The sequence below is a fragment of the Nonomuraea sp. NPDC047897 genome (genome assembly GCF_043204415.1).
Classification (GTDB): domain Bacteria; phylum Actinomycetota; class Actinomycetes; order Streptosporangiales; family Streptosporangiaceae; genus Nonomuraea.
In genome coordinates, this window is sequence record NZ_JBIDCC010000008.1 from 34,278 (window position 1) to 88,536 (window position 54,259).

At 72.6% G+C, this 54,259-nt stretch carries 56 protein-coding genes and 1 pseudogene (1 of these 57 running past the window's edge); 25 read left to right on the forward strand and 32 right to left on the reverse strand.

Annotated elements, in window-relative coordinates:
• Positions 1–134 precede the first annotated feature (134 nt).
• From ACGF0J_RS18975 to ACGF0J_RS18985, 3 genes are read right to left on the reverse strand one after another with little or no spacing between them, the layout of a single operon-like run.
• Entirely contained in the window at positions 135–908 is a 774-nt protein-coding gene (locus ACGF0J_RS18975; protein ID WP_393147399.1) for a sporulation protein, read from the reverse strand.
• A 15-nt stretch (positions 909–923) separates the two neighbouring features.
• Positions 924–2,171, reverse strand: coding sequence for an SPFH domain-containing protein (locus ACGF0J_RS18980; protein WP_393147400.1), 1,248 nt, complete (start codon positions 2,169–2,171; stop codon positions 924–926).
• Positions 2,168–3,862: an SPFH domain-containing protein gene (locus tag ACGF0J_RS18985; RefSeq protein ID WP_393147402.1), complete on the reverse strand. Its 1,695-nt coding sequence runs from the start codon at positions 3,860–3,862 to the stop codon at positions 2,168–2,170. The genes ACGF0J_RS18980 and ACGF0J_RS18985 overlap by 4 nt, the downstream gene beginning before the upstream one ends.
• A 93-nt stretch (positions 3,863–3,955) precedes the next feature.
• On the opposite strand from ACGF0J_RS18985, the pseudogene ACGF0J_RS18990 reads away from it, so the two are divergent.
• Both ACGF0J_RS18990 and uvrB read left to right on the forward strand, forming a co-directional pair.
• Positions 3,956–4,099 (forward strand): annotated as a pseudogene (locus tag ACGF0J_RS18990) (transcriptional regulator); the annotation flags it as partial.
• Positions 4,100–4,160: 61 nt separating this feature from the next.
• On the forward strand, positions 4,161–6,269 hold the full coding sequence (uvrB, locus tag ACGF0J_RS18995) for an excinuclease ABC subunit UvrB (RefSeq protein ID WP_393147404.1): 2,109 nt from the start codon (positions 4,161–4,163) through the stop codon (positions 6,267–6,269).
• 148 nt (positions 6,270–6,417) lie between these two features.
• Here uvrB and ACGF0J_RS19000 read toward each other — a convergent pair whose 3' ends face one another.
• From ACGF0J_RS19000 to ACGF0J_RS19020, 5 genes are all read right to left on the reverse strand, one after another.
• The gene (locus tag ACGF0J_RS19000) at positions 6,418–6,984 is read right to left on the reverse strand and encodes a Uma2 family endonuclease (protein ID WP_393147406.1); all 567 of its coding nucleotides are present in this window, start codon (positions 6,982–6,984) and stop codon (positions 6,418–6,420) included.
• A gap of 105 nt (positions 6,985–7,089) precedes the next feature.
• Positions 7,090–7,695 carry a hypothetical protein gene (locus ACGF0J_RS19005; protein WP_393147408.1) on the reverse strand — a complete coding sequence of 202 codons (606 nt, stop codon included), beginning with the start codon at positions 7,693–7,695 and terminating at the stop codon, positions 7,090–7,092.
• A 346-nt stretch (positions 7,696–8,041) separates the two neighbouring features.
• Positions 8,042–8,665 carry a DUF4126 domain-containing protein gene (locus tag ACGF0J_RS19010; RefSeq protein ID WP_393147410.1) on the reverse strand — a complete coding sequence of 208 codons (624 nt, stop codon included), beginning with the start codon at positions 8,663–8,665 and terminating at the stop codon, positions 8,042–8,044.
• Positions 8,666–8,714: 49 nt separating this feature from the next.
• On the reverse strand, positions 8,715–9,968 hold the full coding sequence (locus ACGF0J_RS19015) for an NAD(P)H-dependent flavin oxidoreductase (protein WP_393147412.1): 1,254 nt from the start codon (positions 9,966–9,968) through the stop codon (positions 8,715–8,717).
• An 80-nt stretch (positions 9,969–10,048) separates the two neighbouring features.
• Positions 10,049–10,714, reverse strand: a complete 666-nt coding sequence (locus ACGF0J_RS19020; protein ID WP_393147414.1) for an acyltransferase — start codon at positions 10,712–10,714, stop codon at positions 10,049–10,051.
• 110 nt (positions 10,715–10,824) lie between these two features.
• On the opposite strand from ACGF0J_RS19020, the gene ACGF0J_RS19025 reads away from it, so the two are divergent.
• From ACGF0J_RS19025 to ACGF0J_RS19065, 9 genes are all read left to right on the forward strand, one after another.
• Positions 10,825–12,531, forward strand: a complete 1,707-nt coding sequence (locus ACGF0J_RS19025) for a CTP synthase (RefSeq protein WP_393147416.1) — start codon at positions 10,825–10,827, stop codon at positions 12,529–12,531.
• A complete protein-coding gene (locus ACGF0J_RS19030) occupies positions 12,528–13,139 on the forward strand; it encodes an NUDIX domain-containing protein (protein WP_393147418.1) in 612 nt (203 codons plus the stop codon). Before ACGF0J_RS19025 ends, ACGF0J_RS19030 begins: the two co-directional genes overlap by 4 nt.
• Before the next feature lie 15 nt (positions 13,140–13,154).
• The gene (locus ACGF0J_RS19035; protein WP_393147420.1) at positions 13,155–14,060 is read left to right on the forward strand and encodes a site-specific tyrosine recombinase XerD; all 906 of its coding nucleotides are present in this window, start codon (positions 13,155–13,157) and stop codon (positions 14,058–14,060) included.
• A gap of 117 nt (positions 14,061–14,177) precedes the next feature.
• Positions 14,178–15,119 carry a ParA family protein gene (locus tag ACGF0J_RS19040; protein ID WP_101782914.1) on the forward strand — a complete coding sequence of 314 codons (942 nt, stop codon included), beginning with the start codon at positions 14,178–14,180 and terminating at the stop codon, positions 15,117–15,119.
• Positions 15,116–15,937: a segregation and condensation protein A gene (locus ACGF0J_RS19045; RefSeq protein WP_393147422.1), complete on the forward strand. Its 822-nt coding sequence runs from the start codon at positions 15,116–15,118 to the stop codon at positions 15,935–15,937. The genes ACGF0J_RS19040 and ACGF0J_RS19045 overlap by 4 nt, the downstream gene beginning before the upstream one ends.
• 301 nt (positions 15,938–16,238) lie before the next feature.
• A complete protein-coding gene (scpB, locus tag ACGF0J_RS19050; RefSeq protein WP_393148061.1) occupies positions 16,239–16,865 on the forward strand; it encodes an SMC-Scp complex subunit ScpB in 627 nt (208 codons plus the stop codon).
• Complete coding sequence (locus ACGF0J_RS19055; protein ID WP_393147424.1) at positions 16,862–18,853, forward strand: pseudouridine synthase; 1,992 nt, start codon at positions 16,862–16,864, stop codon at positions 18,851–18,853. Before scpB ends, ACGF0J_RS19055 begins: the two co-directional genes overlap by 4 nt.
• 71 nt (positions 18,854–18,924) lie before the next feature.
• On the forward strand, positions 18,925–19,284 hold the full coding sequence (aroH, locus tag ACGF0J_RS19060; RefSeq protein WP_393147426.1) for a chorismate mutase: 360 nt from the start codon (positions 18,925–18,927) through the stop codon (positions 19,282–19,284).
• 56 nt (positions 19,285–19,340) lie between these two features.
• On the forward strand, positions 19,341–20,429 hold the full coding sequence (locus ACGF0J_RS19065; RefSeq protein WP_393147428.1) for a prephenate dehydrogenase: 1,089 nt from the start codon (positions 19,341–19,343) through the stop codon (positions 20,427–20,429).
• A gap of 87 nt (positions 20,430–20,516) precedes the next feature.
• On the opposite strand, the gene ACGF0J_RS19070 is transcribed toward ACGF0J_RS19065, so the two are convergent.
• Entirely contained in the window at positions 20,517–21,359 is an 843-nt protein-coding gene (locus ACGF0J_RS19070; protein ID WP_393147430.1) for a glycosyltransferase family 2 protein, read from the reverse strand.
• 150 nt (positions 21,360–21,509) lie between these two features.
• Between ACGF0J_RS19070 and cmk the strand changes: the two genes are divergently transcribed.
• From cmk to aspS, 3 genes are all read left to right on the forward strand, one after another.
• Entirely contained in the window at positions 21,510–22,145 is a 636-nt protein-coding gene (cmk, locus tag ACGF0J_RS19075) for a (d)CMP kinase (RefSeq protein WP_393148063.1), read from the forward strand.
• A gap of 33 nt (positions 22,146–22,178) precedes the next feature.
• The gene (gene der / locus ACGF0J_RS19080) at positions 22,179–23,585 is read left to right on the forward strand and encodes a ribosome biogenesis GTPase Der (protein WP_393147432.1); all 1,407 of its coding nucleotides are present in this window, start codon (positions 22,179–22,181) and stop codon (positions 23,583–23,585) included.
• A 333-nt stretch (positions 23,586–23,918) separates the two neighbouring features.
• The gene (gene aspS, locus ACGF0J_RS19085) at positions 23,919–25,181 is read left to right on the forward strand and encodes an aspartate--tRNA(Asn) ligase (RefSeq protein WP_393147434.1); all 1,263 of its coding nucleotides are present in this window, start codon (positions 23,919–23,921) and stop codon (positions 25,179–25,181) included.
• Here the strand turns inward: aspS and ACGF0J_RS19090 are convergent.
• The 6 genes from ACGF0J_RS19090 to ACGF0J_RS19115 all read right to left on the reverse strand — a co-directional run bounded on the left by ACGF0J_RS19090 (position 25,173) and on the right by ACGF0J_RS19115 (position 30,173).
• Positions 25,173–26,717, reverse strand: a complete 1,545-nt coding sequence (locus tag ACGF0J_RS19090; RefSeq protein WP_393147436.1) for an MFS transporter — start codon at positions 26,715–26,717, stop codon at positions 25,173–25,175. The two genes, aspS and ACGF0J_RS19090, sit on opposite strands and share 9 nt — an antisense overlap.
• The gene (locus tag ACGF0J_RS19095; protein WP_393147438.1) at positions 26,714–27,364 is read right to left on the reverse strand and encodes an LppX_LprAFG lipoprotein; all 651 of its coding nucleotides are present in this window, start codon (positions 27,362–27,364) and stop codon (positions 26,714–26,716) included. Before ACGF0J_RS19095 ends, ACGF0J_RS19090 begins: the two co-directional genes overlap by 4 nt.
• 59 nt (positions 27,365–27,423) lie before the next feature.
• Complete coding sequence (locus tag ACGF0J_RS19100) at positions 27,424–27,882, reverse strand: MarR family winged helix-turn-helix transcriptional regulator (protein ID WP_393147440.1); 459 nt, start codon at positions 27,880–27,882, stop codon at positions 27,424–27,426.
• A 35-nt stretch (positions 27,883–27,917) separates the two neighbouring features.
• Positions 27,918–28,094 carry a hypothetical protein gene (locus ACGF0J_RS19105; protein WP_393147442.1) on the reverse strand — a complete coding sequence of 59 codons (177 nt, stop codon included), beginning with the start codon at positions 28,092–28,094 and terminating at the stop codon, positions 27,918–27,920.
• 9 nt (positions 28,095–28,103) lie between these two features.
• Positions 28,104–28,706: a 4'-phosphopantetheinyl transferase family protein gene (locus tag ACGF0J_RS19110; protein WP_393148065.1), complete on the reverse strand. Its 603-nt coding sequence runs from the start codon at positions 28,704–28,706 to the stop codon at positions 28,104–28,106.
• A gap of 72 nt (positions 28,707–28,778) precedes the next feature.
• Positions 28,779–30,173: an aminopeptidase P family protein gene (locus ACGF0J_RS19115; RefSeq protein ID WP_393148067.1), complete on the reverse strand. Its 1,395-nt coding sequence runs from the start codon at positions 30,171–30,173 to the stop codon at positions 28,779–28,781.
• A 151-nt stretch (positions 30,174–30,324) separates the two neighbouring features.
• Between ACGF0J_RS19115 and ACGF0J_RS19120 the strand changes: the two genes are divergently transcribed.
• From ACGF0J_RS19120 to ACGF0J_RS19130, 3 genes are read left to right on the forward strand one after another with little or no spacing between them, the layout of a single operon-like run.
• A complete protein-coding gene (locus ACGF0J_RS19120; protein ID WP_393147444.1) occupies positions 30,325–30,753 on the forward strand; it encodes a CBS domain-containing protein in 429 nt (142 codons plus the stop codon).
• A 46-nt stretch (positions 30,754–30,799) separates the two neighbouring features.
• Positions 30,800–31,444, forward strand: coding sequence for a hypothetical protein (locus tag ACGF0J_RS19125; RefSeq protein WP_393147446.1), 645 nt, complete (start codon positions 30,800–30,802; stop codon positions 31,442–31,444).
• A gap of 55 nt (positions 31,445–31,499) precedes the next feature.
• Positions 31,500–32,441 (forward strand): endo alpha-1,4 polygalactosaminidase, encoded by a 942-nt coding sequence (locus ACGF0J_RS19130; protein ID WP_393147448.1) that lies wholly within the window; start codon positions 31,500–31,502, stop codon positions 32,439–32,441.
• A gap of 153 nt (positions 32,442–32,594) precedes the next feature.
• On the opposite strand, the gene dhaM is transcribed toward ACGF0J_RS19130, so the two are convergent.
• Genes dhaM through dhaK form a run of 3 tightly spaced genes read right to left on the reverse strand, consistent with a single transcriptional unit; the run spans position 32,595 to position 34,593 of the window.
• On the reverse strand, positions 32,595–32,972 hold the full coding sequence (gene dhaM, locus ACGF0J_RS19135) for a dihydroxyacetone kinase phosphoryl donor subunit DhaM (protein ID WP_393147450.1): 378 nt from the start codon (positions 32,970–32,972) through the stop codon (positions 32,595–32,597).
• Complete coding sequence (dhaL, locus tag ACGF0J_RS19140) at positions 32,972–33,613, reverse strand: dihydroxyacetone kinase subunit DhaL (RefSeq protein ID WP_393147451.1); 642 nt, start codon at positions 33,611–33,613, stop codon at positions 32,972–32,974. Before dhaL ends, dhaM begins: the two co-directional genes overlap by 1 nt.
• Positions 33,613–34,593, reverse strand: a complete 981-nt coding sequence (dhaK, locus tag ACGF0J_RS19145; protein WP_393147453.1) for a dihydroxyacetone kinase subunit DhaK — start codon at positions 34,591–34,593, stop codon at positions 33,613–33,615. The genes dhaL and dhaK overlap by 1 nt, the downstream gene beginning before the upstream one ends.
• 113 nt (positions 34,594–34,706) lie before the next feature.
• On the opposite strand from dhaK, the gene ACGF0J_RS19150 reads away from it, so the two are divergent.
• Positions 34,707–35,471 (forward strand): lysophospholipid acyltransferase family protein, encoded by a 765-nt coding sequence (locus ACGF0J_RS19150; RefSeq protein ID WP_393147455.1) that lies wholly within the window; start codon positions 34,707–34,709, stop codon positions 35,469–35,471.
• 4 nt (positions 35,472–35,475) lie between these two features.
• On the opposite strand, the gene ACGF0J_RS19155 is transcribed toward ACGF0J_RS19150, so the two are convergent.
• Positions 35,476–36,282: a serine/threonine-protein kinase gene (locus ACGF0J_RS19155; protein ID WP_393147457.1), complete on the reverse strand. Its 807-nt coding sequence runs from the start codon at positions 36,280–36,282 to the stop codon at positions 35,476–35,478.
• 46 nt (positions 36,283–36,328) lie between these two features.
• Complete coding sequence (locus ACGF0J_RS19160) at positions 36,329–37,597, reverse strand: MFS transporter (RefSeq protein ID WP_393147459.1); 1,269 nt, start codon at positions 37,595–37,597, stop codon at positions 36,329–36,331.
• A gap of 72 nt (positions 37,598–37,669) precedes the next feature.
• On the opposite strand from ACGF0J_RS19160, the gene ACGF0J_RS19165 reads away from it, so the two are divergent.
• Positions 37,670–38,293: an ArsR/SmtB family transcription factor gene (locus ACGF0J_RS19165; protein WP_393147461.1), complete on the forward strand. Its 624-nt coding sequence runs from the start codon at positions 37,670–37,672 to the stop codon at positions 38,291–38,293.
• Here the strand turns inward: ACGF0J_RS19165 and ACGF0J_RS19170 are convergent.
• The gene (locus ACGF0J_RS19170; RefSeq protein WP_393147463.1) at positions 38,259–39,212 is read right to left on the reverse strand and encodes an oxidoreductase; all 954 of its coding nucleotides are present in this window, start codon (positions 39,210–39,212) and stop codon (positions 38,259–38,261) included. The genes ACGF0J_RS19165 and ACGF0J_RS19170 overlap by 35 nt on opposite strands.
• 88 nt (positions 39,213–39,300) lie before the next feature.
• On the opposite strand from ACGF0J_RS19170, the gene ACGF0J_RS19175 reads away from it, so the two are divergent.
• Both ACGF0J_RS19175 and bla read left to right on the forward strand, forming a co-directional pair.
• Positions 39,301–39,927, forward strand: a complete 627-nt coding sequence (locus ACGF0J_RS19175; RefSeq protein ID WP_393147465.1) for a TetR/AcrR family transcriptional regulator — start codon at positions 39,301–39,303, stop codon at positions 39,925–39,927.
• A 92-nt stretch (positions 39,928–40,019) separates the two neighbouring features.
• A complete protein-coding gene (gene bla, locus ACGF0J_RS19180) occupies positions 40,020–40,985 on the forward strand; it encodes a class A beta-lactamase (RefSeq protein ID WP_393147467.1) in 966 nt (321 codons plus the stop codon).
• Positions 40,986–41,016: 31 nt separating this feature from the next.
• Here bla and ACGF0J_RS19185 read toward each other — a convergent pair whose 3' ends face one another.
• The 3 genes from ACGF0J_RS19185 to ACGF0J_RS19195 all read right to left on the reverse strand — a co-directional run bounded on the left by ACGF0J_RS19185 (position 41,017) and on the right by ACGF0J_RS19195 (position 44,855).
• Positions 41,017–42,165, reverse strand: coding sequence for a DUF418 domain-containing protein (locus tag ACGF0J_RS19185; RefSeq protein WP_393147469.1), 1,149 nt, complete (start codon positions 42,163–42,165; stop codon positions 41,017–41,019).
• Between the two features lie 97 nt (positions 42,166–42,262).
• A complete protein-coding gene (gene pruA / locus ACGF0J_RS19190; RefSeq protein WP_393147471.1) occupies positions 42,263–43,936 on the reverse strand; it encodes an L-glutamate gamma-semialdehyde dehydrogenase in 1,674 nt (557 codons plus the stop codon).
• A gap of 1 nt (position 43,937) precedes the next feature.
• Complete coding sequence (locus tag ACGF0J_RS19195; RefSeq protein ID WP_393147473.1) at positions 43,938–44,855, reverse strand: proline dehydrogenase family protein; 918 nt, start codon at positions 44,853–44,855, stop codon at positions 43,938–43,940.
• 75 nt (positions 44,856–44,930) lie between these two features.
• On the opposite strand from ACGF0J_RS19195, the gene ACGF0J_RS19200 reads away from it, so the two are divergent.
• Positions 44,931–45,995, forward strand: a complete 1,065-nt coding sequence (locus ACGF0J_RS19200; RefSeq protein ID WP_393147475.1) for a PucR family transcriptional regulator — start codon at positions 44,931–44,933, stop codon at positions 45,993–45,995.
• On the opposite strand, the gene ACGF0J_RS19205 is transcribed toward ACGF0J_RS19200, so the two are convergent.
• From ACGF0J_RS19205 to ACGF0J_RS19215, 3 genes are all read right to left on the reverse strand, one after another.
• Positions 45,973–46,593: an FMN-binding negative transcriptional regulator gene (locus ACGF0J_RS19205; RefSeq protein WP_393147477.1), complete on the reverse strand. Its 621-nt coding sequence runs from the start codon at positions 46,591–46,593 to the stop codon at positions 45,973–45,975. The genes ACGF0J_RS19200 and ACGF0J_RS19205 overlap by 23 nt on opposite strands.
• Before the next feature lie 62 nt (positions 46,594–46,655).
• Complete coding sequence (locus ACGF0J_RS19210; RefSeq protein WP_393147479.1) at positions 46,656–47,759, reverse strand: glycosyltransferase; 1,104 nt, start codon at positions 47,757–47,759, stop codon at positions 46,656–46,658.
• 124 nt (positions 47,760–47,883) lie between these two features.
• Positions 47,884–49,716 (reverse strand): SpoIIE family protein phosphatase, encoded by a 1,833-nt coding sequence (locus ACGF0J_RS19215; RefSeq protein ID WP_393147481.1) that lies wholly within the window; start codon positions 49,714–49,716, stop codon positions 47,884–47,886.
• 73 nt (positions 49,717–49,789) lie between these two features.
• Here ACGF0J_RS19215 and ACGF0J_RS19220 point away from each other — a divergent pair, with 73 nt between their 5' ends.
• Entirely contained in the window at positions 49,790–50,497 is a 708-nt protein-coding gene (locus tag ACGF0J_RS19220; protein ID WP_393147483.1) for an ANTAR domain-containing response regulator, read from the forward strand.
• Positions 50,498–50,506: 9 nt separating this feature from the next.
• Here ACGF0J_RS19220 and ACGF0J_RS19225 read toward each other — a convergent pair whose 3' ends face one another.
• On the reverse strand, positions 50,507–50,863 hold the full coding sequence (locus tag ACGF0J_RS19225) for an STAS domain-containing protein (protein WP_393148069.1): 357 nt from the start codon (positions 50,861–50,863) through the stop codon (positions 50,507–50,509).
• 180 nt (positions 50,864–51,043) lie between these two features.
• Here ACGF0J_RS19225 and ACGF0J_RS19230 point away from each other — a divergent pair, with 180 nt between their 5' ends.
• The gene (locus ACGF0J_RS19230) at positions 51,044–51,817 is read left to right on the forward strand and encodes a SigB/SigF/SigG family RNA polymerase sigma factor (protein WP_101782870.1); all 774 of its coding nucleotides are present in this window, start codon (positions 51,044–51,046) and stop codon (positions 51,815–51,817) included.
• A 76-nt stretch (positions 51,818–51,893) separates the two neighbouring features.
• Positions 51,894–52,250, forward strand: a complete 357-nt coding sequence (locus ACGF0J_RS19235; RefSeq protein WP_393147485.1) for an ATP-binding protein — start codon at positions 51,894–51,896, stop codon at positions 52,248–52,250.
• 160 nt (positions 52,251–52,410) lie between these two features.
• Here the strand turns inward: ACGF0J_RS19235 and ACGF0J_RS19240 are convergent, their stop codons facing one another.
• The 4 genes from ACGF0J_RS19240 to ACGF0J_RS19255 form a co-directional block, all read right to left on the reverse strand.
• Positions 52,411–52,605: a hypothetical protein gene (locus ACGF0J_RS19240; protein ID WP_393147487.1), complete on the reverse strand. Its 195-nt coding sequence runs from the start codon at positions 52,603–52,605 to the stop codon at positions 52,411–52,413.
• 6 nt (positions 52,606–52,611) lie between these two features.
• A complete protein-coding gene (locus ACGF0J_RS19245; protein WP_393147489.1) occupies positions 52,612–53,382 on the reverse strand; it encodes a hypothetical protein in 771 nt (256 codons plus the stop codon).
• A 6-nt stretch (positions 53,383–53,388) separates the two neighbouring features.
• A complete protein-coding gene (locus tag ACGF0J_RS19250; RefSeq protein ID WP_393147491.1) occupies positions 53,389–53,937 on the reverse strand; it encodes a hypothetical protein in 549 nt (182 codons plus the stop codon).
• Between the two features lie 79 nt (positions 53,938–54,016).
• A protein-coding gene (locus tag ACGF0J_RS19255) for a hypothetical protein (RefSeq protein WP_393147493.1) crosses the window boundary here: on the reverse strand, positions 54,017–54,259 show its 3' portion. Its footprint extends 183 nt past the window's final position; only the last 243 of its 426 coding nucleotides appear in the window; the start codon falls outside the window, past its right edge; the stop codon is at positions 54,017–54,019.

The window sequence follows — 54,259 nt, forward strand, 5'->3', positions numbered from 1 at the left end:
GACTTGGAACCGCTCCTCCCCGCGGTGGGCCCGCGGGCGCAATAGCCGCCCGCGCCCCCGGGGGCACTGACCGGGCCGGGGGCGCCGGCCCCCGCCCCGGCGCCGCCCGCGGGCGGTCGCCCGGATGGGAGGGGTCAGAACCAGCCGCGGTGGCGGGCCATCTGCTCCAGGCCGCGCTGCAGCGCCTCCTCGGCCGCAGCCGGGTTGGCGTCGTAGTGGACGGTGAACCTGTTGTAGGTGTCGTGGCTGGAGGTCAGGAAGCCGCCCCGCTTGTCGGCCTCCAGGATGACGTCCATCTGCCGCGGCCCGGCGATGAAGGTCAGCTCCAGCTCGTTGAAGTAGCGTCGCCACTGGCCGCCCGCGAAGTACTCGATCTCCTGGAAGAACGGCATCGTCGAGCCGTACAGCGTGCCGCGCTCCAGGTCGGCCTTCTTGAAGTGGAAGCCCATGCGGCCGAGCGCGCCCAGCACGTGTTCCTGGGCGGGCAGCGGGCTGACGAACAGCGGGTCGAGGTCGCCCTTGTCGATCGCGCCGGCCAGCGCCAGCTCGGTCGCCACGCCCAGCTTCATGCCGGGCAGGGGGTGCCCGGCGACAGCGCTGACCGGCGTCTCCCACGGCATCGGGATCTCGAACGGCTGGCCGTGCTGCGCGCCCGCGGCGAGCTGGAACGTCCCGGCCACCTGCTGGCGCAGGAAGCTGTAGGTCGTCTTGTACTCGTTGTCGCCGCTCTCCACCTCCACCACGGCGGTCAGGTCGATGAAGATGCCCTCCACCTTGTAGTCGGAGCCGCCGCCGCGGAAGTTGACGACGCCGCGCAGCGTCTCACCGGGCCGGACGGTCGTGCCGGTGAGGACCGTGTCGACCTCGACGCCCGCGCCGAACGCGGCCATCAGTTTGCGGAACACCATGAAGTTCTTTCCCTTCTACGCGTGGGACGCGTCACCGTTGTGGGGCGCGGAGACCTGGCCGGCCGAGATGCGGGGCAGGAGCTGGGCCAGCAGCAGCGTGGACAGCGCGGAGTCGCCGGAGCCCTGCTGGGTGCGCACGACCAGCGGCTGGGGGGCGTTCTCCGCCAGCCTGGCGCCCACGTCGAGGCGCCGCCTGGCCAGCTCGTACTGGAGCACGGCCCGGTTGTCGCGGTAGGACTCGGCCAGCCGGCGCAGCGCCTTGGCCTCGTTCTCGGCCGAGGTCAGCTCGGCGCGGCCGCGCGCCTCGATCTCCCAGCGCACCCGCTGCGCCTCCGTCTCCTGCTCCTCCAGCATGCGGGCCACGTCCTTGCGCGCCTTGTTGTAGGCGGCCTTGACCTCGACGACGCGGGCGTCGCGGGTCTTCTTGGACCGTTCGATCTCCATGAGCAGCGTGTCGATGCGGCGCTTGCGGGTCAGCTCCCACTCGCGTTCGTAGGCCGACAGCTCCTTGGCGACCTTCTCGCGGGTGGCCAGGTGCTGCTGATACTGGTCGGGCAACTGCACGTCGGGGATGTTGGCGCCGGTGACGCGCACGCCGTACCTGCCGAGCTGGCGGTTGAGCGCGTCCTGCATGTCGCCCACGTCGGAGCCGCGCAGGTCGTAGGCGCGTTCGGTGTGCACCCTGCGGCTGCGCTGCCTGATCGCGTCCTGCACGGCGCTCGCCAGCACCAGGTCGAAGTTGCCCGCGCCGATCGTGCGGACGAACGCCACCGGGTCCTCGATGCGGAACTTCAGGAAGAACTCGATCGACTTCAGCGGCACGTTCTCGGCCGTCGGGCAGGCCACGATGGGCGCCGAGTAAGGGATCTCGGTGGAGGTGTCGACCACGGCGTCCACCCGGTCCCACGGCAGCCACAGGTAGTGGCGCCCCGGCGGCAGCGTGCCGGTGATGGCGCCCCAGCGGCTGCGCACCCCGGTGGTGCCCTCCTCGATCTCGATGATCGCCTTGCGCCACATGAGGATGGCGGCCAGCGCCAGCAGGAACACCGCGAGGAGCGCGGGCAGGGTCCTGAGGTCGGTGACCACCGCCATGCCGGCGAAGTACAGCGCGGCGAACACCAGCGTCATCCACGACAGGCCGCGCCGGTCCTTGGGGATGACGACGGGCACGAGCTGGCCCTGCTCGCCGCCGCGCAGCAACTGGCGGATCTCCGACCAGGACGCCAGCGACTCCTTGATCTTCGAGAACTCGCGCCCGCTCATCGGGCCTCACGCTCCAGCTTCGGTACGGGGATGGGGGCGGTTGTCTCGGCGGGCGTCTCGGTGGGCGTCCCGGCGGGCGTCCCGGGTGCGGGCATGGCGGGTGCGGCGGTCACAGCGGGTACGGCGGGCACGGCGGCGGGCGTCGCGCCGGCGGGGGCCTCGGTGACGTCCTCGGCCACCTTCCGCAGCAGTGCGGCGATCTCGGCCTCCCGGCCCTCCACGCGCCTGCCGATCTCGCCGAGCCTGGACCGGATGGCGGCCATGTCCTCGGGCGAGAAGAGCGCGGCCCCCTTGCCGCCGACGAGCTGCTGGGCCAGCGCCAGGAAGTCGATGTCGGTCTGCTCGCCCACCTGCACCACCTGCGGCAGCCGGGTCGCGACCGACTCCAGCTTGTCCAGCAGGTCCTGCTGGAAGCGGTAGTCGAGGATCTCCGGCGCCTCGGCGGCGCTCAACGCCCGGATGTCGAGCGCCTGGGCCTGCAGCAGGGCCGAGTTGGCGTTGGCCGTCGACTCGGCCTCGACCAGGCGCTGCCTGGCCTGCGCCGTGGCCTGGTGGGTGGCGCGTTCGAGCGCGGTGTCCATGCGGGCCTGGTAGCCGGCGATCTCCGCCTGGATGGCGCTCAGCGTCTCCTGCAGCCCGGCCAGCTCCTTGATCAGGTCGCCCTCGTTCTGCTCCTTGCGTAGCTGCAGCTCGTACTCGTAGGTGTAGGCCTCCTTGGCGACCCGCACCATCTCGGGGGCCGCCAGGTCCATCCGGTACTCCTGGCTGGACGGCTCGGCGTGCGTGATGTTCACGTCGGTCAGCCGGACGGCCGGCAGGAACTGCTGGTTGAGGCTCTCCAGCATGCCGAGCGTGCTCTCGCCGACGAGGTCGTAGATGTCCTCGGCGCGCTGGGCGTAGATGAGGGAACGGGTGACCTCGCTGATGGCGTTCTGCAGCTTGGACTGGAAGCCGCTGACCGAGCCGAGCACGAAGATGAACTCGGCCGGGTTCTCGATCCGGAACTGAAGGAACAGGTCGACGCTGGCCTTGACGCCCTGCTGGGTCGGCGCTTCGCGGATGGGGGCGTTGAACGGGTACTCGCGCGTGGTGTTGACGATGTAGCTGACCCGCTTCCACGGGTTGAGCAGCGTCACCCGGCCGGGGTCGGCGATGTGCACGAGCTTGCCGAACTTGGTGATCAGCGCCTTGCAGCCCTCGGGCACCATCACCACGCTGCGCCGCCACCACAGGAACGCGGCGGCCAGCACGAGCACGGCCCAGTAGTGCGGCCCGAAGAACAGCTCGGTGCGCGGGATGACGTTGCCGAGCGCGCCGATCAGGCCGAGGACGACGAGGATGCCGAGCGGCACGAGCACCTTCGCGGTGCCGCTCTTGGGGATCACCACGGGCGAGATGACGTGCATGCCGTTCTCGGCGAAGCTGCGGTTGACGATCTCGCCGGCCTCGTTCAGCGACGCGGACCTGGCCTCGATCAGCGTGCCGATGGAAGCTCCGCCGTCACGCGCGGCGGCGAAGTCGTGCGGGTTCAGCACGAACCCGGGCTGCCCGTCCGGCCCGGCGAACTGTGTCGCCTGGCCCATGGCCTGGCCGACCGCGTTGCCGGCGGCCTGCCTGAGGTCGCCGCCCTGCGCGACGGCCCGGGCCATGCCCTGACCTGCTTGTCGAAGCGCCTCTCTGGGTCGTGACATAGCACCTTCCTTATCCGCTACAGGCCGGTTTCGACCGTATCGGCTGCGACTTGCTGTTCGCTTGCACCGCACATCACAGGTCCGTTGCGCTGGACAGCAGGTGTGCTGTCGACGGAGCGCGGCGAATGCAGCCCCAGCCTCCACCTGGCGCCGCGGATCGCCGACCACTTCGAGGTGCCGGTCGAGGTGGTCTTCTCCACGGCTCCGTTCCCCCGCATCGGCGAACGCTCGGCCTGACCGGGGCCCGCCCAGAGGCTGCGGGCGATTTCTGTCGGTGGCGCCGCCTACAGTGGCACGTATGCGACCGGTCACTGACTTGCAGCGTAAGGTGGCGCCCTTCGAGGTCGTCACCGAGATGACTCCCTCCGGCGACCAGCCGACGGCCATCGCCGAGCTGGAGCGCCGGGTCACGGCCGGGGCCAAGGACAGCGTGCTGCTGGGCGCCACCGGCACGGGCAAGACCGCCACCATCGCCTGGCTGATCGAGCGGCTGCAGCGGCCCGCCCTGGTCATGCAGCCCAACAAGACGCTCGCCGCCCAGTTCGCCAACGAGCTGCGCGAGATGCTGCCCAACAACGCGGTCGAATACTTCGTCTCCTATTACGACTACTACCAGCCCGAGGCCTACGTCCCGCAGAGCGACACCTACATCGAGAAGGACTCGTCGATCAACGACGAGGTCGAGCGGCTGCGCCACTCGGCCACCAACTCGCTGCTCACCCGCCGCGACACGATCGTGGTCGCGTCGGTGTCGTGCATCTACGGCCTGGGCACGCCGCAGGAATACGTCGACCGCATGGCCAGGCTCCGCGTCGGCATGGACGTCGACCGCGACCAGTTGCTGCGCCGCCTCGTCGACATGCAGTACACCCGCAACGACCTCGCCTTCACCCGGGGCACGTTCCGGGTCCGCGGCGACACCATCGAGATCATCCCGAAGTACGAAGAGCTCGCCGTGCGCATCGAGATGTTCGGCGACGAGATCGAGAAGCTCTCGACCATGCACCCGCTGACCGGCGAGGTCATCACCGAGGACGAGGAGCTCTACATCTTCCCCGCCTCCCACTACGTGGCGGGCGAGGAGCGGATGGCGGCGGCCGTGCGCGGCATCGAGGCGGAGCTGGCCGCGCGGCTGGAGGAGCTGGAGCGCCAGGGCAAGCTGCTGGAGGCGCAGCGGCTGCGCATGCGCACCACCTACGACATCGAGATGATGCGCCAGATCGGCACCTGCTCCGGCATCGAGAACTACTCGCGCCACATGGACGGCCGCGAGCCGGGCAGCGCGCCCAACACCCTGCTCGACTACTTCCCGGAGGACTTCCTGCTGGTCCTCGACGAGTCCCACCAGACCGTGCCGCAGATCGGCGCCATGTACGAAGGTGACGCCTCCCGCAAGCGCACCCTGGTCGACCACGGCTTCCGCCTGCCGTCGGCGCTCGACAACCGGCCGCTGAAGTGGGAGGAGTTCCTGGAGCGCATCGGCCAGACCGTCTACCTGTCGGCCACGCCCGGCCCCTACGAGCTGGGCCGCGTCAAGGGCGAGGTGGTCGAGCAGGTCATCCGCCCGACCGGTCTCGTCGATCCCGAGATCGTCGTCAAGCCGACCAAGGGCCAGATCGACGACCTGGTCCACGAGATCCGCGAGCGCGCCGACCGTGACGAACGGGTCCTGGTCACCACGCTGACCAAGAAGATGGCCGAGGACCTGACCGACTACCTCCTGGAGCTCGGCATCCGGGTCCGCTACCTGCACAGCGAGGTCGACACGCTGCGCCGCATCGAGCTGCTGCGCGAGCTGCGCGTCGGCGAGTACGACGTGCTCGTCGGCATCAACCTGCTGCGTGAGGGCCTCGACCTGCCCGAGGTGTCGCTGGTGGCCATCCTCGACGCCGACAAGGAGGGCTTCCTCCGCTCCGAGACGTCCCTCATCCAGACGATCGGCCGCGCGGCCCGAAACGTGTCGGGCCAGGTCCACATGTACGCCGACAAGGTCACCCCGTCGATGGAGCGGGCCATCGACGAGACCAACCGCCGCCGCGCCAAGCAGATCGCTTACAACGAGGCCAACGGCATCGACCCCCAGCCGCTGCGCAAGAAGATCGCCGACATCCTCGACTCGCTGCAGCGCGAGGACGCCGACACCGACAAGCTCCTCGGCGGCGGGCGTCAGCAGTCCCGCGGCAAGGCCCCGGTGCCCGGCTTCGCCGCCAGGCAGGCGGGCCAGCACGCCAAGGCCATCGCCGGCGAGATGCCGCGCGCCCAGATGGAGTCCCTGATCGAGTCGCTGACGGAGCAGATGCACCAGGCTGCGGGCGACCTGCAGTTCGAGGTGGCGGCCCGGCTGCGCGACGAGATCAAGGAGCTCAAGCGGGAGCTGCGCGACATGAAGGAGGCAGGGATCACCTGAAGCTCCCGAACGCCCACCACCGCCCCGATCTGGCACGGCGGCTGCGATGACGGCGGGGTGCCGGCCTTGTGCCGTCCCGGGGGCGAGTCCTGCCGGCTCGCGTCCTCTCCCGGTGACGGCCTGCGTTGAGGCGTGGGGACGCGGCCGGTCAGATGACGCGGTCGAGGTCGAGGTCCACGTCGAAGCCGATGTTCGTGACCAGTCGCTTGCGGTGGATGCCGGTGGGGCCGTAGGCGCGTACGGCCGGCTCCAGCTCGAACGTGTAGGCCACGGGGTGGCCGTCCTCCTGCTCCACGCGCCAGAAATGCCGGATGCCCGCGTTGGAGTATTTGATCGGTTTGGTGGTGCGGTCCCGGTCCATCGACTCGTCGGATACGACCTCGACGACCAGATGGACGTCCTGCGGCCTGAACGTCGTCACCCGCGACTCCAGCGCGGACCGCTTCACCAGCAGGATGTCAGGCTCCGGACGCTGGCGCACGCCGAGCGTGACGGCCATCTCACGGGCGACCACGAACTCGCGAGGCGGCCTGAGCGACTGCTCCAGCAGCCGAAGCGTGAGCATGTGGAACGCGGTTCGCGGTGACCTCATGACGAGTGACCCGTCGATCAGCTCGACGTGCGAGGGCGCGTCAGGGGGGAGGTGGTCGAGCATGTCGGCAGTCCACCCACCCTCAGGGCCGGGGTAGAACCACTCCGGAAGCGCTGTGCTCATCGTCAGGCCTCCTCGTAGATGTCACGCCGTGAACCCGTCATGTCACGTGCCGTGAATCGTCACGGGCGGTCTCTGCGCTCTTCCATATGTCACGTGCCGTGGTCGTCAGGGGTGGTCTCTGCGCTCTTCCATGGTCCTGCGGTAGAGCTCGTCGATCTCGTCCAGCGGGTCGGGCGTGCTCCGGCGGGCCTCCAGCTCCAGGTCGGTGCGGGCGTGCAGCTCGTCGATGCCCGAGCCCGCGTGCTGCACCTGGTGGCTGAGCAGGTCGGCGCGCAGGCGGGCGCACATCGCCGTCAGCTTGGCCTGGTGTTCCCGGAGCTTGCCGAGCGTGGCGTGGTCGACGTACGGGGACACGCGGCGCTGCTGGGCGTACATGCCGAGCTGGGCGTCGTGCACGTCGGCCTGGCGGGTCAGGTCGGCCAGCAGGTCGGGCAGATCGCCCAGGCCCCAGCCCTGCCGCTGCGCCTGCTCGACGGCCTGGCGGGTCAGCGACACCTCGCGCCGCAGGTCCAGCCGGAGCCGTTCGACCTCGGCCGCGTCGCCGGTGCCCATCGCGTTGACGTGGGTGCTCAGGCGGGTCGTCGCCTGCTTGGCCTTGGTCGCCGCCTTCCTGCCCACCTTGACCAGGAAGTAGACGCCCACTCCGGTCAGCAGCAGGAGGAACGCCAGAATCACCAGCACGATGAGAAGCAACTCGCTGATCGCGTCCACCTCCTGGTCGGGTCACTGCCCTTGAGGATAGTGCGCCGGGCGCGCCGGTGGACCTTGCTCCGAGGATGCGTTCGGGCATGGCGGCGAGTGTGGAGCGCGGGTGTGGGGGCTGGGGAGGCGGGTGTGGAGGGTTGGGGTGGAGGGCGGGTGTGGAGGGCTGGGAGGCAGGGCGTGTGGGCGCCTGGGCGGGGGCCGTGGAACGCCCACACGCGGCCTACGCCGCCGGCGTCGGACACCGGCCGTGCCCGCCGAGCGTACGGATGGGTCTGCCGCGAGCGCGTCAACCCGGAGAGGGAGCCGCCGTCAGCCTCGCGGATGAGCCGTTGTGTGCGGGCGGGGTGGGCGGTCAGCGTTCGGCGGGGTGGCCCGAGGGCGGGGGCGCGGCACGTCGCCTGCGGCGGGCGCGGACGCGGCGGGCCTTCCTGACCGCCCACCACCCGAACAGCGCCAGCGGCACCAGCGCCACCGCCACCAGCACGGGAGCGAACACCGCCACCAGGCTCATGCCCAGCGACCCGGCGTCCTCCACGGTGCTCGCCACCGGAGCGCCCACACCGGCCGTGCCCGCGTTGATCGCCGGACGGGACGCCGCCTTGAGCGCGTGCACGGCCAGTGCCAGCACGATGCCCAGCAGCCAGCCGGCCCACGGGTTCGCGGTCATCCACGTCGACCGGTCCAGCTCGGCGGCGGCGCTGGTGGCGCTGAACACCACGCCGCCGGACGCGGGGCGCACCACCGTCTGGATGGCGTCGTTGACCGAGTCGACGGCCGGCACCTTGTCCAGGACCATCTCGGCGGCCAGCAGCACGGCGATCACGGCGAGCACGCCCCAGTTGGACAGCCAGCCGTAGCCGTCGGGCAGCCTGACCGCGTCCGTGAGGTTGGCGAGCACGCCCACGACGAGCAGCGGGATGTAGGCGTTCAGTCCGGCGGCCGTCGACAACCCGAGCCCCGTCAGTGCGGCGAGCATGACTCCAGTCTGCCCGCCCGGTCCGGGACGCGAGCGGGCCGCCGGAACGTCAGCCGGACAGGCGGCGCAGGCGATCCACCGTGTCGGCGAACTCGCTGATCATGTCGTACACCACCTCGCGGGCCGGTTTGACCTGGTCGAGCTGGCCCACGACCTGGCCGACGAAGTAGTTGGCCAGCTCGACGGCCCCCGGCTCGCCGCGTTCGGCGGCGGCGCCGATCCGGGCCATCGCCTCCTCGGCCATCAGCAGTTGCAGCGGCATGCCCAGCGGGCCGGGGCTCTCCTGGGCGGCGTCCCACTCCTCGGTCCAGGCGGATCTGAGCTGGCGGGCCGGCTTGCCGGTGCGGGAGCGCGACCGGACCGTGTCGAGCGAGGAGGCGGCCAGCATCTTGCGCTTCACCGCGGGCGCCGTCTCGGCCTCCTCGGTGGTCAGCCAGACCGACCCGCACCACACGCCCTCCGCGCCGAGCGCGAGCGCCGCCGCCATCTGCCGCCCCGACGCGATGCCGCCGGCGGCCAGGACGGGGACCGGGGCGACGGCGTCCACCACCTGCGGGACCAGCACCATCGTCGAGATGTCGCCGGTGTGGCCGCCCGCCTCGGTGCCCTGGGCGACGATGAGGTCGGCGCCCGCCGCGACCTGGCGGCGCGCGTGCTCGACCGTGCCGACCAGCGCCGCGACGGGGACACCCGCCTCGCGCGCGCCGGCCACCATCTCGGGTGGCGGCGGGCCCAGCGCGCTGGCGATCAGCGCGACGGGGTGCTTCAGCGCCACGTCGATCAGGCCGGTGGCGCCGGCCGCGGTGACCCGCCGCCCCACCTCGTCCGCCGTCCCGGGGAGCGGCCCTGACAGCGGGCCTGAGGACGGGCCTGAGGGCTGCTCTGACAGCGGGCGGGGGAGCGGGCCCGAGGGCGGCTCTGGCAGCGGGCCGGAGGGCGGGCCCAGGGCGGGCTCGTGGCCGAGCGGGGAGCCCGGGGGCGACCCGGCCAGGCCGTACTTCGCGAAGAGGTGCGCGACGAAGCCGCGGTGCCGTTCGGGGACGGCGTCGGCCAGGCGGGCGTCCACGTCCAGCGCCGACGGGTCGATCTTGCCCGGTACGAGCACGTCGACCCCGTAGGGCCGGCCGCCCACCCGCTCGTCGATCCAGGTCAGCTCCGTGTCGAGCTGCTCGGGCGAGTACGCGACGGCGCCCAGCACCCCGAACCCGCCCGCGTTCGTCACCGCGGCCACCACGTCACGGCAGTGGCTGAAGGCGAACAGCGGGAACTCGATGCCCAGACGCTCGCAGATAGCGGTCCGCATGACCTGACGCTAACCGTCAGAATATCGTTCGGTCCAGCATCGGCGCCGGCGGTCTTCGGGACGCGGCGTCCCGGCGGCCCTCAGGACGCGGTGGCCTGCCGGTCAGCCGCCAACGGGTGCACGCCCGGCGCCCGCCAGCCCAGCTCCGCGTCATAGGAGCGCACCACCTTGGCCGGCACGCCCGCCACCACGCTGTGGTCCGGGAACTCCCCGCGCACCACCGCGCCGCCCGCCACCACGCACTGCCGCCCCAGCCGCGTGCCCGGCAGGATGATCGCGCCGGCGCCCAGCCACGAGCCCGCGCCGATCGAGACCGGCGTGTTGCGCGGCCACTGCCTGCCGATCGGCACGTCCGGGTCGTCGTAGACGTGGTTCTGGTCGGTGATGTAGACGTACGGCCCGGTGAAGACGTCGTCGCCGATCTCGATCGACTGGTGGGCCACGATGTGCGAGCCGCGGCCGATCGAGCAGGCGCGGCCGATGCGCAGGATCGTGTCGGGCCCGAGGTCGGGGCCCGGCATCATGCCGCAGGAGATCGACACCCGCTCGCCTATCAGCGTGTGGTCGCCGATCTCGATCCACCGCTCGCCGAAGATCGCGCCCGGCGGGAAGGCGATCTTGACGCCGTCGCCGATCCGGCGGAACTCGTGGCCCGCCGGACTACCGGGGGTGATGGCTCCGGCTTCGCGGATCGCCGCGTACGCTCGGTGAATCAGCGCGCCCATGGCCCGCCGTACGACTGACATAGAGCCCAAAGTTACCGCTTGGTCATACCGTTCGGGCATGTCGGGGACGTTGTTTGATATCCTGAGAGCCCGTGGACACTTCGACCACGCCTCGAGCCACGGGAGCCCCTTTGCGCAGCGCATCGCAAACCAAGCATCTGTTCGTCACCGGCGGTGTCGCCTCCAGTCTCGGCAAGGGGCTCACGGCATCCAGCCTCGGCCGCCTCCTCAAGGGACGCGGCCTACGGGTCACCATGCAGAAGCTCGACCCCTACCTCAACGTCGACCCCGGCACGATGAACCCGTTCCAGCACGGTGAGGTGTTCGTCACCGACGACGGCTCCGAGACCGACCTCGACGTCGGCCACTACGAGCGCTTCCTCGACACCGACCTGCACGGCTCGGCCAACGTCACCACCGGCCAGGTCTACTCCAACGTCATCGCCAAGGAACGCCGCGGCGAGTACCTCGGCGACACCGTCCAGGTCATCCCGCACATCACCAACGAGATCAAGGACCGCATCCGCGGCATGGCGGGTCCCGACGTCGACGTGGTGATCACCGAGGTGGGCGGCACCGTCGGTGACATCGAGTCGCTGCCGTTCCTGGAGGCGGTCCGCCAGATCAGGCACGAGGTCGGCCGCGACAACGTCTTCTTCCTGCACGTGTCGCTGCTGCCGTACATCGGCCCGTCCGGCGAGCTCAAGACCAAGCCGACCCAGCACAGCGTGGCCGCGCTGCGCAGCATCGGCATCCAGCCCGACGCGATCGTGCTCCGCTCCGACCGGCCGGTGCAGACCGCGATCAAGCGCAAGATCAGCCTGATGTGCGACGTGGACGAGGACGCCGTCGTCTCGGCGGTCGACGCCGCCTCCATCTACGACATCCCCAAGGTGCTCCACGCGGAGGGGCTCGACGCGTACGTGGTGCGCCGGCTCGGCCTGCCGTTCCGCGACGTCGACTGGAAGGAGTGGGACCAGCTCCTGCGGCGCGTGCACCGCCCCGCCAAGGAGGTCACCATCGCCCTGGTCGGCAAGTACATCGACCTGCCCGACGCCTACCTGTCGGTCACCGAGGCGCTGCGCGCCGGCGGGTTCGCCAACGACGCGCGGGTCAACATCCGCTGGGTCAAGAGCGACGACTGCGAGACGCCCGAGGGCGCCGAGCGCGAGCTCGACGGCGTGGACGGGGTGCTCATCCCGGGCGGGTTCGGCGTGCGCGGCATCGAGGGCAAGATCGGCGCCATCCGCCACGCCCGCGAACAGCGCATCCCGCTGCTCGGCATCTGCCTCGGCATGCAGGGCATGGTCATCGAGGCCGCCCGCAATCTGGCCGGCATCGCCGAGGCCAACTCGGCCGAGTTCGACCCCGACACCAAGCACCCGGTCATCTCCACGATGGCCGACCAGGAGGACGTCGTCGCCGGCGAGCGTGACATGGGCGGCACCATGCGGCTCGGCCTCTACACCGCCAAGCTCGGCGAGGGCACGCTGGCCAGGCAGCTGTACGGCGGCAAGGCCAAGGCCGACGAGCGGCACCGCCACCGCTACGAGGTCAACAACGCCTACCGCGAGCGGCTGGAGAAGGTCGGCCTCGTCTTCTCCGGGCTGTCGCCCGACGGCCGCCTCGTCGAGTACACCGAGCTGCCCGTGGACGTGCACCCGTTCTTCGTCGGCACGCAGGCCCACCCCGAGTTCCGCTCGCGGCCGACCCGTGCCAACCCGATGTTCAGGGGCCTGATCGGCGCGGCCCTCAGCTACGCCGACGGGCGGGTCGCCGCCAAGCAGCCGGCCGCCCAGCCGACCGCGCAGCCGACCGGCGTCAAGGCGGCCAAGTGAGGATCGAGGACGTCCCCGAGTCGTGGGAGGTCGTCGCGTCGCAGCAGCGGTTCAAGGGGCACGTGTTCGAGGTCGTCACCGACACCGTCCGGATGCCCGGCGACGAGGCGGCCGACCGCGACTACGTCGTCCACCCCGGAGCGGTCGCGGTGGTCGCCCTCGACGACCGCGACCGGGTCCTGCTGATCCGCCAGTACCGTCACCCGGCCCGCCGGCTGCTGTGGGAGCTGCCCGCCGGCCTGCGCGACGTGGCGGGCGAGTCGCTGGTCGACGGGGCCGCGCGGGAGCTCGCCGAGGAGGCCGGCTACCGGGCCGCCACCTGGCACACGCTCACCGACCTGCTCACCTCGCCCGGCATGACGAACGAGCGGATCCGCGTCTTCCTCGCCCGCGACCTGACGCCGATCCCCGACGCCGAGCGCGACTTCGTCCACCGGCACGAGGAGATCGGGATGCCGGTCGAATGGGTGCCGCTGGCCGACGCCGTGCGGTGGGCGCTCGCGGGAATGATCCACAATTCCCCGGCTGTGGCCGGTATCCTCGCGGCGTACGCGGCCTCGGCCGAGGGCTACGCCACGCTGCGCCCCGCCGACGCCCCAGAGGCGTGACGGAAGGACCCACTTGTGGAGGCGGTGCTGTCCAGCTACCTCGCCCATCTGGCGGTGGAGCGGGGGCTGGCCGCCAACACGCTGGCCTCCTACCGCCGTGACCTGCGGCGCTACCTCGACCACCTGCGCTCGCGTGGCCACGCCACGCTGGGCGAGGTGGGCGAGGCCGACGTGCGCGACTTCCTGGCGGCCCTGCGCGAGGGCGACGGCGAACACCCCGCCCTCGTGGCCAGCTCGGCCGCGCGGGCGGTCTCGGCCGTGCGCGGGCTGCACCGCTTCGCGCTGCGCGAGGGCGTCACCGCGCACGACCCCGCACACGAGGTCCGCCCGCCGCGCCAGCTGCGCAGGCTGCCCAAGGCGATCGCCGTCGACGCGGTCGAACAGCTCATCGCCGCCTCCGGTCCCGAGGGCGCCCCGCTGACCCTGCGTAACCGCGCACTGCTGGAGGTCCTGTACGGCACCGGCGCCCGCATCTCCGAGGCCGTCGGCCTGGCCGTGGACGACCTGGAGGACGACCAGGTGCGGCTGCGCGGCAAGGGCGGGCGCGCCCGCGTCGTGCCGCTCGGCCGCTACGCCAGGTCCGCGCTCGACGCCTACCTCGTCCGGGCCAGGCCGGGCCTGCTGGCCCATGGCCGGGGCACGCCGGCGGTGTTCCTCAACGCCCGTGGCGGCCGGTTGACCCGGCAGGGCGCCTGGGAGGTGCTCCAGGCCGCCGCCGAACGAGCCGGACTCGACGGGATATCTCCCCACGTACTCCGCCATTCCTTCGCGACCCACCTCCTGGAAGGAGGCGCCGACGTCAGAGTGGTCCAGGAGCTGCTCGGCCACGCCTCGGTGACGACGACCCAGGTCTACACCCTGGTGACGGTCGACAAGCTCCGCGAGGTGTACGCCGCGGCGCATCCCCGCGCCCGGCAGTGATCTATAGTCGGTTGCGACGTGCGGCGCCCCCGGCGTGCCGCCTTGCCGCGTTAAGTGATGACGCCATAGTGTCCGTCCGGACGGTCCGGTTCGGGATCGTCAGGGAGGTTCGAGCTGGTGACTGTGACGACCAACGGTTCGACCCCGGGGACCCCCGACAACCCCTGGGGTGACACCAAGACCGACGCGCCCTCCACCGGCGTGAATCTGGGGCCCACCCGGCGCCCCCGGCCGGTGTTCCCCGATCCGGTGCCCCCGCGGGAGCACGGGCCGGCGCGGGTGGTCGCGATGGTCAACCAGAAGGGCGGGGTGGGCAAGACCACCACCACCATCAACCTCGGCGCCGCCCTCGTCGAGTGCGGCCTGAAGGTGCTGCTCGTCGACTTCGACCCGCAGGGCGCGCTGTCCGTGGGCCTCGGCATCAACCCGCTCCAGCTCGACCTCACGGTCTACAACCTGCTGATGGACCGCGGCGTCACCGCCGAGGACGTGCTGCTGGAGACCGGCGTCGAAGGCCTCGACCTGCTGCCCAGCAACATCGACCTGTCCGCGGCCGAAGTCCAGCTCGTCACCGAGGTGGCCCGCGAGCAGGTGCTCGGCCGCGTGCTCAAGCCGCTGCTGCCGCACTACGACGTCTGCCTCATCGACTGCCAGCCGTCCCTCGGCCTGCTCACGATCAACGCCCTCACCTGCGCTCATGGCGTCATGGTGCCGCTGGAGTGCGAGTTCTTCGCGCTGCGCGGCGTCGCCCTGCTCATGGACACCATCTCCAAGGTGCAGGAGCGGCTCAACGACCAGCTCGAGATCGAGGGCCTGCTGGCCACCATGTACGACGCGCGCACGCTGCACGGCCGCGAGGTGCTGGCCCGCGTCGTCGAGGCGTTCGGCGACAAGGTCTTCCACACCGTGATCAACCGTACGGTCCGCTTCCCCGACGCCACGGTGGCCGGCGAGCCGATCACGACGTTCGACCCGTCCTCGCTCGGCGCCAACGCCTACCGCGAGCTGGCGCGCGAAGTGCTCTCCCGCTGGCCCGCGCCTGCCACAATGGCCAGGTGACGGCGGAGGCACAGCAGCAGACCACGGGTTTCCAGGTCCACCTCGACGTCTTCGAGGGCCCGTTCGACCTGCTCCTGGGGCTGATCGCCAAGCACAAGCTGGACATCACCGAGGTGTCCCTGTCGAAGGTCACCGACGAGTTCATCTCCTACATCCGTTCGCGCGGGCCCGAGTGGGACCTCGACCAGACCAGCCACTTCCTGCTGGTCGCGGCCACGCTGCTGGACCTCAAGGCGGCCCGGCTGCTGCCGTCCGGCGAGGTCGAGGACGAGGAGGACCTCGCCCTGCTCGAAGCCCGTGACCTGCTGTTCGCCCGGCTGCTGCAGTACAAGGCGTACAAGGAGGTCGCGAAGGTCTTCGCGGGCCGGATGGCCGACGAGGCGCTGCGCTTCCCGCGCGCCGTGCCGATGGAGCCGCAGTTCGCCGACCTGCTGCCCGAGCTGATCCTCGGCATCGGGCCCGAGCAACTCGCCAGGATCGCCGCCCGCGCCTTCACCCCCAAGGCGCCGCCCACGGTCAGCGTCGGTCACATCTACCAACCACTGGCCAGCGTCCGCGAGCAAGCGGCTATCCTGGTCCAGCGCTTGCGGCGCATGCGCAGGGCCACCTTCCGGGCCCTGGTGGCCGACTGCGAAGGCACCTTCGAGGTCATCGCCCGGTTCCTGGCCGTCCTGGAGCTCTTCCGGGAGTCGGCGGTCACGTTCGAGCAGGTCGAGCCCCTGGGTGACCTGCACGTCACCTGGACGGGGAGCGACGATGGGGACGTCGCGGTGGGCGACGACTACGAGGAGAGCGCGGAGAAGACCACTGATGACTGACCGTCCCGGCGACGTGCCGCCCCCGCCCCGCACCCCCTCCGACGCGGCGCTGCCCGCCTGGATGACCCTCCCGGGCTCCCTGGCCGATCTTCCGCCCGCCGGCGACGACGCGCCGTCCCCGGCCGCGGTCGAGCAGCCACGGGACGAGCAGCCACGGGACGAGCAGCCACGGGACGAGCAGCCACGGGACGAGCCACGGGACGAGACCCCGGCGGCTCCGTCGGACCCGCCGCCGCCCGCCGTGGACACGGCCCCAGCCGTGGCGACGGCCCCACCCGTGGAGACGCCGCCCGTCATGGCGATGTCCTCGACGTCTTCGACTGCGGCGCGGGCTTTCGCGCCGAGCGGGTCCGACGACGTCACGGAGCCGGAGCGATCGGACGACGGGCCGGGGCTCGCCGCGGCGCTGGAGGCGATCCTCATGGTCGTGGACGTCCCCGTCGCCGAGGTTACGCTCGCTCAGGTGCTGGAGCGGCCCACCCACGAGGTCGCCGCGGCCCTGCGGACGCTGGCCGCGGAATACACGGCCGCCGGACGGGGTTTCGATCTGAGACAGGTCGCGGGCGGCTGGCGTTACTACACCCGTCCTGACTGCGCACCGCTGGTCGAACGGTTCGTCCGTGACGGCCAGCAGACGCGGCTGACCCAGGCCGCGCTCGAAACCCTGGCGGTGGTGGCCTACCGGCAGCCGGTGAGCCGTGCCCGCGTCGCCGCGGTGCGCGGTGTCAACAGCGACGGCGTCATGCGGACGCTCGTCGCGAGGGGGCTGGTCGAAGAGGCCGGCACCGACCCGGAGAGCCAGGCAGTGCTCTACCGGACAAGCTCATACTTCCTGGAACGTCTGGGACTGAAGGACATCGGCGAGCTCCCCGAGCTCGCGCCCTTCCTCCCCGACGACGTGGAAAATCTCGAGGAGACGACAAAGTGAACAACAGGCGCAGCACCCCGTCCGGTGATGGACGCGGTCGTGGACGCACCGGCGGCTCCAGTGGCCGTGGCGGGCGTCCCGCCTACCGCTCGGACGACAGCCGCGGCGGTTCCCGCCGCGACGACGGAGCCCGCGGCCACGGCCGTGACTCCAGGAGCGAGTACGGCCGGCCCGACTCCGGCCGAACCGATGCGGGCAGGGAGTACGGCTCCGCCCGCGACTCCTTCCGCGCCGACCGGGGCGGCGCCCGCGCCCGCTACGGCCGGGACTCCCGCGACGACCGCACCGGCTCCCGGCCCGAGCGTCGCGACGACCGCACCGGCTCCCGGCCCGAGCGTCGCGACGACCGCACCGGCTTCAGGTCTGAGCGTCGCGACGACCGCGGCGGCTTCCGGCCCCAGGGCCGTGATGACCGTGGCGGTGACCAGGGCCGCGATGGCCGTGGTGGGTACCAGGGCCGTGATGGCCGTGGTGGGTACCAGGGCCGTGATGGCCGTGGTGGGTACCAGGGCCGTGATGGCCGTGGTGGGTACCAGGGCCGTGATGACCGTGGCGGTTCCCGGCCGGAAGGTCGCGGCGATCGCGGCGGCTTCCGGTCCGAGGGGGAACGCGGCGGCTTCCGGTCCGAGGGGGAACGCGGCGGCTTCCGGTCCGAGGGGGAACGCGGCGGCTTCCGGTCCGGTGGTCGTGACGGTTTCCGGTCCGAGCGGCGCGACGGCTTCGAGCGGCGTGACGGTGGCTCCCGCTACGAGCGCCGCGACGACCGGGGCGGTCACCACGACCGCGACGCCGGCGACCGGCGTGCCGAGCGGCCCACGTTCCGTGCCGAGCGGCCCGCCTTCCGTGCCGACCGCGGCGGACGCCGCGACGACTCCGCGGGCTCGGCCCGGGCCCGCTACGGCAGGCGCGACACCGACGGCCGCCCGGACGACCGCCGTTCCCCGGCGCCCCGCCGCGACGCGGGCGACTTCCGGCGTGACGAGGGCGGCTTCCGTCCCGACGCGCGTGGTCCCCGGCGTGACGAGGGCGGCCGCGCGGGAGGGCGTGCTCCCGGCGCGGGCCGTACCCCCAGGCGTGACGACGTGCAGACGATCGGCGGCCGGCCCACGCGCGGCGGCGGACCGAGGCGCGACGGTCACGGCGACGGCCGCGGACGGGGGGAGGGGGCGCCGCGCGACCGGTTCAAGACCGCCCGCCAGCCGATGCGCGACCGCGACATCTTCCCCGAGGGCTACACCGACGAGCGCGACACCACCGAGGTGCCCGGCGGCGTGCGGCTGCAGAAGGTGCTCGCCCAGGCGGGCGTGGCCAGCCGCCGCGCCTGCGAGGAGATGATCGGTGACGGCCGCGTCACCGTGAACGGCCAGGTGGTGCGCAGGTTCGGCGCGAAGGTGGACCCGGCCACGCAGATCATCCACGTGGACGGCAAGCGCATCCCGACCGCCCCCGACCTGGTCTACTACGCGCTGAACAAGCCCATCGGCGTCGTGTCGACCATGGACGACCCGCAGGGCCGCCCCTGCCTGGCCGACTACGTCCAGGAGCTGGCGCCCAGGCTGTTCCACGTGGGCAGGCTCGACACCGAGACCGAGGGCCTGCTGCTGCTCACCAACGACGGCGAGCTGGCCAACCGGCTGACGCACCCCAGCTACGGCGTGCAGAAGAAGTACTGGGCCAAGGTGCCGGGTCCGATCCCGCGCGACCTGGGCCGCAGGCTCCGGCAGGGCATCGAGCTGGAGGACGGCCTGGCCAGGGCCGACTCCTTCCAGATCGTCCAGGAGCACGGCCAGCAGGCGCTGGTCGAGGTCGTGCTGCACGAGGGCCGCAAGCACGTCGTCCGGCGCATGCTCGAAGAGGCGGGTCACCGGGTCATCGACCTGGCGCGGATCGAGTTCGGGCCGGTCAAGCTCGGCCGGACCAAGCCGGGCACGGTCCGGGCGCTGAGCCTCAAGGAGGTCGGCGAACTCTACGCCGCCGTCAAGCTGTAATCTGGCCAGAACGCAGGAGCCCGTGCGGAGGTCCGCACGGGCTCCGGGTCTTATAGAGGGGACGAAAGCACATGGTGCGGGCGATCCGCGGGGCGATCCAGGTGGACGCCGACGACCGCGACGCGATCATCGAGGCGACGACCGAGCTCGTCTCCACGCTGATGGAGCGCAACCAGCTGACCACGGACGACGTGATCAGCGTGCTGTTCACCGCCACACCCGACCTGACGGCCGAGTTCCCGGCGCTGGCCGCGCGCAAGCTGGGCTTCCACGAGGTGCCGCTGATCTGCTGCTCCGAGATCGACGTGCCGGGGGCGCTGCCCCGGGTGGTGCGGTTGATGGCGCACGTGGAGACCGACCGGCCCCGCTCGGAGATCCAGCACGTCTACCTGCGCGGCGCCGTAGCCCTGCGCCAGGACATCGCCCAGTGAGCCGCGCGTAGCGGCCCGCCTCCACCCTCCGCACCCAGACGATCCAGGACTCCGACATGGCCTCCGAACTCCGCACGGTGCTGGTCGTCGGCACCGGCCTCATCGGCACCTCCGTGGCGCTGGCGCTGCGCCGGCGGGGGGTCCGTGTGCTGCTCGCCGACCGTGACCAGGGTGCCGTGCGGCTGGCGCGCGAGCTCGGCGCGGGCGAGGAGTGGGACGGGGCGTCCGGTGCGCGGGCGGACCTCGCGGTGGTCGCGGTGCCGCCGGGGCACGTCGCCGCCCAGTTGCTCGACCTGCAGGGGCGGGACGTCGCCGCCTGCTACACCGACGTGGCCAGCGTGAAGGTGGAGCCCATCGAGCAGGCCGCGCGGCTCGGCTGCGACCTGAGCAGCTACGTGGCCTCCCACCCGCTGGCCGGACGCGAGCGTTCCGGTCCCGGCGCGGCGCGGGCCGAGCTGTTCCTGGGGCGGCCGTGGGCGTTGTGCCCCACCGAGGAGAGCTCGGCCGAGGCCAGGGCCACCGTGCTGCGGCTGGTCGAGCTGTGCGGGGCCAACCCCGTCGAGGTCGACGCCGCCGAGCACGACCGGGCCGTGGCCGTCGTCTCCCACGCGCCGCACGTGGCGGCCTCCGCCGTGGCCGCCCGGCTGGCCGACGCGCCCGACGTCGCGCTCGGCCTGGCCGGTCAGGGCGTCAGGGACGTCACGAGGATCGCCGGCGGCGACCCCGCCCTGTGGCTGGGCATCCTGTCCGGCAACGCCGACCCGGTCGCCGAGGTGCTGGAGGCGGTGTCCCGCGACCTGGCCGAGGCGGCGTCCGCGCTGCGGGCCCTGGCGGGGGGCGACGGCACCGCGGGCGAGGACATCACGCAGTTGCTGAAGCGGGGCGTGGCCGGTCACGGCCGCATCCCGGGCAAGCACGGCGGCCCGGCGCCCGCCTACGTGGTGGTCCAAGTGATCATCGGCGACCGTCCCGGCCAGCTCGCCAAGCTGTTCCAGGTGTGTGACGAGGTCGGGGTCAACGTCGAGGACGTACGGCTGGAGCACGCGCCAGGCCTGCCGCTGGGCGTCGCCGAGGTGGCGGTTCAGCCCGCGGCCGCACCGGTGCTGACCAGGGCCCTGCACGAGAGGGGCTGGCAGGTCCCCTGACGGGCTCCGCCCGGCGTCGTGCGGTGCTGCGACCGTCCTGAGCGGGCCCGCGCCGGAGAATGGTCAGGAGGCGTAGCGGCGGGCGGTTCACCCGTGGGCGCGCTCCAGCATCCGCCGGGCCCGCTCCACGGCCGGAGGCAGCTCGCGGCGCTGAGCCAGCGCTTGCGGCAGCCTCGGTACGGCGGTCCGCAGCCCCCGCCAGCCGTGCCGCCCCTCGCGCAGGGCGGCCAGCGAACGGCGCGCCACCACGCTCCACGGCCGGCGCAGCACGGCGGTGAGCACGGAGTTGCGCGTGGCCAGGCCGCGCCGGCCGGCCGGGTCACGCGCCGGCGAGGGATGGTGGTGGGCCACCACCTCCTCGACGTAGGCCAGCCCCCAGCCCTGGGCGGCGAGGTCCACGGCCAGGCGTTCCTCCTCGCCGAAGAAGAAGATGACGTCGTCGAACCCGCCCGCTCCGAGGAACGCGTCCCTGCGCACCACCGCCCCGCACGCCAGGAAGCCGAGCACGCTGGGGCCGGGCAGGTCGGCCTCGCGGCCCAGGGGAGAGGCGGCCATGTCGCCGCAGACGGGATCCGGCCGCTCCTCGGGGCCCACCAGCACGCGGGCGGCCAGTACCGCCAGCCGGGGGTGCGCGTCGAGCACGGAGGCGGCCCGCTCCAGCGCCCCCGGCGCCCACCACGAGTCGTCGTCGGCGAAGGCCACGTAGGGGGTCCGCGCCATCCGCACGCCGACGTTGCGGGCGGGCGCGCCCAGGTTGCGGCCCGCCTCCACGAGCTCGACGTCCGGGAAGTGCCGTCGTACGAAGCCGACGGTGCCGTCGGTGGAGCCGTTGTCCAGGAGGATCACCGGGTGCGGGTGTCGCGGCAGCGAACCCGCCAGCGCGCGCCGCCGGTTCCTGGTGGCCACGACCACCGTCACCCGTTCCAGCATGGTGCTGTTCCTTTCCGGGGGGAGGAGCCTTAGTCCTCGGGCGTGGTGCGGCGGTGTCCGGCGGCGGAAGGGCCGCCGCGAGGCGGTAGCCTCTTCAGGTTGGGTGTGGAACGTGCAGAGGGAGAGGCTGTGACCGGTCTGGTCGTCGCCATGGACGGCCCCTCGGGGTCGGGCAAGTCGAGTGCTTCGCGTGGGGTCGCCAGGGCCCTCGGCCTGCGTTACCTGGACACCGGGGCGATGTACCGCGCGATGACCTGGTGGATGCTGGAGCACGGCGTCGACCCGGCCGACGCCGGCACGGTCGCGGCCCGTGCCGCCGAGCCGGTGATCTCCTCCGGCACCGACCCCGACGGCCCCTCCATCCACGTCGACGGCGTCGACGTGGCCGGGCCGATCAGGGGTGACGCGGTCACCGGCGCCGTCTCGGCGGTCGCGGCGGTGCCCGAGGTGCGGGCCCGCCTGGTGGGGATGCAGCGGCAGATCATCGGCGACGGCGACATCGTCGTCGAGGGCCGCGACATCGGCACGGTGGTCGCGCCCGACGCGACGCTCAAGATCTACCTGACGGCCAGCGCCGAGGCCCGCGCCGCCCGGCGCAGCGCCGAGCTGGCCGGCAGCACGGTGGAGGCGCAGCAGGCCGCGCTGGCCCGGCGTGACAGGCTCGACTCGACACGCACCACGGATCCACTCTCGATGGCGGCTGGCGCCATCGAGCTCGACACCACCGCGCTGAACCTCGACGAGGTCGTCGCGGAGGTGCTGAGGCTGGTCAAGGAGCGCACCTGACCAAGGTGCGGGACTCATTAAGGATGAAAAATCGTGACAACGGGGGACTGGGTCGAGGCTGAACTCGACGACCTCGAAGTGCCCGGCGACCACGGCGACGACAGCGGCCCGCTGCCCGTCGTGGCGATCGTCGGACGGCCCAACGTGGGCAAGTCCACGCTGGTCAACCGCATCATCGGCCGCCGCGAGGCGGTCGTCGAAGACGTTCCCGGCGTGACGCGCGACCGGGTCACCTACGAGGCCAACTGGCGGGGCCGGCGCTTCACCGTCGTCGACACCGGCGGCTGGGACCCCGACGCCACCGGCATGGGGCTGCGCATCGCCGAGCAGGCGCAGGTGGCCGTCGAGCTGGCCGACGTGATCGTGTTCGTGGTCGACGCGACCGTGGGCGCGACGGACTCCGACGAGGTCGTCGGCTCGGTGCTGCGCCAGTCGGGCAAGCCGGTCATCCTGGCCGCCAACAAGGTCGACAACCAGCAGTTGGAGCTGGAGGCCGCAGCGCTGTGGTCGCTCGGCCTGGGCGAGCCGCACCCGGTCTCCGCCCTGCACGGCCGATCCAGCGGCGACCTGCTCGACGAGATGCTCGACGCGCTTCCCGACACGCCGCAGGAGACGTTCGGCACCGAGCGCGGCCCGGCCAGGGTGGCGCTGCTCGGCAAGCCCAACGTCGGCAAGTCGTCGCTGCTCAACAAGCTGGCCGGCGAGGAGCGCGTGCTGGTCGACCCGATGGCGGGCACCACCCGCGACCCGGTGGACGAGCTGATCGAGCTGGGCGGGCGCACCTGGCGCTTCGTCGACACGGCCGGCATCCGGCGGCGCGACCGCGAGCTGCAGGGCGCCGACTTCTACGCGGCCATGCGCACGCGCGCGGCGCTGGAGCGCTCGGAGGTGGCGATCGTGCTGATCGACGCCAGCGAACCGCTCACCGAGCAGGACCTGCGCATCATCGGCCTGGTCACCGAGTCGGGCCGGGCCATGGTGGTGGCGTTCAACAAGTGGGACATGGTCGACGAGGACCGCCGCTACTACCTGGAGAAGGAGATCGACAGGCAGCTCGTCCGCACCCCGTGGGCGCTGCGGGTCAACATCTCCGCCAAGACCGGCCGCCACATGGACCGGCTCGTCCCGGCCCTGGAGAAGGCGCTCGACTCGTGGTCGACGCGGGTGCCGACGTCGCGGCTCAACGCGTTCCTGACCGAGCTGGTGCAGCAGACGCCGCCGCCGGTGCGGGGGGGCAAACAGCCGAAGATCCTCTTCGCCACGCAGGCGTCGGTGGAGCCGCCGAAGTTCGTGCTGTTCACCTCGGGGTGGCTGGAGGAGACCTACCGGCGCTTCATCGAGCGGCGCCTCCGGGAGGAGTTCGGCTTCGCCGGCTCGCCGATCGAGGTCACCATGAAGATCCGCGAGAAGCGCAAGGGCGGCGGCCAGCCGAAGAAGTGACGCCCGCCGGTCCGCGATGAGCACGACGCGGAGCCGATGGAATCCCGGTTGCCTCGCCCGGACCCGGCGGCTAGCATCCAGCACCAAACGCAGACGGAGACGAGTACCCAGGAGACCGCGCGGGTCCAGAGAGCCGCCGGCAGCTGCGAAGGCGGCCCCGCGCCTCCTGGCGAAGACACTCCCGAGTGCGGGGAGGAAATGCCCCGCCGGTCCGACCCCCGTCATCGGGTCCTGGAGGCCGCCCCGTCCGGGGCGGCGAAAGTGCGGTGGCACCGGGAGCTCCCTTCTCCCCCGCACTCCCAAGGGGTCACGCACGTCTCACCAGGAGCTGTGATGATCTCTCGTGTCATGTCGGCGGAGCTTGCGGAGCACGCCGGCCGGAGAGTGACGATCGCCGGTTGGGTCCATCGCCGCCGGCGGCTGAAATCCGTGTCCTTCCTCGTCATCCGCGACCGCGCCGGGCTGGCTCAGGCGGTCACGTCCGCGCCGCTGCCGGCCGAGGAGAGCGTCGTCCGGGTGACCGGCCTCGTGGCGGTCAACCCGCAGGCGCCCGGCGGCGCCGAGCTGACCGAGCCGCTGGTCGAGGTGCTGTCGGAGCCGGCCGAGGCGCCGCCGTTCGACCTCTACCGGCCCGTCGTGCCCGCCACGCTGCCGACGATCCTCGACCACGCGCCCGTCGCCCTGCGGCACCCGCGGCTCAGGGCGCCGCTGGAGATCTCGGCGGCGAGCGTCGCCGGGTTCCGCGAGACGCTCGACCGGCTCGGCTGCACCGAGATCCACACGCCGAAGATCGTCGAGTCGGCCACCGAGTCCGGCGCGAACGTCTTCACGCTCGACTACTTCGGCCGTCCCGCCTACCTCGCCCAGTCGCCGCAGTTCTTCAAGCAGGCGATGGTCGGCGTGTTCGAGCGGGTCTACGAGGTCGGCCCGGTGTTCCGGGCCGAGCCGCACGACACCGCGCGGCACCTCGCCCAGTACACCAGCCTCGACGCCGAGCTGGGGTTCGTGCGCGACCACCGCGACGTGATGGCCGTCCTGCGCGAGGTGCTGGCCGGCATGCTGGAGTCGGTACGGCGGCGCGCCGCCGCCGCCGTCGAGACCCTCGGCGTCACACTGCCCGCCGTGCCGGCGGAGATCCCGGCCGTCCACTTCACCGAGGCGCAGCGGATGACCGGAGAGGACGAGCCGGACCTGTCACCGGCCCAGGAGCGGTGGCTGTCGGAGTGGGCGCTGCGGGAGCACGGCTCGGAGTTCCTGTTCGTGACCGGCTACCCGATGGCCAAGCGGCCGTTCTACACCCATCCCGACCCCGGCAGGCCCGGCCACTCCCGCGGTTTCGACCTGCTGTTCCGCGGGCTGGAGCTGGTGACCGGCGGGCAGCGGCTGCACCGCCACGGCGACTACCTGGAGGCGCTGGCCGCGCGGGGCGAGCCGGCCGAGCCGTACGAGGGGTATCTGCGGGCGTTCGCGCACGGCATGCCGCCGCACGGCGGGTTCGCGATCGGCCTCGAACGCTGGACCGCCCGCCTGACGGGAGCGGCCAACGTCCGCGAGGCGGCGCTGTTCCCCCGCGACCTGCACCGGCTGTCACCCTAGCGGGTCGGCCCGCCGCGGCATGCGGAGCGCGGCGACCGCGCCGGCCGCGCACAGCACCGCCGTGACGAGGAACATCTCCGTGTACTCGGTGTGCAGGGCGGCGTCGACCTCGGCCAGGTACGCGGCCAGCCGCCGGGCGTGCTCGGCCGGGTCGACGCCGAACGGCAGGGGCGTGTCGAGGTGCGCGGTCAGCGACTGGAAGCGGTAGAAACCCCACGCGGACACGGCCGCGATGCCGATCAGCATGCCCATCATGCGGGCCACGACGACCGCCGCCGAGGCCACCCCGTGCTGGGCGGCGGGCGTCACCCGCAGCGCGGCGGCCGACACGGGCGCGACGACCAGCCCGAGCCCGAGCCCCGCGACGGCCAGGGTGAGGTCCATCTCCAGCCGCGCCCCGGCCAGGTCCACCGGCCAGCGGCTCATCAGCACGTAACCGGCCGCGGCGACGACCATCCCGGCCACGGACACGGCCCGGTCGCCGGCCCGGCGGGCCAGCAGGCCGCCGAGCACCGCGCCCGCCACCAGGGCGAGGAGGAACCGGCCGAGCACCAGAGCCGCCTCCCGGGCCTCCAGCTCAAGCAGGGTCTGCGCGGCGATCTGCACGAAGACCATGGTGACCAGCAGCGCCGCCCCGGTCAGGAAGCTGACCGCCAGCGTGGCGAGCAGCGGCCCCTTGCGGGTGGCGGACAGGTCGAGCAGGCGTACCGGGGAGCGGATCTCCCACCACACGAACGCCGCCCCGGCCAGCACGCCCGCGCCGATCAGCGGCAGCCCCCAGGGCGGCAGCACGGCCTCGGCCGGGTCGGGGTTGTACAGGCCGGCCACCAGGAGCGCCAGGGCCAGCGCCAGCAGCGCGCCCCCCACACCGTCGACGCGCACCCGGCCGCGCGCGCCCGGCCGGGCGGCGGGCCCGCCCGGCACGGTGAGATGCACGGCGAGGGCGGCCAGCGCGGCCAGCGGGACGTTCAGCCAGAAGATCGCGTGCCAGCCGCCCACCTCCACCCCCAGGACCGTGGTGGCCGGCACCAGCACCAGCACGCTCCCGTACAGCGGGCCGAGCGCGCTGCCCAGCTCCTGCGCCGCGCCGACCGCGCCCAGAGCCACCGGCCGCTCCCGCTCGTCCCACAGGTCGCCGATGAGCGCCATCGTGATGGGTAGCAGCGCGCCCCCGGCGACGCCCTGGACCGCCCGCCCGGCCACCACCATGACCTCTCCGGCCGCCAGCGCCGTCAGCACCGACCCGAGCGCGAACGCCGCCAGGCAGGCGTGGATCAGCGGGCGCCGGCCGTAGCGGTCGGAGAGCTGGCCGAGCAGCGGCATCGCGGCGACGTAACCGAGCAGGAACCCGGTCACCATGGGCGTGGCCCGTTCGAGCCGGTTGACCGGGATGCCCACGTCCTCGGCGATGTCGATGAGGACGGTCACCACCACGTAGGCGTCGAGCGCCGCGAGCAGCACCACCGCGCCGCCGACGCCCAGCGCGACCCGCCGGGCGCCGTTCGCCGGCCCGCCCGCGCGTGCGGGGCGGCTCATCCGGCGGCGGGCGGCGGCGTGATCGTGACCGGCGCGTCGTAGTCGGCGAACGAGACCGTCACCGTGCCGTCCCGCAGCGGCAGCTCCACCTTCGTCAGCCTGCTCGACGCCCGGTCGATCCAGACCTTGCCGTTGACGCCCTGCGTCACGCCGGGCAGCAGCGAGGTCAGCGACTGGCCGGAGAACGTCGTCGCGACCCGGTAGGCGTCGCCCTCGGCGGCCTCGACCCGCGTGTCGGTGGCGTCGGCCAGCAGTTGCGGGATGCCGCGTGCGGGGTCGAGGATGGCCGACGGGTCGTAGAACTGCGCCAGGTCCTTACGGGTGAGCTTCTGGAAGCCGCCCGTCGGGCCCTTGAAGTGGACGGTGTCGCCGACCAGCGCGAAGGTGATCTCCTGCAGGCTGCCGAGCACGTCGAGCGTGATCGTGCCGTCGGCGTCGCCCGTGGCGGTCAGCCTGCCGTCGGCCTTGCGCACCGGCACGTTCGGCTTGCCGTCGGTGGAGATGGAGAAGGCGGCGGACCTGACCGTCTTCATCGCCTCGGCCGCCTTCTTCATGAGGCCGGGACCGTCGGGCAGCTCGGCGCCGCCGCCCGACGAGCAGGCCGTGAGGAGCGCGGCGAGGAGCACCACCAGGATCTTTCGGACCATGCGGGGATCGTAGCCAGCGCCGGGGGTCATCGTGACCCGTCGCCGATATCGGTTGGGTGTCAGCGCAGCTTCTTCAGATGGTCGACGATCGGCTGGTAGGCGGCCTCGATCGTGTGGAGCTGCTCGTCGGTGAGCCGGTCGATGAAGTGCTCGCGCACGCTGGCCACGTGGTCGGGCGCCACCCGCTGGATGGTGTCCCAGCCCTCGTCGGTGAGCACCGCGAACGTGCCGCGCCGATCGTCGCGGCAGTCCTCCCGGATGACCAGGCCCTTGGCCTCCATGCGGGAGATCTGGTGGGACAGGCGGCTGCGCGACTGGATCGTCGCGTCGGCCAGGTCGCTCATGCGCATCCGGCGGCCGGGGCTCTCGGAGAGGTTGACCAGGATCTCGTAGTCGTTCACGGAGAGCGAGTGCTCCTGCAGCTCACGGTCGAGCCGGTGCATGAGGAGCTTGTGCAGCGCCAGGTGGGTTCGCCAGGCACGCTGCTCAGCAGGGGACAGCCAGCGAGGCGCGCTCATGATCTCCAATCTAGCGGACGTGACGTGGGCCGGCGTCAGGCGAACGCCATGACGATGGCCACCCCCACGACATGCATGACGACGACGGCGACGATCAGCGAGACGAACACGAACTTCGCGGGGCCGTGCTCGAAGGTCTTGCCCTCTTCGAGGGGCCTGCGCGCGGCCACCCGGTCGGCGATACGCTCCTCCAGCGGCTTGCGGTAGAACATGTTTTCAGTCTATCCGGGGACCGGCCGCCTCACCGCTGGGGCGTCCGTGACAACCGCCACCCTGACCGGCCCCTGCCCGTCGTCGCCCGCCTCGGTCCATTCGAGCAGGTGGCGGCCCGTCCAGTCGGGGTCGTGCGCGTCCAGCCGGTCGAGGGTCAGCTCGCCGCGCTTGATCAGCGCCTCCTTGCGCGTCCAGTGCCGGATCAGCCCGTCGTTGCCGGTCACCAGCGCCCGCTCGCGCGGCGTGAGCGCCCGCTCGGCCAGCCGACGGTCCAGCGGGCCGGGCGGCACCCGTTCGGCGTCCACGCCGACCAGCCCGTGGCCGGCCGCCGCGCACACGTAGCCGCGCGTGTGGCTGAAGCTGACACCGAGCAACGGCGCCTGTTCGAGGTAGGGCCGGCCGTGGCCGGGGCCGTGCACCTCGCACCGCTGCAACAGGGTGAGCTCGCCGGGCTCGGCGCCGAGGACGGCGGCGGCGCAGAGCCGGACCAGCAGGTGGGCGGCGACGAACGCGTCGCGGTCGGCGTCGAAGACGAACCGGGCGGCGCGCTCCCGCTCGGCGGGGGTGAGCCACTGCACGGGGGCGCGCACCTCGTCGGGGCGCCCGCCCATCGCCACGGGTCCGATCGTCGGTCCTCTCGCTCGGCACGGACGTTCGCCCGCGATCTTAGGCGAGCCGGGCGGTCAGCGCAGCAGGCCGGCCATCCAGGACTCCACCTCGTCGGGGTGGCGGGGGAGGGCGCCGGACATCAGCCGCGCCCCGTCCGCGGTGATCACCAGGTCGTCCTCGATGCGCACGCCCAGGCCGCGGAACTCCTCAGGCAGCGTCAGGTCGTCCGGCTGGAGGTACAGGCCCGGCTCGACGGTCAGCACCTGGCCCTCCTCCAGCACGCCGTCGAGGTAGACCTCGGCCCGCGCGCGGGCGCAGTCGTGCACGTCCAGGCCCAGCATGTGGCCGCTGCTGCACAGTGTGTAGCGCCGGTAGAGCCCCGACTCCATCAACGTGTCGGGCGAGTCCTTCAGCAGGCCCCACTCGTGCAGCCCCTCGCAGATCACCCGCATCGCCGCCCGGTGGAAGTCGCGGAAGCGGGCGCCCGGCCGCAGGGTCGCGATGGCGGCCGTCTGCGCCTCGTACACCAGCTCGTACACCTGCCGCTGCACCGGTCCGAAGGTGCCGGACAGCGGCAGCGTGCGCGTGACGTCGGCCGTGTAGAGGGTGTCGGTCTCGACGCCCGCGTCGAGCAGCACCATGTCGCCGGGACGAAGCGCCCCGTCGTTGCGGATCCAGTGCAGCACGCAGGCGTGGGCGCCGGAGGCCACGATGCTGTCGTAGCCGACCGTGTTGCCCTCCAGCCGGGAGCGCAGCCCGAAGACGCCCTCCAGATGACGTTCGCCGCGCGGGTGGCCGAGCGCCGCCGGGATGGCGCGCACCACGTCCTCGAAGCCGCGCGCGGTCGAGTCGACGGCCGACTGCAGCTCGCCGACCTCCCACTCGTCCTTGACCAGCCGCATCTCCGACAGGAAGCACTCCAGCTCCACGTCACCGCCGCCCGGCTCCACCATGGCGTCCACCTGGGAGTCGACGCCGCGCAGCACCCGGGCGGGACCCTTCAGGTCGAGGTCGAGCAGGTGGGCGCAGTCCATCTGGTAGAGCTCGGCCGCCTCGGCCAGGTCGGGCCTGCGGCCCACCCAGAACTCGCCGTAGCGCCGGTCGCGGTAGAACTCCTGGCCCTCCTCGCGCGGCGAGCGCGGCCGGACGTACAGGCGGGACTCGCCGGTCGGCTCGATGACCAGCACCTCGCCCGGTTCGCCAGCGCCCGTCAGGTAGGAGAAGGCGCTGTGCGGGCGGAACGGGTAGTCCCAGTCGTTGCTGCGCACCTTGAGCGTGCCGGACGGGACGACCAGCCGCTCGCCGGGGAAGCGCGCCGCCAGCGCGGCACGGCGCTTGGCCGCCCACGGCGCGATCGGCAACGCCGACACGTCGGCGCGCCGCGTGTCGGCCCAGCCTGTCCGCATGAACGCGGCCAGTTCGTCGGTGATGGGCAGGTCGTGGCTTCCGGTGTTGAGCCGCTCGGTCATCGTGGCGTGTCCTGGGTGGTCGGCGGTGGGTACGGCGAGCAGCCTACGCCCCAAGGGTTGACGCCCGGGCCGCCGGTTGCTTGCCTGGATAGCACTCCCGCGGCGATTGGCCGGTCCGTGCCCCGGGTACCTGGAAGCCGAGGTGGTGCACATGCTCATCGGGACGATCCTGCGAGCCAAGGGCGGTGACGTGACGACCGTGCCGCCCGGGGCGACGGTGCGCGAGCTGCTGGCCCGGCTGGCGGAGCACAACATCGGAGCGGTGGTCGTCTCCTCCGACGGGGAAACGATCACCGGCATCGTGTCCGAGCGTGACATCGTGCGGCACCTGAACGAGCACGGCGCCGGGGTGCTCGACGGGCCGGTGTCGGCGATCATGACGGCGGAGGTGCGCACCGTCGGCCTCAACGACCGCGTCGACGAGCTGCGCAAGATGATGACCACCCACCGGGTCCGGCACATGCCCGTGGTCGAGGGCGGGCGGCTCGTCGGGATCGTCAGCATCGGCGACGTGGTCAAGAGCGCCATCGAGGAGCTGGAGACGGAGAAGGCGTCGCTGGTCGACTACCTGCACCGGTGACGGGCGCCGTCGGCCGCGTGGTTGACAGGGGTGGGACGCTGGTCGCGTGATCTACGGACCTCCGCCCGAGGGTCCTCGGGCGACCGGCAGCGCGAGCGTCATCCTGCTCGTGTCGGGGCTGACGTGCGCGGTGGGGTTCCTGCTGGGGTACGTGATCGGCCTGGGCTCGGGTGAGACGGTCGCCGCGCCCGCGGCCCCCCGCATCACGGTGACGATGGAGGAGCCGGACGATCCGGAGTCGTCGGGCCCGGCCGCCGGTCCGCCGGGCGCGGGTGATCCGGCCGCGCCGTCGCCGGGCGCGGGCGATCCGGTGGGGACCGCTCCCACGGCCACGGCTCCCACGGCCACGACTCCCACGGCCACGACTCCGGGAGCCACGGCTCCCGGAGCCACCGCGACAGGCGGCGTCAACGGGACCGACGGAGCCAACGGGACAGGCGGCACGGGTATCGCGGCCCCGGCCGGCAGCCGCACGATGGTGGTCGGTGTCGACATCCAGCCGGGCACCTACCGGACCGCCGGACCCGCCACCGGGCAGCCGATGTGCTACTGGGCCCGGCTGAAGAGCACGGTCCCGCAGGCCGCCGACATCATCGCGGCCGACATGCCGCGCGGCGCCGCCACCGTCACCGTCGCCGCGACCGACAAGGCGTTCCAGACCGGCGGCTGCGCCGAGTGGACCAAGGTCTGACGGATCTTCCCGAATCGCTTGAAACGGGCGCCGGGAGGCGTCAGTGTTGCCCGTCATGCACAAGATCTTCTCGGCGACCGTCACGGCCGCCGCCCTCCTGTCCGCACTCCTGCCCGCTCCGGCGCAGGCCACGCAGGCCGTTCAGGCCACGCAGACCGTGCCCGCCGCGCAGGGAGACCGGGCGGACCGGGCCGGCAGCGCCGCCGCTGTCGCGACCGCGGCGCTGCCGGCCCCGGTGCCGTGCAAGGGCTGCTGGCGGCCCGCGCTCAACACCAGCTGGCAGTGGCAGCTCGACTCCGCGCCCACCAAGCCGTTCCTCGACGTGCAGATGTACGACATCGACGGCTTCGAGGCGCGGGACGGCGCCGTCGTCAAGGCTCTCAAGGCCGCCAAGCCCGGCCGCGGCGTGGTCTGCTACATCAGCGCCGGCTCCTACGAGGACTGGCGGCCGGACGCCAAGAGCTTCCCCGCCTCCGTACTCGGCAAGAAGCTGGACGGCTGGCCGGGTGAGCGCTGGCTCGACATCAGGCAGTACAAGGGCCCGCTCGGCAAGATCATGGAAGCCCGGCTCGACATGTGCAAGAAGGCCGGGTTCGACGCGGTCGAGCCGGACCTGATCGACGGCTTCTCCAACGACACGGGCTTCCCGCTGACCGGGGCCCACCAGCTCGCCTACAACGTCTGGCTGGCCAACGAGGCGCACGAGCGGGGCATGTCGATCGCGCTCAAGAACGACGTCGAGCAGATCCCCCAGCTCCTGCCGTACTACGACTTCGCGCTGAACGAGGAGTGCTGGTCCCACGACGAGTGCACCACCGCGCAGAACGGGGGGGACTACGGCTACGACCAGTTCGTCAAGGCGGGCAAGGCGGTCTTCCAGGTGGAGTACGAGCTGCCCGCCGGCCGTTTCTGCGCCCGCTCCAATGCCCAGAACTTCAACTCGCTGGTGAAGAACTGGGACCTCGACGCCAAGCGGACGCCGTGCCGGGGCAGATGACCCTGTGATGTTCGGCGGCGGCGGGCGCTCCGTAGGAGGACGCCTCCAGGGCCATCGACGAGGATGACATGTCGGTGCTGCGGAGCCTCGTCCAGAGTGTCGGAGGGAAGGCCGGGTCGCCGGCCGGAGCTGCGTGACGGCGCGATCGAGGCGTCAGCCGCACTTGCGGAAGCCGCGCGCCTCGTCGGCGGCAGCGAGCACCTGCTCCAGCGGCGCGCCCGCGCCCGCCGTCACCGCGGCGGCGATCGTGCCCTCCACGAACGGCACGTCGGCCAGCACGACCCGGCCCTCCTCCTCCACCAGCCGGGCCGTCAGCACCGAGCTGCCGAGGTCGGCGACGAGCAGCACGCCGTCCCCTTGGTCGGTGTCGCGGATCGCCCGCTCGACGAGGTCGACGCTGGTGCCGAGCCCGCCGTCCTCCGTGCCGCCGGCCGCCGCGACGGGCACGTCGTCGCCCGCGATGCTCCGGGCCAGCGCGGCCGTCTCGGCCGCCAGGCCGGCGCTGTGCGACACCAGCACGATCCCGACCATCAGTCGACCTCCCTGGTCGCCTCCTTGACCGCCACCTCGGCCAGCGCCTCCAGGATGAGCGCCGTCGACGCCGCCCCCGGGTCCTCGTGGCCGACGCTGCGCTCGCCGAGGTAGCTGGCGCGGCCCTTGCGGGCGCGCATCGGGATCGTCGCCCGCGCGCCCTCCCCGGCCGCGACCGCCGCCCGGCGGAACGCCTCGTACGGGGTCAGCCCCTCCCGCGCGGCCGCCGTCAGCGCCCGCGACGCCGGGACGAGGGCGTCGACCATGGTCTTGTCGCCCGGAGCGGCCTTGCCGAGCCGTTCGACCGCCACGACGCCCGCCTCGAACGCGGCGGCGAACCCGGGTAGCGTCACCGGGTCCTGCAGCGCCTTGCCCATCGCCCGGAACGCCGAGCCGTACAGGGGGCCCGAGGCGCCGCCGACGCGGCGGATCAGCGTCGTGCCCGCCGTCAGCAGCGCCTGCGCGGGGGCCGTGGGCGGCCAGTCCTCCAGCGCCCTGCACACCTCGGTGAAGCCGCGGTCGAGGTTGGTCCCGTGGTCGGCGTCGCCGATGGCGGCGTCCAGCTCCGTCAGCCGGCCGCGCTCCTGCCTGATCTGCGTGGCCGCGACCCTGAGCCAGGTGACGAAGAAGCCGATGTCCATCAGCGCCCCCAACGCAGTCCGGGCGTGTCGACGGGCGCGTCCCACAGGCGGGTCAGCTCGCCGTCCAGCCGGCACACCGTGACGGAGAAGCCCTGCATGTCCAGGCTCGTCACGTAGTTGCCCACCAGCGACCGGGTCACCCGCGCCCCCTTGCCCCGGATGAACGCCTCCACCTCGGCGAACACCACGTACAGCTCCATCAGCGGGGTGCCGCCCATGCCGTTGACCAGCACGAGCAGGTCGCCGGCGAGCGGCAGGTCGCCGTGGACGGCCTCCATGGCGACCGCGGCCAGCTCGCGCGCCGAGGCCATCGGCACCCGCCTGCGTCCCGGCTCGCCGTGGATGCCGATGCCCAGCTCCACCTCCCCGTCGGGCAGGTCGAACGTCGGCTTGCCGGCCGCCGGGGTGGTGCACGAGGTCAGCGCGATGCCGAACGAGCGGCTGCGCCCGTCCACCTCGGCCGCCACCCGCGCCACCTCGGCCAGCGGCGCGCCCTGCTCGGCCAGCGCGCCCGCGATCTTCTCCACGAACAGGGTCGCGCCGGTGCCGCGCCGGCCCGCGGTGTAGACAGAGTCCTCGACGGCCACGTCGTCGTCCACGAGCACACTCGCGACCTCGACGTCGTCGCACAGCTCGGCGGCCATCTCGAAGTTGAGCACGTCGCCGGTGTAGTTCTTGACGATGTGCAGCACGCCCGCGCCGCCGTCGACCGCCCGGGTGGCCTCGATGATCTGGTCGGGCACGGGGGAGGTGAAGACCTCGCCGGGGCAGGCGGCGTCCAGCATGCCGTAGCCGACGAACCCGGCGTGCAGCGGCTCGTGCCCGGACCCGCCGCCGGAGACCAGCCCCACCTTGCCCGCGCGGGGCCCCGACGCGCGGTAGACGACCCGCTCACGCACCCGCAGCGACGGGTGGGCCGCCGCCATGCCGTTCAGGGCGTCGTCGACCACGGACTGCGCCGTGTTGATGAGCTTCTTCATGGTCACAACGTCTGCCCCTTCCGGCCGGTCCGCAAGCGCCCGTCGGGGGGAGGACGAGGCGGGCCCGCTGTTCGGGCTGCCCAGCACGGCGCGACCTAGGCTACCTTCAGCACATGGCTGAGATCGTGTACCCGCCGGTGATCGCCGCCGCGCGGACCCTCTTTCGCGTGCTCGACTACCGGTTCCACCTCGAAGGGACCGAGCACGTACCGCGCACCGGGGGAGCGGTGCTGGTGAGCAACCACATCAGCTACCTCGACTTCATCTTCGCGGGGTTCGCCGCGCTGCCCGCCCGGCGCCTGGTGCGTTTCATGGCCAAGCAGGACGTCTTCGACCACCGCGTCTCGGGGCCGCTGATGCGCGGCATGAAGCACATCCCGGTCGACCGGGGCGCCGGGGCCGGCTCGTACGCGACGGCGCTGCGGATGCTGAAGGCCGGCGAGGTGGTGGGCGTCTTCGCCGAGGCCACGATCAGCCGGTCGTTCACGGTGAAGGAGATCAAGAACGGCGCCATCCGCATGGCGCAGGCCACGAACACGCCGATCATCCCGGTGGCGCTGTGGGGCAGTCAGCGGCTGTGGACCAAGGGCCGGCCGAAGGCGCTGACGCAGCGGCACGTGCCCCTCACGATCATCGTGGGCGAGCCCATGCACCCCAAGCGCGGCGAGGACGTCAACAAGCACACGACCGACCTGCACGAGCGGCTGACGGGGCTGGTGGACCGGGCGCAGCGGACCTACCCGGAGATCCCGCCGGGCGTGTGGTGGCAGCCGGCCCACCTGGGCGGCACGGCGCCCACGCCGGAGGAGGCCGCCGCGATGGACGCGGCCGAGGCCGAGGCCCGCGCCAGGAAGCAGGCCGGCGCGGGCGAGCTGTAGGGGGTCAGATCGCCGCCTGGTAGCTGCTGGCGCGCATGCCCGCCAGCAGCCCCGCGGTCTGGTCCAGGGTGAAGCGGCGCACCGGGTCGGGGTGCAGCAGGCCCTCGATGAGCGGGCGCATCACGCCGGCGCGGCGCGGCGTCGGGTAGCCGCCGCTGCGGGCCATGGCGAGCACGGTCGCCGCGTCCTGGCCGGGGTAGGGCGGCTGGCCCTCCACGGCGCTGTAGAGGGTGGCGCCGAACGACCACATGTCGGCTTCCTTGCTGGCCGGACCGCCGTGCAGACGTTCGGGGGCCATGAACGCGGGCGTGCCGCGCAGCCGGCGGGAGGTGGTCATCCGGATGTCGCCCTCGGCGGTGGCGATGCCGAAGTCGGTGAGCACGACGCGGTCGCCGGTGAGCATGACGTTGGCCGGTTTCACGTCACGGTGCAGCACCCCGGCCTGGTGGGCGGTGCGCAGCGCCGCCAGCAGGTGCTGGCCGATCGCGGCGACCGACTGCGCGGGCAGCGTGCCCACCTGCGACAGAAGCTGGTGCAGCGACAGCCCGTCGAGGTACTCCATCACGATCCAGAGCTTGCCGCCCTCCTCGATGAGGTCGTGGACCGTGATGATGTTGGGATGGGTGAGCCGGGCGGCCATCCGCGCCTCGCGGAGCACCCGGCGGCGCACCATCTCGGCCTCGCCGGTGAGCGTCAGCTCCTTGAGCGCAACCTCACGGTGGAGCAGCTGGTCGAACGCGCGCCAGACGACTCCCATCCCCCCACGACCGGCCTCCTCGTTGAGAAGGTACCGTCCGCCGATCTCCCGCATGCCATCCCCTCGTCGCCCGGGGTAATCATGTCATCTCACCACAGATCTAGTGTGCCGAAAGTGATCCGGATGTGGAGTCAACTGTATGATCGCTGGTCAAAGGCACCGAAATTTGCATAGGTGCGACACGCCATACGAGGCAGACGGCGGCGACGCTGACCACCGCGGCGCCCAGCAGGACGACGGGCAGGCCGGCCAGGTCGGCGACGACGCCGCCGAGCGCCGCCCCCACGGGCATGCCGCCCATCCCGATCAGCCGGTAGGCGGAGTTGACCCGGCCCAGCAGCTCGGCGGGGATGAGCCGCTGCCGGGTGGAGATGACGAGCACGTTCGCGCAGGCGCCGACCACGCCCCACACGACGGCGGTGGGGTAGAGCAGCCAGGCGACGGGCAGCAGCACGGGCACGAGGTACAGCAGGGCGCTGACCGTCCACATGAGCACCAGCGTCCTGCCTTCGCCGAGCCGCCGGCTGATCGGCTCCGAGACCAGCGATCCGGCGACCGCGCCGACGGCCAGCGCCGTCATCATCAGCCCGTAGCCGCTGGGCTGCAGGCCGACCCGTGACCCGTCGCCGACCAGCCACAGCACGAGCACGCCGAAGTAGGCGGCGCTGGCGGCGTTGAGCAGGCCGGCGGACACCGCCAGCGTGCGCAGGAACCGGTGGCCCCACAGGTAGCGCAGCGCCTCGCCGATCTCCCGCCGCATGGCTGCCGCCCCCCGTCCGGCCGAGGGAGGCCGGGTGGACCGGAACCGGCCGCGCATGCCCAGCAGGAGCAGCGCGGCGACGCCGTACAGCAGGGCGGGGCCGCCGAGGACGGCGGCGGGCAGCAGGGTGACCAGGACGCCGGCCAGTGGGGCGCCGACGAAGTCGTTGCCGACCGTCTGCGCGCCTACGACGCGGCCGTTGGCCGCCGCCAGGCGGCCGGCGGGCACCGTCATCGGCAGGACCGCCTGGGCGGCCGTGTCGGCGAAGACCTCCGCCGCTCCGGCGACCAGGACGGCGAGCAGCATGAGCCACAGGTTGAGCGTTCCGGAGGCGGCCAGGGCGCCGGCCGCCGCGAGCCCGCCGGCGCGCCCCGCGTTGGCCAGCGCCATGACGCGCCGGCGGTCCGTCCGGTCGGCGACCGCCCCCGCGGGCAGGGCGAGCAGCAGCCATGGCAGCGTGGCCGCCGCCCCCACCAGAGCCACCTCGGTGGGGGAGCGCGTCATGGAGACGGCCAGCAGCGGGGCGCCGACCTTGAGCACGCCGTCGGCGAGGTTCGACAGCGCGGCCGAGGACCACAGGAACGTGAACGACCGCCCGAGACCGGCCATGACCGCCGTCCTCTCGCTAGGATGTAAGGAAAAGTGTGCATAGATTCCTTTGCAAAGATAGGTGTGCACAGAATGCCACGCAAGTCGTTCTCCGCCCGCACCCTCGACGCGAACGCCCTCAAGTCGTTCGCCCACCCCCTGCGGCTGAGCCTGTACGAGCTGCTCGACGAGCACGGTCCCTCCACGGCCACCCGGCTGGCGGCCCTGCTCGGGCACAACACCGGGGCGACCAGCTACCACCTGAGGGAGTTGGCCAGGCACGGCATGATCGAGGAGGCCACGGAGCTGGGCAGGGGCAAGGAGAAGTACTGGCGGATCGTGCCGGGTGGCTTCTCCTACGGCGAGACCCCGCCCGGCGACGAGGCGACGGCGAGCGCCCTGGAGACGCTCCTCGACGACCTCGTCCAGCGGCGCGGCGCGGAGCTGGCGCGATGGCGCGAGGAGGAGGCGAGCACGCCCGAGGAGTGGGTGCGGGCCAGCGGCCTCGGCCGCCGCTCCCTGCGGCTCACCGCGCAGGAGACCGCGCGGATGCGCGACGAGGTCCTGGAGGTGCTGGAACGCTACCGGGCCCTGGCCGACCGGCGGGCCGGGGAGCCGCGCGGCGAGCCGGATCCTTCCCTCGCGCGCGTGGTCGTCCATTTCGACGTCCTGCCGATGGGTCTCACCGGGGACGGGCCGCGGGCAGCGGAACGCTGACGCCCGTCAGCTCCTCCGAGCGCTCCCACAGGCGACGCGCGGTGACGGTGTCGGTCAGGGCGCGGGGCCGGTGCCGGGTCGTGGGTTCGCCCCGCAGCTCCAGGAACCCGTCCGGGGCCACGTAGCCGCCGCCCGGCGCGTCGTCCGCCGTCGCGGCGTACAGGGACGTCTTCGCGCCCTCGGTCACCGGCCGGAAGGCGAGGCGCACCAGCAGGGCCGTCGCCGACCGGTAGAGCCGCCCGCGGGCCGCGTTGGCGCCACCGGTGAGCACGTCGGTGCGGGTGAGCCCGGGGGCCACGGCCACGCTGCGCAGCGGCAGTCCGGCCGCCTCGGCCCGGCGGTGCAGCTCGGCCGCGAAGTACAGGTTGGCCCGTTTGGCGGCCACGTACGCGAACGGCGCGCTGTAGCCCCGCTCGGTGCCGGGCCGGTGCCGGTCGAACCGGCCGAGGTCGAACCGGGCGAAGCGCTGCCCCTCGCTGCTGACGGTCACCACCCGGCCCGCCGGCGCCGCCGCCAGGGCGGGCAGCAGCAGCCCGGTGAGCGCGAACGTGCCCAGATGGTTGACGCCGACGTGCGACTCGAACCCGTCAGCGGTCAGCGCGAACGGCACCATCGCCACACCCGCGTTGTTCACCAGCAGGTCGAGCCGGTCGTGGTCCCACCCGGCGGCGAAGGCGCGGATCGACGCCAGCGCGGCGAGGTCGAGCGGACGCGACTCGGCCCGGGCGCCGGGCGCCTCGGCGCGCAGGCGGGCCAGCGCCGCCCGGCCACGCTCGGCGCTGCGGCAGGCCAGCACGACGTGGGCGCCACGGCGGGCCAGCTCGCGGGCGGTCACGTAGCCGATGCCCTTGTTGGCGCCGGTCACGACCACCAGCCGGCCGGACTGGTCGGGGATGGAGTCGAAGGTCCAGGAACGCATGGGGCTGCCTTTCGCGAGACGTATCGCAACTTGAAGTTGCGATAGGATCGTGGCAGTCGATCCGGCCATAGCGCAACTTGGAGTTGCAATGAATTCCGCATCCCCTCCCGACCGTCCGGTCGGCCGCGGCGCGAAGGTGCGCGCGGCGGTCCACGCCGCCACGCTCGCCGAGCTGGTGGACAACGGCTACGCCGCGCTGACCGTCGAAGCCGTCGCCGCCCGGGCCGGCGTCCACAAGACGACCGTCTACCGGCGCTGGAAGGACCGCGCGAGCCTCGTCGTGGACGCCCTGGCGGGCCAGGCCGCGGCCGACGTCCCCGTCCCCGACACCGGCTCCGCCGAAGGCGACCTGCGGGCGCTGGCGCGGTCCCTGGTGGCCATGGTGACGGCCGGCAGCGGGCCGGCGCTGCTGGCGGCGATGTTCTCCGGCGGAGCCGGGCTCCCGGAGATCGCCGAGGCGCGGCAGCACGTCTTCGGCGACCGGCTCCGGCGGGCCCGCCCCGTCGTCACCCGCGCGATCGAACGAGGCGAGCTGCCCGCCGGCACCGACCCCGCCGAAGTGCTGCGGACACTCGCCGCGCCGATCTACTTCCGGCTGCTCATGACGGCCGAGCCCGTGGACGAGGCGGCGGCCGACCAGGCGGTCCGCGTCACCCTGGCCGCCGCCCGAGCCGGGGCCCTGACCAGCTCCCATACGCGTCCCGATATCGGCTGAGCACCGATACCACTATTGGACACCATGGGGCGATCTCTGATCTTCTCGTCTCCCGACGCCGACCGTGAACGCGCGAAACAGGGAGTCCCGACATGCATCAGCACGCCCGCACCAGCCTCCGGAAGAAGCTGGGGGCCTCCGTCCTGGCGATCTCCACCACACTCGCCGGGGGCGCCTGGACCGCCACCCCCGCCGCCGCCACCCCCGCCGCCGCGCACGCCGTCCCGGCCACGGCGACCGCCCCGGCGTTCGACGTCAAGGCCGAGTTCGGCAAGCTGGAGGCCGCCTACCAGGGACGCATCGGCGCGTACGCGATCGACACGGGCACCGGGAAGACCGTCGGCAACCGGGCCGGCGAGCGTTTCCCCAGCAACTCGACCTTCAAGGCGATCCTGTGCGGCGCGGTGCTGCACAAGGCCCGTACGAGCGACCCCGGCCTGATGGAGCGCACCCTGAAGTGGAAGGCCACCGACGTGGTCTCCCACTCCCCGGTCACCGGCCGGCCGGAGAACGTCGAGAACGGGCTGACCCCCGACGAGCTCTGCCACGCGACCATCACCACCAGCGACAACACGGCCGCCAACGTGCTGCTCAAGCAGATCGGCGGCCCGGCCGGGATGACCCGCTACTACCGATCGCTCGGCGACCCCGTCGGACGGCTGGACCGCTACGAGACCGCGCTCAACGACTGGAAGCCGGGCGAGAAGCGTGACACCATCACCCCCGCGTTCATCGCCCGTGACCTGCGGAAGCTGACCGTGGGCAAGGCCCTCGTGCCCGAGGACCGGCGACGGTTGATCGACTGGATGAAGGCCAACACCACCGGCGGCGAGCGCATCGCCGCCGGCCTGCCCACGGGCTGGACCGTCGGCGACAAGACGGGCACCGGCGGCGTGTACGGTACCGCCAGCGACATCGCGATCGCCTGGCCCCCGTCCGGCGCACCGGTGATCCTCGCCGTCTACATCCGGCGCGGCGCCGCCGACGCCGCGGTCGACAACGCCGCCATCGCCAAGGCGGCGGCCCTGCTGGTGCGCGGACTCGGCAAGACCTCCTGACCTGTGCGCCGACCCGCGTGCGGTCCCCCGGTCAGGTCCAGTTCGTCAGGCGGCGCAGGCCGTACTCCACGGGCCCGTACCGGTGGGACCGCAGCCACCACGCGCTGAGCAGCAGCAGGACCGTGTACAGGGCCGCGGCGACGCCCATGACGGCGACGGGCGCCAGCCGCCCGGCGAGCGCCAGGCCGTACCCGGTGAAGACCAGGCAGGCCAGCACCGACTGCCCGAGGTAGTTGGACGCGGCCATCCGCCCCGCGGGCGCGAGCGAGCGCCCCACCGCCGGGAACCTCCTGACGACCCGCAGCAGCGTCGCGACATAGGCGGCGGTGAGCAGCGGCGAGGTGACGGTGTTCACCGCCAGGCCCAGCAGCTCGGCCGGGCCGTTGGAACCCTGCGTCAGGGCGAACAGGACACCGCCGGGCAACCCGACGCCGAACCCGGCCCACTGCACCCGGCCGAGCAGGTGCGCCCAGCGTTCCGGCTCCTCCAGCAGCCGCGTCCGCCCGGCGGCCAGGCCGAGCAGGAACATGGCCAGCGCCGTCGGCCCCTGGAAGAGCCAGATCGCGGCGGCGAGCGGCGGATACAGCTCCAGTTGCATGCGCAGCACGTCGAGCGGCCCGCCGGTGGCCAGAGCCATGATCCGGGACGCCTCGGCCGGGTCCGGCGCCGCCGCCGCGCCGGCGCCGCCTTCGAGGCCCGACAGCACGGCCAGGGCCAGCCACAGCAGGGTCAGCACCCCGATGACGACCATCGCCACGATCACCGCCGTACGGGGGCGGATGCCGCGTAACGCCAGCAGGATCAGACCCAGCACGGCGTAAAGGGTGAGGATGTCGCCGACCCACAGCAGCAGGCCCTGGGCGAGGCCGATCGCGAACAACCCCAGGCAGCGCCGCACGGTCCGCGCCCGGACGCTCGCCCCCGCCCGCTCCGCCGCCCGCATCTGCAGCGTGAACGAGTAACCGAACAGGAACGAGAACAGGATGTAGAACTTCGTCAGGACCAGGGCGGAGACGGCGTACGCCACCGGACCGCCGGGGATGGGCATCGAACCGGCCACGGCGTACCCCGGATCGGCGAAGAAGCCGATGTTCGCGACGAGGATGCCGGCCAGCGCGAAGCCACGCAGCGCGTCGATCTCGTGGATCCGGGCCGCCTGCGGTGTCAGGACTCGCGTCATGGAGCCCGACGCTAGGCGGTGCGGGTCCGCGCCGGCATCGGCCCTTGGTCGGCGCCCCCCCGACCAAAGGCTGCTCCGCCCGTGCGGGCGGCTGCTGCTAGTAGCCGAGCTTCTTCAGGTCCGGCTGCTCCCAGCCCGCCTGCGGGATGTCGCCGCGGAACGGCGGCGTGACGACCGGCGGCGCGAACGTCTCCTTGATCGTGCGGGCGTTCACCCAGCGGATCAGGTTGTAGATCGAGCCGGCCTTGTCGTTGGTGCCCGAGGCGCGGGCGCCGCCGAACGGCTGCTGGCCCACGACCGCCCCCGTGGGCTTGTCGTTGACGTAGAAGTTGCCCGCCGCGAAGCGCAGCCTGTCGGAGGCCGAGGCGATGGCGTAGCGGTCCTGGGCGATGACGGAGCCGGTCAGCGCGTACGGCGCGATGCCCTCCATCTGGTCCAGCACCGCGTCGAACTCGCCGTCGTCGTAGACGTGCACGGCCAGGATCGGCCCGAAGTACTCCTTGACGAACACCTCGTCGGCCGGGTCGGCCACCTCCAGGACGGTCGGCCGCACGAAGTAGCCCGCCGAGTCGTCGTAGGAGCCGGTGAGGACGTCCACCCCGGACGCCTGCCGCGCCCGGTCGATGGCCTCCTTGTGCTTGGCGAACGCCCGCCCGTCGATGACGGCGCCCATGAACGTCGACAGGTCGGCGGTCACGTCGCCCACGGTCAGCGACTCGGCCATCGACACGAAGTCGTCGCGCATCCGCGACCAGACCGACCGCGGCACGTAGGCGCGCGAGGCGGCCGAGCACTTCTGGCCCTGGTACTCGAAGGCGCCCCGCAGCAGCGCCGTCGACAGCACGCCGGCGTCGGCCGACGGGTGGGCGAGCACGAAGTCCTTGCCGCCGGTCTCGCCGACCAGGCGCGGGTAGCCGCGGTAGGAGGCGATGTTGGTGCCGACGGTACGCCACAGGTGCTGGAACGTCGCCGTCGAACCGGTGAAGTGGATGCCCGCCAGGTCGGGGTGGGCGAGCGCCACCTCGGACACGGCCTGGCCGTTGCCCGTCACCATGTTGATGACGCCGGGCGGCAGGCCGGCCTCCTCCAGCAGCCGCATCGTGAAGTGCGCGGCGAACTGCTGCGTCGGCGACGGCTTCCAGACGACGACGTTGCCCATGAGCGCGGCCGCCGTGGGGAGGTTGCCGGCGATGGCCGTGAAGTTGAACGGCGTGATCGCCAGCACGAACCCTTCGAGGGGCCGGTACTCCATCCGGTTCCACACCCCGGGCGACGACATCGGCTGGTCGGCGTAGAGCTGGCGCGCGTACGCCACGTTGAACCGGAAGAAGTCGATCAGCTCGCAGGCCGAGTCGATCTCCGCCTGCTGCGCCGTCTTCGACTGGCCCAGCATGGTGGCCGCGTTCAGCGTCGCCCGCCAGGGCCCGGACAGCAGCTCTGCCGCCTTGAGGAAGACCGCCGCCCGCTCGTCGAAGGACAGCGCCCGCCACGCCGGGGCCGCCGCGAGCGCCGAGTCGATCGCCTCCTGGACGTCCTGGGCGGTGGCGTCGTGCGTGCGGCCGAGCACGGCCGCCTTGTTGTGCGGCTGCACCACGTCGATCGACGTGCCGCCGCCCATCCGCTGCCGCCCGCCGATGGTCATGGTCAGGTCGATCGAGGCCCCGGCCAGCTCCTTGATCCGGCCTTCCAGCGCGGCCCGTTCGGCGCTGCCCGGCGCGTAGGAGTACACCCGCTCGTTGGCGGGGGTGGGCACGTTGCTGATGGCGTCCATTTCACTTACCCCCAAGGGCACGAAGGAAGAAGGCGACGTTGGCGGGGCGCTCGGCGAGCCGGCGCATGAAGTAGCCGTACCAGTCGTCGCCGTAGGGAACGTAGACGCGGACCGTGTGGCCGGCCCCCGCCAGGGCCTGCTGCCGGTCGGTGCGGATGCCGTACAGCATCTGGTACTCGTAGTCGCCGATCGCCCGGCCGAAGCGGTCGGCGAGCAGCTCGGTGACCGCGATCAGCCGGTCGTCGTGCGTCGCCACCATGGGATACCCCTTCCCCGCCATGAGGATGCGCAGGCATCGCACGTAGGCCCGGTCGACGGCGGCCTTGCTCTGGTGGGCGACCGAGGCGGGCTCGCGGTAGGCGCCCTTGACCAGCCGCACCCGGCTGCCCTCGCCGGCCAGCTCGCGGCAGTCGTCCTCGCTGCGCAGCAGGTAGGCCTGGATGGCCACGCCGGTCGACGGGTGGTCCTCGCGCAGCGCGCGCAGGATGCGCAGCGTCGAGTCGACCGTGGTGTGGTCCTCCATGTCGAGCGTCACGGACGAGCCGCCCGCCGCGGCGGCCGCGCAGATCTCGCGGGCGTGCGCGAGCGCCATCGCCTCGTCGAGCCGCTGGCCGACGGCCGACAGCTTCACCGACACCTCGGCCCGGTCCCGCAGGTCGAGCGGGCGCAGCTCCTCCAGCAGCGTCACGTACGCCTTCGCGGTGGCCGCGGCGGCGCCGGCGTCGAGCGTCTCCTCACCGAGGTGGTCGACGGTGACGGCCAGCTTCATGTCGCTGAGCCGTTCGACGGTGTCGCGCGCCTGCCCGGCGGCCTCCCCGGCGACGAACCGGTCGACCACCTTGCGGGTGAGCGGGAACCCCGTCACGGAGCGGCGCACCAGGGCGCTCCGGGAGGTGGCGAGTAGCAGTTGACCCAGCATGCGTACAGCCTAAAACCGCAGCTCAGGCCGGGCCATCGACGCGCGTAACGCCCGGTGTGGCAGGCTGTCATACACATGGACAATTCCGCTGATCTGCAGGAGACCGTCGACGAGATCGCCCGCGTGCTCGGGGCGTCGGCGACGCTGGAGGACCGCACGTTCCGGCTGCTCGCGTACGGCGCGCAGCACGGCGACATCGACACCGTGCGCCAGGAGTCGATCCTGCGCCGCCGCGCCACCCCCGAGGTGCGCGACTACTTCGAGCGCTACGGCATCGCCCGCGCCGGCCACCCCGTGCGCATCCCGGGCGACGCCGACCTGAAGGTGCTGGCCCGCGTCTGCTGGCCGCTGCGGCACCAGGACGTGACCTACGGCTACCTGTGGCTGCTCGACTCGGGCAGCCTCACCGACGACGTGCTGGGCCGGGCCGAGCCGCTCGTCGCCCGCGCCGCCGCCGCGCTCGCCCGCGAGGCGCGCACCCGCCGCGACGTCGGCCACGGCCTGCGCGCGCTGCTGTCGGCCGACCCGGACGAGCGCGCCGAGGCCTCCCAGGACCTGTACGGCGAGCTGCGCGGCCCCGTCGTCGCCATCGCCGTGCGCGAGGCGCACGACCGCGTCGCCGCGCTGTGGACGCTGCCGCGCGGCGTCCTCGCCCGCTCCGGTTCCCCGGTCGCCCTGCTCGCCCCCGCGCACCTGGCCGCCGAGGTCGCGCGGGGCGTGCAGAGCGCGTACGGCACCGCGGCCGGGCTCGGCGCCGCCCGCGACGACCCGGGGGAGGCGTGGCAGAGCTGGCGGGAGGCCCGCCAGGCGCTGCGCATCGCCGAGCACTTCCCCCGTTTCGCGCCCGTCGCCCGCTGGGACGACCTGGGCGTGCACCGCCTGCTGGCCCGGCTGGGCCAGGCCGACCTGCGCGAGCTGGCAGCGGAGACGGCGGCGCTGGACACCGAGCTGGCGCACACCGTGGAGACCTACCTCGACCTCGGCGGCCATGCCCAGAAGGCCGCGGCGGAGCTGGGCATCCACCGCCAGACGCTCTACTACCGGCTCGGCAAGGCGGAGCGGCTGCTGGGCCGCGACCTGTCCGACGGTGACGCCCGGCTGGCCGTCCACCTGGGCCTCAAGGCCGCCCGTCTTCGCTAGCCGCCCGGGTCAGGTGGCGCAGGGCGGCCTCGTCGCCGGGCCCGCCGCGGCCCGCCAGGCTCTCGGCGACGCGGGCGCGGTGTCCGGCGTCCTTGTGCCCGTCGTACTTGAACGTGCCGCGGATCTCCTCGACGGTGAGGCGCAGCCCCCGGATGCCGGGCAGCAGCCGCGACAGCCCCGCCGGATCGGCCGCGCCGGGTTCGAGGTCGGCGAGCTGGGCGCGCAGGATCTCCAGCTTGCCGTCGGCGTCGGCGACGATCTCGGCGTGGCACACGAGCTGGACGGCGGAGTAGTACGTGGTCGGCACGCCCGCCCGGGGATCGGTGCCGGGCTCGGCCCGCCACGCGCCGGGGACGTAGACCCACGGGCCGGCCACCGACAGCAGCACCCTGGGGTTCTCCTCGATGGCCGCCCACACCGGGTTGGGCCTGGCCAGGTGGAGCAGCACGGTCCGGTCACCGGCCAGGAGGAACTGGGTGGGCACCACCACGGGCACGTCCCGCCCCCGCCCGGAGGCGATGAGCTGGCCGAACGGGTGGGCCCGGACATGGGCGAGGGCCTGTTCCTCGCCGGCGGCGTCCCAGGGACGGATCAACATGCGGCCGATCCTATGTCCATGCGGTCCGCCGGTCGGGGACAGGCCCTCGCCGGGGTACGGGCTCAGGCGCAGGCGGCCTCGTACACGCGCACCAGCTCCTGGCTGACGCGCTCCCACGAGTAGCGCGAGCGGGCCCGGTCGGCGCCGGCGTAGCCGAGCGCGGTGCGCAGCGTGGTGTCGGACAGCAGCTCGCGCGTCAGCCGCGCGGTGGTGGCGGGGCGGTCCGGCGGGACCAGCAGGCCGGTGACGCCGTCGACGACCGAGTCGAGGTGCGCGCCCACGGCAGAGGCGATCACCGGGACGCCGCAGGCCATCGCCTCCAGCGCGACGGTGCCCGTCGAGGCCTCGCGCGGCAGCGTCATCACCACGTCGGCGCCGCGCATGAGCTTCGGCACCGCGGTCCGCTTCACCTGCCCGAGCAGGGTCACCCGGTCGGCCACGCCGAGCTGCTCGGCCAGGGTGCGCAGGCGCCGCGCCTCCCTGTCGTCGGCGAGCCGGTCGGCCTCGGGCCCGCCGGCGATGACGAGCTCCACGTCCGACAGGCCCTGCAGGGCGCGGACGATCGTGTGGGCGCCGCGGTCGGGGGAGAGGGGGCCGACGTGCAGCAGCCGCCGGCGCGAGCCGCGGGTGGCCGCCGGGCCCTGGCGGTGGAAACGTTCGGTGTCGACGCCCGGCGGGACGATCGCGATGTTGTTGCGCGGCACGCCGAGCCGGATCAGCGTGGACCCCTCGTCGTTCGAGCCGGCGATGACCGCGTTGGCGCGGCGGCCGAGGGCCCGCTCCAGCTTCATGTGCGCCGGGTCCACCGAGGTGAACGTCTGCGTGACCGGCACGCTCATGTCCTTGGCGCCGGCGACGGCGGCGAGCCCGCCCGTCCAGGAGTAGGCGTGGATGACGTCCGGCCGCTCCTCGTGCCACCGCTTCGACAGGTGCAGGCCGACGTCGTTGAGGTACGGCACCACGTCGTCGGCGGACAGGCTGCGCGCCGGGCCCACGTCGATGTGCTCCTCCATGACCCCGGGGGCCACCCGCGTCCTGGGCTTGCCCTCGGCGCTGTCACGGCGGGAGTAGATCGTGACGTTGTGCTCGCGCCCCAGCTCACGGGCTACGGAGTGGAGGTGGTGGCGCTTGTTGCCGGAGACGGAAGCGACGATCGCAATATTCATGGCACACCTCAGCAGCGTGGAAACAGCCTTCAAGGTGTGCCTGCGTCTTAGGCACGGATATCTGTGTCCATGACTTTACCCATAACCGCGCCGAACGCAAACCCCGACATTCGGGGTGCCTCGCTCAGACTCCGCGGAGCGCCAGGATGACGATCTCGTCCCACACCTGGCCGGCCGAGAACGCGTGCCGGTCGGCCTCGACCGCCTTGACCACCGTGGCCGGCGCCTGACCCGCGCACCTGCCCAGCACGTCGGCCAGCCGCTCCTCGCCGTACGGTTCGCCCCGGTCGTTCCTGGACGAGATCAGGCCCTCCGAGTAGAGCACCAGGGTCTCGCCCACCCCGACGCTGAGCTCCTCCACACTCGTCTCGGCCACGGGGGAGATGCCCAGCGGCACGCCGCCACCCGCCGCGAAGCGCACGCTCCCGTCGGGCTGCACCAGCGCCGCCGGATGGTGGCCGGCCGACGACAGCCGGATCGTGCGCCCCTTGACGAAGCCGGCCGCCGCCATCACGAACATGCCGGTGCCCTGCTTGACCAGCGCCTCGTTCACCTTGCCCACGACCACGTCGGGATCGCTCTCCCAGGTGGACAACACCCGCAGCCCACCCCGGACCATCGCGGTGACCGACGCCGCCTCCTCGCCCTTGCCGGCCGCCCCGCCCAGGGCGAACCCCCAGCCGCCCGACACGGGGAACACGTCGTAGAACTCGGCGCCCACCGACGCGCCGGGGTGGTAGATGGCGCTCGCCTCGTAGCCGGGGACGTCCGGCAGCTTGCGCGGCGCGACGCTCGCCGACAGCGCGTCGGCCGCCCGCGACCGGCTCTGGAAGCTGCTCTGCGCCCGCACCGCGAGCCCGAGCTGCAGCCCCACCTCCTGCATGACGGCCAGGTCGGCCAGCGTGAACGGCGGCCGGTCATGCTCCCTGACCAGGGTCAGCGCCCCGTCGGAGGAGCCGATCGGCACGCACAGCAGTGACCCGGCCCCCATCGCCGTCAGCAGCGGCCCGTCGGCGCAGAACCCGAGCAGCGTCTCGTCGTCGACCATCTCGTGCACCGTGCCGGTGCCCCGGTCGAGAACCTGCGCCACCACCTGGCTCATGGCCGGCGAAGCCTTCTCCACCTGGCGCACCAGGCCGCCCAGCGGATGATCCTTCGGCGCCACCACGACCTGCCGGCGGGGCAGCCCGTCGCGCACCATGTCGGCGATCACCCAGTCGGCCCAGCCTGCCGCCAGCAGCCGCGCCGCCCTCGACAACGCCACCGGCTGGCGCAGCGCCTCCTCGTCGAGCAGCAGCGCCCCCATGCGGGCCAGCAGGTCCTGACGCCTGGCCGCGGCCATGAGCAGCGCCCCGTCGGACTGCTCCGGCCGCTCGGCGCGCGGCCCCGGCAACTGCACCTCCGTCGGCAGCGCGACGGCCGCCACCATCTGCTGAGGCTCGCCCGGCATCGTCAGCCTGGTCAGCGCGAGCTGCACGGTGTGGGTGCGCCCCTGGTGCGCCAGCCGCGTCTCGAACGCCGCCGGTTGCCCGGTCTGCAGCACCGACGTCAGGTGCGAACGGAACGCCGCCCGCCGCGACACGTCCACCAGCAGCGGGAACGACCGGCCCACCAGATAGCCGTCGGGGCTGCCCAGCACCCGCGAGGTCTCCGGATTGATGCGCCTGACGACGCCGCCCCCGTCGAGCACGATCACCGGCACCGGGAAGGCCCGGAACACCTGCCGCAGCAGCTTCAGCTCCCGCTGCGGGCCGTCCTTGCGGCCGTTCTGCCGCCGCGCGGACTTGTCGAGCTCCACCCGGGCCTCGGCCAGCAGCTCGGCCGCCGTGTCCAGCTCGGCCAGCGCGGCGTCCAACGTGGGCGCGAGCTCGGACGGGTAAGCCGTCCTCGCCTCACGCAGTGAGGAGACGCGCGCCGTCAGCGCGTCCAGTGCGTGTTCGAGGTCCGGCACAGTCATCCTCCGACGCTACGCCACATGGGATAATGCTAGCCATAAAGGGTAGGGGGTTGTGCCTATGGAATCCACCGCGATGATCACGCCTGCGCTGGCCCGTGACCTGGCCGGACTCGGCCGGCTCGGCGCCGACACCTCCACCGAGAGCGTCCTGCGCGGGCTGACCACGGCTCTGGCGGCCGGCGTGCCCGGCTGCTCCGGAGGCTCGGCGGAGCACTGGCGCGACCACCGGGTGCTGGTGTCGGGCTCGCACAGCGAGCTGATCATGCTGGTCGAGGCCGAGCGGAGCCTCGGCGAAGGGCCCTCCACCGAGGCGCGCAGGACCGGCGGCCGCGTCGTCGTCAGCGACGTGCTCGCCGACGGCCGCTGGCCCGGATACGCCGCGCTCGCCACCCGCTGGGGGGTGCGCTCGGTGCTGGCCCTGCCCATCGACGTGTCGCCCGTGACGCTCGTCGTCGGCCTCTACTCCGTACGGCCCGGCGCGTTCTCCCCGCTCGGCGCCCACGCGCTGGCCGACATGCTGACCGAACAGGTCGGCGTGGCCATGGCCAACATGTGGGACTTCGAGGAGGTGCGCACCGACGCCGCGCAGATGCAGGAGGCGCTCGCCGGCCGGGCCGTCATCGACCAGGCCAAGGGCATCATCATGCAGACCAGCGGCTGCACGGCCGAGGCCGCCTTCGAGGAACTGCGCCGGATCTCCCAGCACCATCAGGTCAAGGTGGCCGACCTGGCCCGGCTGCTGGTCGACGAGCACCAGCGCAAGACCCGCCGGCGGCCCTAGCCACGGGGATCAGCCAAGGGCGGACAGGGCGTCGTCGAGCGTGTCGTACAGCGGCAGCCGCTGCGCCAGCCCGGTGATCCACATCACCTTGGACTTCGAGTACTCGACGCCGACCAGCGCGAACTTCGACCCCGACGTCAGGCTGGTCTGCCAGTGATGCACGATCAGCCCCAGCGCCCGCGAGTCCATGAACGTCACACCCGCGAGGTCCAGGATCAGCCCCGGCCCGGCGAGGGACAGGTAGTCGGCGAACTGCTCGCGCGTCGTGGCGTCAAGCACGCCGTCGACCTTGACGACGGTTATCTCGCCCACTGTCGACGAGGTCAGGCTCAGGGCGGCGGCTGAGCTCTCACCGTTCTCCGGCATTGTCACGAAGCAACCCTACTGTTACCGCGGCGGGGGTGAATACATCCCGCCGGATGGGGGATACTGGTGGCGAAGTCCAGCAGAGGGCTTCCGTCTCGTACTTGACGCGAGGTGTGCCTCTGCCTGGGCTTTTTTCGATTCCGGCGGAGGCCGCCCCTGCGACCCATATGAGGAGCAGCGATGGCTGTGCAGGAATACGTCCTCGAGGAGATGACCGCCGAAGAGCTCCTGGCCGAGATGGTCAGGGAGGACACCCCCGACAGCGTGCGCGAACGACTGCGCGAGCGCATCGTGGAGATGCACCGCCCGCTCGCCATGGAGATCGCCCGGCGCTACCGCTACCGCGGTGAGCCGCTGGAAGACCTCCTGCAGGCGGCGTACGTCGGCCTGATGAAGGCCGTCAACGGCTTCGACCCGACGCTCGGCCATGCGTTCCGCGGCTACGCCGTCGTCACGATGACCGGCGAGGTCAAGCGTCACTTCCGCGACCGGACCTGGGCCATCCGGGTGCCCCGCCTCTACCAGGAGCGCCGCTCCGAGCTGAACCGCCTCGTCGCCGACCTCAGCCAGACCCTCGGCCGCTCCCCGACGGTCGCGGAGCTGGCCGCCAAGATGAACATCTCCGAGGAGGACGTCCTCCTCACCCTCGACGCCTCGGCCGCCTACAGCACCCTGTCGCTCGACGCGCCGCTCGGCGCCGACGACGACGCCGCGTCGCTGGGGGACGTGATTCCCGAGGACGACGACACTCTGAGTACGATGGTCGATCGTGAAGCCGTCAAGCCACTGATCGACGCGCTGCCGTCACGCGAGAAGCACATCCTGCTGCTGCGGTTCTTCGGCAACATGACGCAGGCCGAGATCGCGGCGGAGTTCGGCATTTCGCAGATGCACGTGTCGAGGATCCTGCGCAAAGTCCTCGACCAGCTCCGCACGGAGCTGCTCGTCGGCTGAGAGGGCGGATAGCCGGGTGAACGGGGACCACCATCCTCAGGAAGCGGGTGTCACCAGCCCGCCACCCGGCACGCCCGTGAAGACCCTCCGATTCCGGCTGCCGGACCTGCCCCAGGTCCGGCAGTTCGTCGAGGAGGAGGCGCGCGCGGCCGGGATGCCGGAGGAGACCATCGCCGACTTCGTCATCGCGGTCAACGAGGTGGCCACCAACGCCGTCACCCACGGCGCCACCGACGGCCAGGTGCGCCTGTGGCCCGACGGCGGCGAGATCGTGATCGAGGTGCACGACGACGGCACCTGGAAGCCGGGGCCCATGCCGGGCTCCGTGGGCGGGATGGGGCTGTGGGTCGCCCGCATGCTGGCCCTGGACCTGAGCCTGCGCGTCGGCGACCACGGCAGCACGGTCGTCATGCGTTTCCCGGGCAAGGGCTGACCCTCCCTCCGCCGTGCGGACCCCTCCCTCCGCCGTACGGACCACGTTCGCCTGAGCGACGACGACGCCCGGCCGTCCGTACGAGAAGTTCTCTCGTACGGACGGCCGGGCGTCGTCCACGCAGGCCGCTCAGCGGAGCCGGTCCGCGAGGCGCCGGCCGCTACCGCCGGGTGCGGGTGCGCCAGCCGCCGCTACCACGGACGCCGGCCGTACCGACGCCGCCCTGGTGCAGCGCGAGGAGCGTCAGCCCGAGCAGCATGAACGTCGTGCCGCTGATCCCGGCCGCGATCCGCGCGCCCAGCAGATCGAGCAGGAACCCTAAACCGAAGATGATCGCCGCGACGATCGCGAGCATGGCACCTCACCTCATTCCCGGGCTCATCGGGGAGCCCGTTCGCGTCATGTCCCGAGCCGCGTGCGGGCCCGTGTCCATCCCGGCACCTGTCCCGGAACCCGCCGTGGCGGCCGCCCCGGCGTCCGTCCCGCCGCCCGACACCGCCAGCAGCCGCTCCAGCACGCCGCGGTACTCGCGCAGCGCCTGGCGGAGCTGCTCGGTGTCGTGCTCCCCGGAGCCCTGCCACCGGCCGCGCAGCTCACTCGTGCGCTGGGTCAGCGCGCTCGTGAGAGACTCCACGACCTCGCCGACCAGCCCGTCGGCCCGCTTCACGGCATCGCCGGGATCGTCCACGAACCCCGCCTGCAGGTCGCGCCAGCGGGCCTGCACGTCCGCCGGGTCCCGGTCGAACAACGCCGTCTCCTGGGGGGCGGCGTGCGACGGCATCCCGCCGGCCGCGCCGGTCTCCTGACCGCGCACCATCGGCCCGGGTCCGCCCGCCACCGGCACGTCCTCGGGCGGCGCGGTGTAGGGGTCCTTGTAGTCCTTGGCGTGGGGGTCGCGCACGTCGTCGGTCACGTCCACCGCGGGGCGGTCGCGCCCGTCGCCGGCCCGTACCTCGTCGCGCCCGCCGGCCCGTACCTCGTCGCGTTCGCCCGCCCGCGCCTCGTCCCGCTCGCCGGCACGGTCGGAACCGTGCACCAGGGTGTCGTCCTTGGCCACCACGACCCGCAGGTCGTCGTCGCCGGGGCCCCCTTCGGCCCGCTGCTGCGACGGCACTTTCCGCTCATCGGCCATCTCGGATCACCGTCCTCGCGTCGTCTCTTCCAGCAGTTCCTCGAACAGCGCGCGGTAGTGCACCATCGCCTGGCGGAGATCCTCCGTGGAGGCCTCCTTCCGGGCCGCGCGCCCGCTGATCTCATGCGCCTTGCGGTAGTGGTCCAGCGTGGCCGCGTGCCCCACGGACAGGTAGGCCAGCCGCTCCTCGAAGCCCTCGGTCGGATACCCGCGCTCGGCCATCACCGCCGCGACGAGCTGGTCCGCCTCGGTCACCGCGAACATCGGCGCGTCGACGAAGCGCTCCTGCACGTCCCGCCACCGCTTGGCGTAGGTGTCACGCGACTCCGGCGCCAGCGGGCGGATGTCCAGCTCGGCATGACGCTGCTCCCGCGACAGCAGTTCCTCTTCCGCTTCCCGCCGGTTGTCGTGCTCGGCGACGACACGCTCGTACTCAGGGCCGAAACGTGTGCGGAGGCGGCTGCGGCGCCGCTGATGCTGGAGCACCACGTACCCGACTGCGACGACCGCCACCACCGCGACCACGACGACGGCCACCCAGATGAAGGTGGTCATGATGTTCGCCTCCGGTCTCTGTGTAGAGACCAGCGACTGCCCCCGAACGCCCTGTCGAAACGCCGCCGCCACCGGCCCTTCAGTGACGTTCGAGTGCCTCCCGGGCCGCCGAGAGCACCGCCGCGACATGTGAGCCCCCTGGGGGCGCGGGGACCTCCCCGAACCCCTCGACGGGGTCGTACGCCACATCCAGCCCCGCGTCGACGAGCCGCTGCGCCCACCGCAGCGCCGTGTTCAGCCGCTCCGACGCCGGCGGCCTGCCCTGCGCGGCGGCCGACAGGTTGCGCAGATTGGTCGCCGGCCCCGACTGCGAGTGCGCCCT

Bases quoted from the DNA above. Each gene is read 5' to 3' on its own strand.
- ACGF0J_RS18975 (WP_393147399.1), bottom strand. From the start codon at position 908: ATGGTGTTCCGCAAACTGATGGCCGCGTTCGGCGCGGGCGTCGAGGTC.
- ACGF0J_RS18980 (WP_393147400.1), bottom strand. From the start codon at position 2,171: ATGAGCGGGCGCGAGTTCTCGAAGATCAAGGAGTCGCTGGCGTCCTGG.
- ACGF0J_RS18985 (WP_393147402.1), bottom strand. From the start codon at position 3,862: ATGTCACGACCCAGAGAGGCGCTTCGACAAGCAGGTCAGGGCATGGCC.
- uvrB (WP_393147404.1), top strand. From the start codon at position 4,161: ATGCGACCGGTCACTGACTTGCAGCGTAAGGTGGCGCCCTTCGAGGTC.
- ACGF0J_RS19000 (WP_393147406.1), bottom strand. From the start codon at position 6,984: ATGAGCACAGCGCTTCCGGAGTGGTTCTACCCCGGCCCTGAGGGTGGG.
- ACGF0J_RS19010 (WP_393147410.1), bottom strand. From the start codon at position 8,665: ATGCTCGCCGCACTGACGGGGCTCGGGTTGTCGACGGCCGCCGGACTG.
- ACGF0J_RS19015 (WP_393147412.1), bottom strand. From the start codon at position 9,968: ATGCGGACCGCTATCTGCGAGCGTCTGGGCATCGAGTTCCCGCTGTTC.
- ACGF0J_RS19020 (WP_393147414.1), bottom strand. From the start codon at position 10,714: ATGTCAGTCGTACGGCGGGCCATGGGCGCGCTGATTCACCGAGCGTAC.
- scpB (WP_393148061.1), top strand. From the start codon at position 16,239: ATGTCCTCGACGTCTTCGACTGCGGCGCGGGCTTTCGCGCCGAGCGGG.
- aroH (WP_393147426.1), top strand. From the start codon at position 18,925: ATGGTGCGGGCGATCCGCGGGGCGATCCAGGTGGACGCCGACGACCGC.
- ACGF0J_RS19065 (WP_393147428.1), top strand. From the start codon at position 19,341: ATGGCCTCCGAACTCCGCACGGTGCTGGTCGTCGGCACCGGCCTCATC.
- ACGF0J_RS19070 (WP_393147430.1), bottom strand. From the start codon at position 21,359: ATGCTGGAACGGGTGACGGTGGTCGTGGCCACCAGGAACCGGCGGCGC.
- cmk (WP_393148063.1), top strand. From the start codon at position 21,510: ATGGACGGCCCCTCGGGGTCGGGCAAGTCGAGTGCTTCGCGTGGGGTC.
- aspS (WP_393147434.1), top strand. From the start codon at position 23,919: ATGATCTCTCGTGTCATGTCGGCGGAGCTTGCGGAGCACGCCGGCCGG.
- ACGF0J_RS19090 (WP_393147436.1), bottom strand. From the start codon at position 26,717: ATGAGCCGCCCCGCACGCGCGGGCGGGCCGGCGAACGGCGCCCGGCGG.
- ACGF0J_RS19095 (WP_393147438.1), bottom strand. From the start codon at position 27,364: ATGGTCCGAAAGATCCTGGTGGTGCTCCTCGCCGCGCTCCTCACGGCC.
- ACGF0J_RS19100 (WP_393147440.1), bottom strand. From the start codon at position 27,882: ATGAGCGCGCCTCGCTGGCTGTCCCCTGCTGAGCAGCGTGCCTGGCGA.
- ACGF0J_RS19105 (WP_393147442.1), bottom strand. From the start codon at position 28,094: ATGTTCTACCGCAAGCCGCTGGAGGAGCGTATCGCCGACCGGGTGGCC.
- ACGF0J_RS19110 (WP_393148065.1), bottom strand. From the start codon at position 28,706: ATGGGCGGGCGCCCCGACGAGGTGCGCGCCCCCGTGCAGTGGCTCACC.
- ACGF0J_RS19115 (WP_393148067.1), bottom strand. From the start codon at position 30,173: ATGACCGAGCGGCTCAACACCGGAAGCCACGACCTGCCCATCACCGAC.
- ACGF0J_RS19120 (WP_393147444.1), top strand. From the start codon at position 30,325: ATGCTCATCGGGACGATCCTGCGAGCCAAGGGCGGTGACGTGACGACC.
- ACGF0J_RS19130 (WP_393147448.1), top strand. From the start codon at position 31,500: ATGCACAAGATCTTCTCGGCGACCGTCACGGCCGCCGCCCTCCTGTCC.
- dhaM (WP_393147450.1), bottom strand. From the start codon at position 32,972: ATGGTCGGGATCGTGCTGGTGTCGCACAGCGCCGGCCTGGCGGCCGAG.
- dhaL (WP_393147451.1), bottom strand. From the start codon at position 33,613: ATGGACATCGGCTTCTTCGTCACCTGGCTCAGGGTCGCGGCCACGCAG.
- dhaK (WP_393147453.1), bottom strand. From the start codon at position 34,593: ATGAAGAAGCTCATCAACACGGCGCAGTCCGTGGTCGACGACGCCCTG.
- ACGF0J_RS19150 (WP_393147455.1), top strand. From the start codon at position 34,707: ATGGCTGAGATCGTGTACCCGCCGGTGATCGCCGCCGCGCGGACCCTC.
- ACGF0J_RS19155 (WP_393147457.1), bottom strand. From the start codon at position 36,282: ATGCGGGAGATCGGCGGACGGTACCTTCTCAACGAGGAGGCCGGTCGT.
- ACGF0J_RS19160 (WP_393147459.1), bottom strand. From the start codon at position 37,597: ATGGCCGGTCTCGGGCGGTCGTTCACGTTCCTGTGGTCCTCGGCCGCG.
- ACGF0J_RS19165 (WP_393147461.1), top strand. From the start codon at position 37,670: ATGCCACGCAAGTCGTTCTCCGCCCGCACCCTCGACGCGAACGCCCTC.
- ACGF0J_RS19170 (WP_393147463.1), bottom strand. From the start codon at position 39,212: ATGCGTTCCTGGACCTTCGACTCCATCCCCGACCAGTCCGGCCGGCTG.
- ACGF0J_RS19175 (WP_393147465.1), top strand. From the start codon at position 39,301: ATGAATTCCGCATCCCCTCCCGACCGTCCGGTCGGCCGCGGCGCGAAG.
- bla (WP_393147467.1), top strand. From the start codon at position 40,020: ATGCATCAGCACGCCCGCACCAGCCTCCGGAAGAAGCTGGGGGCCTCC.
- ACGF0J_RS19185 (WP_393147469.1), bottom strand. From the start codon at position 42,165: ATGACGCGAGTCCTGACACCGCAGGCGGCCCGGATCCACGAGATCGAC.
- pruA (WP_393147471.1), bottom strand. From the start codon at position 43,936: ATGGACGCCATCAGCAACGTGCCCACCCCCGCCAACGAGCGGGTGTAC.
- ACGF0J_RS19195 (WP_393147473.1), bottom strand. From the start codon at position 44,855: ATGCTGGGTCAACTGCTACTCGCCACCTCCCGGAGCGCCCTGGTGCGC.
- ACGF0J_RS19200 (WP_393147475.1), top strand. From the start codon at position 44,931: ATGGACAATTCCGCTGATCTGCAGGAGACCGTCGACGAGATCGCCCGC.
- ACGF0J_RS19205 (WP_393147477.1), bottom strand. From the start codon at position 46,593: ATGTTGATCCGTCCCTGGGACGCCGCCGGCGAGGAACAGGCCCTCGCC.
- ACGF0J_RS19210 (WP_393147479.1), bottom strand. From the start codon at position 47,759: ATGAATATTGCGATCGTCGCTTCCGTCTCCGGCAACAAGCGCCACCAC.
- ACGF0J_RS19215 (WP_393147481.1), bottom strand. From the start codon at position 49,716: ATGACTGTGCCGGACCTCGAACACGCACTGGACGCGCTGACGGCGCGC.
- ACGF0J_RS19220 (WP_393147483.1), top strand. From the start codon at position 49,790: ATGATCACGCCTGCGCTGGCCCGTGACCTGGCCGGACTCGGCCGGCTC.
- ACGF0J_RS19225 (WP_393148069.1), bottom strand. From the start codon at position 50,863: ATGCCGGAGAACGGTGAGAGCTCAGCCGCCGCCCTGAGCCTGACCTCG.
- ACGF0J_RS19230 (WP_101782870.1), top strand. From the start codon at position 51,044: ATGGCTGTGCAGGAATACGTCCTCGAGGAGATGACCGCCGAAGAGCTC.
- ACGF0J_RS19240 (WP_393147487.1), bottom strand. From the start codon at position 52,605: ATGCTCGCGATCGTCGCGGCGATCATCTTCGGTTTAGGGTTCCTGCTC.
- ACGF0J_RS19245 (WP_393147489.1), bottom strand. From the start codon at position 53,382: ATGGCCGATGAGCGGAAAGTGCCGTCGCAGCAGCGGGCCGAAGGGGGC.
- ACGF0J_RS19250 (WP_393147491.1), bottom strand. From the start codon at position 53,937: ATGACCACCTTCATCTGGGTGGCCGTCGTCGTGGTCGCGGTGGTGGCG.